The organism is Phenylobacterium sp., assembly GCF_004799515.1.
In the GTDB taxonomy this organism is placed as follows: Bacteria; Pseudomonadota; Alphaproteobacteria; order Caulobacterales; family Caulobacteraceae; genus Phenylobacterium.
Window position 1 is genome coordinate 1 of the sequence record NZ_SSMX01000031.1, and the last position, 55,976, is coordinate 55,976.

Annotated in this window: 52 protein-coding genes and 2 tRNA genes (1 of these 54 running past the window's edge); 28 read left to right on the plus strand and 26 right to left on the minus strand. The window is 69.9% G+C overall.

The features are described 5' to 3' along the window. Window positions 1–98: 98 nt before the first annotated feature. Entirely contained in the window at window positions 99–1,733 is a 1,635-nt protein-coding gene (locus E8A49_RS14595) for an AMP-binding protein (protein ID WP_293382650.1), read from the minus strand. 67 nt (window positions 1,734–1,800) lie between these two features. Continuing rightward, window positions 1,801–2,262, minus strand: coding sequence for an Lrp/AsnC family transcriptional regulator (locus E8A49_RS14600; RefSeq protein ID WP_293382653.1), 462 nt, complete (start codon window positions 2,260–2,262; stop codon window positions 1,801–1,803). A 309-nt stretch (window positions 2,263–2,571) separates the two neighbouring features. Here E8A49_RS14600 and E8A49_RS14605 point away from each other — a divergent pair, with 309 nt between their 5' ends. Continuing rightward, window positions 2,572–2,832, plus strand: coding sequence for an SWIB/MDM2 domain-containing protein (locus tag E8A49_RS14605; protein ID WP_293382656.1), 261 nt, complete (start codon window positions 2,572–2,574; stop codon window positions 2,830–2,832). 192 nt (window positions 2,833–3,024) lie between these two features. Beyond that, the gene (locus tag E8A49_RS14610; RefSeq protein ID WP_293382659.1) at window positions 3,025–4,338 is read left to right on the plus strand and encodes a hypothetical protein; all 1,314 of its coding nucleotides are present in this window, start codon (window positions 3,025–3,027) and stop codon (window positions 4,336–4,338) included. A gap of 4 nt (window positions 4,339–4,342) precedes the next feature. Here E8A49_RS14610 and E8A49_RS14615 read toward each other — a convergent pair whose 3' ends face one another. From E8A49_RS14615 to E8A49_RS14635, 5 genes are all read right to left on the minus strand, one after another. Continuing rightward, on the minus strand, window positions 4,343–6,469 hold the full coding sequence (locus E8A49_RS14615; protein ID WP_293382662.1) for a DUF6351 family protein: 2,127 nt from the start codon (window positions 6,467–6,469) through the stop codon (window positions 4,343–4,345). Between the two features lie 90 nt (window positions 6,470–6,559). Then, a complete protein-coding gene (locus E8A49_RS14620; protein WP_293382666.1) occupies window positions 6,560–7,321 on the minus strand; it encodes an alpha/beta hydrolase in 762 nt (253 codons plus the stop codon). Between the two features lie 76 nt (window positions 7,322–7,397). After that, entirely contained in the window at window positions 7,398–7,925 is a 528-nt protein-coding gene (locus E8A49_RS14625) for a DUF3455 domain-containing protein (protein ID WP_293382669.1), read from the minus strand. Window positions 7,926–7,970: 45 nt separating this feature from the next. Then, window positions 7,971–8,747: an enoyl-CoA hydratase/isomerase family protein gene (locus E8A49_RS14630; RefSeq protein WP_293382672.1), complete on the minus strand. Its 777-nt coding sequence runs from the start codon at window positions 8,745–8,747 to the stop codon at window positions 7,971–7,973. Further along, entirely contained in the window at window positions 8,744–9,910 is a 1,167-nt protein-coding gene (locus tag E8A49_RS14635; protein ID WP_293382675.1) for an acyl-CoA dehydrogenase family protein, read from the minus strand. The genes E8A49_RS14630 and E8A49_RS14635 overlap by 4 nt, the downstream gene beginning before the upstream one ends. Window positions 9,911–10,120: 210 nt before the next feature. On the opposite strand from E8A49_RS14635, the gene E8A49_RS14640 reads away from it, so the two are divergent. After that, entirely contained in the window at window positions 10,121–11,548 is a 1,428-nt protein-coding gene (locus E8A49_RS14640; protein ID WP_293382678.1) for an APC family permease, read from the plus strand. 95 nt (window positions 11,549–11,643) lie between these two features. Here the strand turns inward: E8A49_RS14640 and E8A49_RS14645 are convergent. Further along, window positions 11,644–11,719: transfer RNA gene (locus tag E8A49_RS14645), tRNA-Lys, on the minus strand. Window positions 11,720–11,841: 122 nt separating this feature from the next. Between E8A49_RS14645 and E8A49_RS14650 the strand changes: the two genes are divergently transcribed. Both E8A49_RS14650 and E8A49_RS14655 read left to right on the plus strand, forming a co-directional pair. Further along, entirely contained in the window at window positions 11,842–12,144 is a 303-nt protein-coding gene (locus E8A49_RS14650) for an Hpt domain-containing protein (protein WP_293382681.1), read from the plus strand. A gap of 30 nt (window positions 12,145–12,174) precedes the next feature. Beyond that, window positions 12,175–14,394, plus strand: a complete 2,220-nt coding sequence (locus tag E8A49_RS14655) for a glycosyltransferase (RefSeq protein WP_293382684.1) — start codon at window positions 12,175–12,177, stop codon at window positions 14,392–14,394. Between the two features lie 4 nt (window positions 14,395–14,398). Here the strand turns inward: E8A49_RS14655 and E8A49_RS14660 are convergent, their stop codons facing one another. Both E8A49_RS14660 and gcvA read right to left on the minus strand, forming a co-directional pair. After that, window positions 14,399–14,725: a chorismate mutase gene (locus E8A49_RS14660; RefSeq protein WP_293382687.1), complete on the minus strand. Its 327-nt coding sequence runs from the start codon at window positions 14,723–14,725 to the stop codon at window positions 14,399–14,401. A 34-nt stretch (window positions 14,726–14,759) separates the two neighbouring features. Next, window positions 14,760–15,716, minus strand: coding sequence for a transcriptional regulator GcvA (gene gcvA, locus E8A49_RS14665; protein WP_293382690.1), 957 nt, complete (start codon window positions 15,714–15,716; stop codon window positions 14,760–14,762). 173 nt (window positions 15,717–15,889) lie between these two features. On the opposite strand from gcvA, the gene cobA reads away from it, so the two are divergent. Genes cobA through E8A49_RS14695 form a run of 6 tightly spaced genes read left to right on the plus strand, consistent with a single transcriptional unit; the run spans window position 15,890 to window position 20,863 of the window. After that, the gene (gene cobA, locus E8A49_RS14670) at window positions 15,890–16,765 is read left to right on the plus strand and encodes a uroporphyrinogen-III C-methyltransferase (protein WP_293382693.1); all 876 of its coding nucleotides are present in this window, start codon (window positions 15,890–15,892) and stop codon (window positions 16,763–16,765) included. Beyond that, window positions 16,762–17,121, plus strand: a complete 360-nt coding sequence (locus E8A49_RS14675) for a DUF2849 domain-containing protein (RefSeq protein WP_293382696.1) — start codon at window positions 16,762–16,764, stop codon at window positions 17,119–17,121. Before cobA ends, E8A49_RS14675 begins: the two co-directional genes overlap by 4 nt. Before the next feature lie 6 nt (window positions 17,122–17,127). Continuing rightward, complete coding sequence (locus tag E8A49_RS14680) at window positions 17,128–18,783, plus strand: nitrite/sulfite reductase (RefSeq protein WP_293382699.1); 1,656 nt, start codon at window positions 17,128–17,130, stop codon at window positions 18,781–18,783. After that, complete coding sequence (locus tag E8A49_RS14685) at window positions 18,767–19,267, plus strand: DUF934 domain-containing protein (RefSeq protein WP_293382702.1); 501 nt, start codon at window positions 18,767–18,769, stop codon at window positions 19,265–19,267. The genes E8A49_RS14680 and E8A49_RS14685 overlap by 17 nt, the downstream gene beginning before the upstream one ends. 1 nt (window position 19,268) lies before the next feature. Next, window positions 19,269–20,009: a phosphoadenylyl-sulfate reductase gene (locus E8A49_RS14690; protein ID WP_293382705.1), complete on the plus strand. Its 741-nt coding sequence runs from the start codon at window positions 19,269–19,271 to the stop codon at window positions 20,007–20,009. Between the two features lie 29 nt (window positions 20,010–20,038). Further along, entirely contained in the window at window positions 20,039–20,863 is an 825-nt protein-coding gene (locus tag E8A49_RS14695) for a ferredoxin--NADP reductase (protein WP_293382707.1), read from the plus strand. 4 nt (window positions 20,864–20,867) lie between these two features. Here the strand turns inward: E8A49_RS14695 and E8A49_RS14700 are convergent, their stop codons facing one another. The 4 genes from E8A49_RS14700 to E8A49_RS14715 all read right to left on the minus strand — a co-directional run bounded on the left by E8A49_RS14700 (window position 20,868) and on the right by E8A49_RS14715 (window position 24,353). After that, the gene (locus E8A49_RS14700) at window positions 20,868–21,440 is read right to left on the minus strand and encodes a hypothetical protein (protein ID WP_293382710.1); all 573 of its coding nucleotides are present in this window, start codon (window positions 21,438–21,440) and stop codon (window positions 20,868–20,870) included. 34 nt (window positions 21,441–21,474) lie between these two features. Beyond that, on the minus strand, window positions 21,475–23,289 hold the full coding sequence (locus tag E8A49_RS14705; RefSeq protein WP_293382713.1) for a DUF885 family protein: 1,815 nt from the start codon (window positions 23,287–23,289) through the stop codon (window positions 21,475–21,477). A 33-nt stretch (window positions 23,290–23,322) separates the two neighbouring features. After that, a complete protein-coding gene (locus E8A49_RS14710) occupies window positions 23,323–23,874 on the minus strand; it encodes an AAA family ATPase (protein ID WP_293382716.1) in 552 nt (183 codons plus the stop codon). A gap of 95 nt (window positions 23,875–23,969) precedes the next feature. Beyond that, window positions 23,970–24,353, minus strand: coding sequence for a 3D domain-containing protein (locus E8A49_RS14715; protein ID WP_293382719.1), 384 nt, complete (start codon window positions 24,351–24,353; stop codon window positions 23,970–23,972). A gap of 287 nt (window positions 24,354–24,640) precedes the next feature. Between E8A49_RS14715 and E8A49_RS14720 the strand changes: the two genes are divergently transcribed. The 6 genes from E8A49_RS14720 to E8A49_RS14745 are packed head-to-tail and all read left to right on the plus strand — an operon-like array spanning window position 24,641 to window position 29,140. Continuing rightward, the gene (locus E8A49_RS14720; protein WP_293382722.1) at window positions 24,641–25,228 is read left to right on the plus strand and encodes a glutathione S-transferase family protein; all 588 of its coding nucleotides are present in this window, start codon (window positions 24,641–24,643) and stop codon (window positions 25,226–25,228) included. A 49-nt stretch (window positions 25,229–25,277) separates the two neighbouring features. Then, window positions 25,278–26,291 (plus strand): S1/P1 Nuclease, encoded by a 1,014-nt coding sequence (locus E8A49_RS14725; RefSeq protein WP_293382725.1) that lies wholly within the window; start codon window positions 25,278–25,280, stop codon window positions 26,289–26,291. Then, a complete protein-coding gene (locus tag E8A49_RS14730; protein ID WP_293382728.1) occupies window positions 26,291–26,764 on the plus strand; it encodes an NUDIX domain-containing protein in 474 nt (157 codons plus the stop codon). Before E8A49_RS14725 ends, E8A49_RS14730 begins: the two co-directional genes overlap by 1 nt. Window positions 26,765–26,799: 35 nt before the next feature. After that, window positions 26,800–27,699 carry a bifunctional methylenetetrahydrofolate dehydrogenase/methenyltetrahydrofolate cyclohydrolase FolD gene (gene folD / locus E8A49_RS14735; protein WP_293382733.1) on the plus strand — a complete coding sequence of 300 codons (900 nt, stop codon included), beginning with the start codon at window positions 26,800–26,802 and terminating at the stop codon, window positions 27,697–27,699. Window positions 27,700–27,747: 48 nt separating this feature from the next. Beyond that, window positions 27,748–28,089 (plus strand): hypothetical protein, encoded by a 342-nt coding sequence (locus E8A49_RS14740; protein WP_293382736.1) that lies wholly within the window; start codon window positions 27,748–27,750, stop codon window positions 28,087–28,089. 1 nt (window position 28,090) lies between these two features. Next, entirely contained in the window at window positions 28,091–29,140 is a 1,050-nt protein-coding gene (locus E8A49_RS14745) for a permease (protein ID WP_293382739.1), read from the plus strand. Here E8A49_RS14745 and E8A49_RS14750 read toward each other — a convergent pair. The 4 genes from E8A49_RS14750 to E8A49_RS14765 are packed head-to-tail and all read right to left on the minus strand — an operon-like array spanning window position 29,137 to window position 32,667. Continuing rightward, entirely contained in the window at window positions 29,137–29,745 is a 609-nt protein-coding gene (locus tag E8A49_RS14750; RefSeq protein ID WP_293382742.1) for an ABC-type transport auxiliary lipoprotein family protein, read from the minus strand. The two genes, E8A49_RS14745 and E8A49_RS14750, sit on opposite strands and share 4 nt — an antisense overlap. Continuing rightward, on the minus strand, window positions 29,742–30,704 hold the full coding sequence (locus E8A49_RS14755) for an MlaD family protein (protein WP_293382745.1): 963 nt from the start codon (window positions 30,702–30,704) through the stop codon (window positions 29,742–29,744). Before E8A49_RS14755 ends, E8A49_RS14750 begins: the two co-directional genes overlap by 4 nt. After that, window positions 30,704–31,543, minus strand: a complete 840-nt coding sequence (locus tag E8A49_RS14760) for an ABC transporter ATP-binding protein (RefSeq protein WP_293382748.1) — start codon at window positions 31,541–31,543, stop codon at window positions 30,704–30,706. Before E8A49_RS14760 ends, E8A49_RS14755 begins: the two co-directional genes overlap by 1 nt. After that, complete coding sequence (locus tag E8A49_RS14765) at window positions 31,540–32,667, minus strand: ABC transporter permease (protein ID WP_293382751.1); 1,128 nt, start codon at window positions 32,665–32,667, stop codon at window positions 31,540–31,542. Before E8A49_RS14765 ends, E8A49_RS14760 begins: the two co-directional genes overlap by 4 nt. A gap of 264 nt (window positions 32,668–32,931) precedes the next feature. Here E8A49_RS14765 and E8A49_RS14770 point away from each other — a divergent pair, with 264 nt between their 5' ends. The 3 genes from E8A49_RS14770 (at window position 32,932) to E8A49_RS14780 (ending at window position 36,251) form a co-directional block, all read left to right on the plus strand. Beyond that, entirely contained in the window at window positions 32,932–33,243 is a 312-nt protein-coding gene (locus tag E8A49_RS14770) for a hypothetical protein (protein WP_293382754.1), read from the plus strand. A gap of 74 nt (window positions 33,244–33,317) precedes the next feature. Beyond that, window positions 33,318–33,974, plus strand: coding sequence for a DsbA family protein (locus tag E8A49_RS14775; protein WP_293382757.1), 657 nt, complete (start codon window positions 33,318–33,320; stop codon window positions 33,972–33,974). A gap of 75 nt (window positions 33,975–34,049) precedes the next feature. Then, the gene (locus E8A49_RS14780; RefSeq protein WP_293382760.1) at window positions 34,050–36,251 is read left to right on the plus strand and encodes a PQQ-dependent dehydrogenase, methanol/ethanol family; all 2,202 of its coding nucleotides are present in this window, start codon (window positions 34,050–34,052) and stop codon (window positions 36,249–36,251) included. A gap of 19 nt (window positions 36,252–36,270) precedes the next feature. Here E8A49_RS14780 and zwf read toward each other — a convergent pair whose 3' ends face one another. From zwf to tkt, 4 genes are read right to left on the minus strand one after another with little or no spacing between them, the layout of a single operon-like run. Then, complete coding sequence (zwf, locus tag E8A49_RS14785; RefSeq protein ID WP_293382763.1) at window positions 36,271–37,803, minus strand: glucose-6-phosphate dehydrogenase; 1,533 nt, start codon at window positions 37,801–37,803, stop codon at window positions 36,271–36,273. A gap of 5 nt (window positions 37,804–37,808) precedes the next feature. Continuing rightward, window positions 37,809–38,792, minus strand: a complete 984-nt coding sequence (gene gnd / locus E8A49_RS14790) for a phosphogluconate dehydrogenase (NAD(+)-dependent, decarboxylating) (protein ID WP_293382766.1) — start codon at window positions 38,790–38,792, stop codon at window positions 37,809–37,811. Window positions 38,793–38,823: 31 nt separating this feature from the next. Then, window positions 38,824–39,984: a transaldolase gene (tal, locus tag E8A49_RS14795; protein WP_293382769.1), complete on the minus strand. Its 1,161-nt coding sequence runs from the start codon at window positions 39,982–39,984 to the stop codon at window positions 38,824–38,826. A gap of 13 nt (window positions 39,985–39,997) precedes the next feature. Beyond that, window positions 39,998–42,070: a transketolase gene (tkt, locus tag E8A49_RS14800; protein ID WP_293382772.1), complete on the minus strand. Its 2,073-nt coding sequence runs from the start codon at window positions 42,068–42,070 to the stop codon at window positions 39,998–40,000. Between the two features lie 315 nt (window positions 42,071–42,385). On the opposite strand from tkt, the gene E8A49_RS14805 reads away from it, so the two are divergent. Then, window positions 42,386–42,460, plus strand: a tRNA-Val gene (locus tag E8A49_RS14805). Between the two features lie 8 nt (window positions 42,461–42,468). Here the strand turns inward: E8A49_RS14805 and E8A49_RS14810 are convergent. Beyond that, the gene (locus tag E8A49_RS14810) at window positions 42,469–43,197 is read right to left on the minus strand and encodes an HAD hydrolase-like protein (protein WP_293382774.1); all 729 of its coding nucleotides are present in this window, start codon (window positions 43,195–43,197) and stop codon (window positions 42,469–42,471) included. Further along, window positions 43,187–45,469 carry a transferrin receptor-like dimerization domain-containing protein gene (locus tag E8A49_RS14815; protein WP_293382777.1) on the minus strand — a complete coding sequence of 761 codons (2,283 nt, stop codon included), beginning with the start codon at window positions 45,467–45,469 and terminating at the stop codon, window positions 43,187–43,189. The genes E8A49_RS14810 and E8A49_RS14815 overlap by 11 nt, the downstream gene beginning before the upstream one ends. Window positions 45,470–45,580: 111 nt before the next feature. Here E8A49_RS14815 and glmU point away from each other — a divergent pair, with 111 nt between their 5' ends. The 6 genes from glmU to E8A49_RS14845 all read left to right on the plus strand — a co-directional run bounded on the left by glmU (window position 45,581) and on the right by E8A49_RS14845 (window position 52,245). Beyond that, complete coding sequence (glmU, locus tag E8A49_RS14820; RefSeq protein ID WP_293382780.1) at window positions 45,581–46,942, plus strand: bifunctional UDP-N-acetylglucosamine diphosphorylase/glucosamine-1-phosphate N-acetyltransferase GlmU; 1,362 nt, start codon at window positions 45,581–45,583, stop codon at window positions 46,940–46,942. Then, a complete protein-coding gene (gene rpiA / locus E8A49_RS14825) occupies window positions 46,939–47,628 on the plus strand; it encodes a ribose-5-phosphate isomerase RpiA (RefSeq protein ID WP_293382783.1) in 690 nt (229 codons plus the stop codon). Before glmU ends, rpiA begins: the two co-directional genes overlap by 4 nt. 28 nt (window positions 47,629–47,656) lie before the next feature. After that, window positions 47,657–49,036, plus strand: a complete 1,380-nt coding sequence (gor, locus tag E8A49_RS14830; protein WP_293382786.1) for a glutathione-disulfide reductase — start codon at window positions 47,657–47,659, stop codon at window positions 49,034–49,036. Then, entirely contained in the window at window positions 49,033–50,232 is a 1,200-nt protein-coding gene (locus E8A49_RS14835; RefSeq protein ID WP_293382789.1) for an O-antigen ligase family protein, read from the plus strand. Before gor ends, E8A49_RS14835 begins: the two co-directional genes overlap by 4 nt. A gap of 99 nt (window positions 50,233–50,331) precedes the next feature. After that, window positions 50,332–51,717 carry a class II 3-deoxy-7-phosphoheptulonate synthase gene (locus E8A49_RS14840; RefSeq protein WP_293382792.1) on the plus strand — a complete coding sequence of 462 codons (1,386 nt, stop codon included), beginning with the start codon at window positions 50,332–50,334 and terminating at the stop codon, window positions 51,715–51,717. A gap of 96 nt (window positions 51,718–51,813) precedes the next feature. Next, entirely contained in the window at window positions 51,814–52,245 is a 432-nt protein-coding gene (locus E8A49_RS14845; RefSeq protein WP_293382795.1) for a hypothetical protein, read from the plus strand. On the opposite strand, the gene E8A49_RS14850 is transcribed toward E8A49_RS14845, so the two are convergent. Together E8A49_RS14850 and E8A49_RS14855 are read right to left on the minus strand one after the other, a co-directional pair. Next, a complete protein-coding gene (locus E8A49_RS14850) occupies window positions 52,232–52,804 on the minus strand; it encodes a PEPxxWA-CTERM sorting domain-containing protein (protein WP_293382798.1) in 573 nt (190 codons plus the stop codon). The genes E8A49_RS14845 and E8A49_RS14850 overlap by 14 nt on opposite strands. A gap of 276 nt (window positions 52,805–53,080) precedes the next feature. Then, on the minus strand, window positions 53,081–54,028 hold the full coding sequence (locus tag E8A49_RS14855) for an AraC family transcriptional regulator (protein WP_293382801.1): 948 nt from the start codon (window positions 54,026–54,028) through the stop codon (window positions 53,081–53,083). Between the two features lie 279 nt (window positions 54,029–54,307). On the opposite strand from E8A49_RS14855, the gene E8A49_RS14860 reads away from it, so the two are divergent. Further along, window positions 54,308–55,976, plus strand: the 5' portion of a protein-coding gene (locus E8A49_RS14860; RefSeq protein WP_293382804.1) for an ATP-binding protein. 77 nt of this gene lie beyond the right edge of the window; 1,669 of the gene's 1,746 nt are visible here — the first part of the coding sequence; the start codon lies at window positions 54,308–54,310; the stop codon falls past the right edge of the window.

Here is a 55,976-nt window from a genome sequence, read left to right on the forward strand (position 1 = left end):
ATGGACGTTCATCCGGGGTCTCCCGGTTAGAGGTTGGAGCTTCGCAACCCCACTCTCTCAACCCGATCCCGGGTGAACAACCTTCGTAGCTTCGACACCTAGGCCGGCGTGGCCAGGGCGGCCACCGCGCGCTCCTTGATCGCCTTGTAGTCAACCTTGCCGTTGGGCGCGCGGCCGATGCTCTCCACCAGCACTAGGTCCCGCGGCGCCTTGTAGCCGGCCAGCGTCAGCCGCACGTGTTCGGACAGCTCCGACAGCGACGGCGCCGCCTCGCCGTCGGTCTCCACCACCGCGCAGATCCGTTCGCCGAAGCGCGGGTCGGGCAGGCCCACCACCACCGCGTCGCGCACCTGGGCGTGGGTCTTCAGCGCCTCCTCCACCTCTTCCGGGAAGACCTTCTCGCCGCCGGTGTTGATGCAGACCGAGCCGCGGCCCAGGAGCTTCAGCGTGCCGTCGCCGTTCACCTCGGCCCAATCGCCCGGGACGCTCCAGCGGACGCCTTCCAGGGTCTTGAAGGTCTTAGCGGTCTTCTCGGGGTCCTTGTAGTAGCCCTGGGGCAGGAAGCCGGTGACGGCCACGAGGCCGCGCTCACCGGAGCCGGGCTCGACGCGACGGCCATCCTCGGTGAACACCGAACAGTTCGGGCCGATGATGAAGGCCGCAGTCTGCGCCTCGGCGCCCGGCGCGGAGGCCGAAACGCCCAGGCCCACCGCCTCCGACGAGCCGAAGCTGTCGAAGATCATGGCGTTCTTGGCATGGCTCAGGAGCCCGCGCTTGTTCTCCTGGCTCCACATGGAGCCCGACGAACTCATAGACCGCACCGTCGAGAGGTCCCAACGGCCGGGATTGGCCTCCAGCGCCTCCAGCATGGGCGTGGAGAAGGCCAAGCCCACCAGCACCACGGCGCTGGCCCCGATCCGGTCGACCTCGTCCCACAGCTCCATGGCGTTGAACTTGCGCGAGGGTAGGTAGGCCGCTGTGCCGCCGGCGTTGAAGGCGATCAGGTTGGAGAACTGGCCGGTGCCATGCATCAGCGGGCAGGCGATCAGCGAGATCGGCCGGATGTGGTCCGGCGTCTGCAGGCGCGCGACCAGCCCCTCGACCGATTCGGCCGGCGGGATGCCGAGCAGGGCGTTGCCGCCCGCGCCGATGACGTTGAACAGGTCGTCCTGGGCCCACATCACGCCCTTGGGCATGCCGGTGGTGCCGCCGGTGTAGAGCAACAGCAGGTCCTCGCCCGCACGGCCCCAGGGCGCCTTCACGGGCCGCTCTGCCGGGGCGGCGGCCACCACGGCGTCGTAGTCCGTCGCCCAGTCGGGGACCGGATGGCCGGGCTCGGCCACCGCCACCCAGGCCTTCACGCCGGGCAGGCGGCGGCGGATCCGCTCCAGGGTCTCGGCGAAGCTGGCGTGGAACACCACGGCCTGGGCGTCGGCGTTGTCGAAAAGGTAGAACAGCTCCTCCGGCCCATAGCGGTAATTGGTGTTCACCGGCGCGAAGCCGCCCTTGAAGGCGGCGAAATAGCTTTCGATGTACTCCGGCCCGTTGAACAGGAAGGCCGCGACCTTGCCCTGGCGTTCCAGGCCTCGGTCCAGGAAGTATGCGGCCAGCGCGTCCGCCCGGGCGTCGAACTCGCTCCAGGTGATCACCCGATCGCCCTGGATGAAGGCCGGATGGTCCGGCTGGGCGGCGGCGATCGCCTCCCATACGTCCGCGAAGGTCCAGGACACCACGATCAACCTCCCAACGACTTGTTTGTTGAGCCAAGTTGGCGTCCGCAGCCCTGGGGAAGTCAACGTCTCAGATGGGGAGCGCGGTGGTGAACTTGATCTGCTCCATGGCGAAGGAGGAGGAGACGTCCTGCAGGGGCGCGGCCGCGATCAGGCGCTTGTAGAAGCTGTCGTAAGCGGCGATGTCCTTGACCACCACTTTCAGCAGGTAGTCGGTCTCGCCGCTCATCCGGTAGAACTCCACCACCTCCGGCAGTCCGCCCGCGCCCTTGGCGAAGGCGTCCAGCCACTCCTCGTCGTGGCGGCTGGTGCGGATCGAGACGAAGACCACCAGGCCGAGATCGAGCTGTTCGCGGTCCAGGATCGCCACGCGACGCTCGATCACGCCGGCCTCGGTCAGCCGCTTCACCCGCTTCCAGCACGGCGTCTGCGACAATCCGGCCCGTTCGGCCAATTCGGCGATGGCCAGGGTGGCGTCGGCCTGCAGCTCGCGCAGGATGCGACGGTCGATGGCGTCGAGAACAATCTGCATGCGGATGACCTCCAGCCGAGAATTTCATTCTACCGGCTTTAGGCGGTTGACGCCAGATCGTGCTATGCCCCCTAAGGGCTAGCCAGTTATGCAGATTTGCGTCGCCGCGTGGCCTTTAAGGCGACCGGGGTCACTGCAACGTCACCGAACAGCGTTTAAATCGCCATTTTACACGCCACAGGCGAACCCCCTGCGTTTCTCTAGGTGACGCGGGATGCATTGCGCACCTAGGATGCCGGCAAGCGACTCAGTTCACGCACATTCCACGTGTGGCCGCAGACGCCTGATATCTAGCTGGGGGAGCCCACAATGGCCGATACCAAGAAGACCAACGCCCTGCAGAAGCCTCTGACGCCGTCGCCGGAACTGGCCGCTGTCGTCGGGCCGGGACAGCTGTCCCGCGGGGAAGTGGTTTCCAAGATCTGGGAATACATCAAGAAGAACAACCTGCAGGACCCCAAGAACAAGCGCGACATCCTGGCCGACGCCAAGCTGAAGCCCGTGTTCGGCGGTAAGGACAAGGTCAGCATGTTCGAGATGAACAAGCACCTGGCCGGCCACCTGAAGTAGGATCTCGGCCTCCGGCGGCGGTTCTCCGCCTGCCCGGACGACCGAAGCCCAAGACCTCGCCGGGCCGACGCCGGGCGGGGTCTTTTGCGTTCTGGGCGACAGCCTTCGCGGGTGTTTTTCCCGGCTTGTGCGTCATCGCTTAACCGTGGCCTGCGATCCTCGGCCCCGCTGAGTAGCGGCGAGGAGTGAAGCGTGCCCGAGAGCGCCGAGGCGGTTGCTCTTCCTAAGGAAGCGGCTGGCGCGCGCCCCGCGTCCCAGGGCGCGCAACTGGGCGCGCTCGCCAAGGCGCAGCTTGCCGGCGCCCTGCGCCTGGTGTCCGCCGAGGCCCTGCCGGACGTCGAGCGCTACTGCGATCCGGTCCTGGTCGCGGCGGGCAAGGTCAGCCTCTTTTCCCTGGAAGCGCTGCAGAAGGCGTTCGGCGGGCGCTGGGCGGCGCGCCGCGAAGAGGTCTTCGCCTTCGCCGACGCCCTCCTGACCCGCAGCGTGGGGGACCGCGGCGCCTTCCGCCGGGTCTCCGACAGCGATTACTTCGTGGTGCATTCGACACTTGGTGAGCTGACCGGGCAGGCGGCGTCGCTCCGCTATCTGCGCGAGATCCTGATCCATTTCCTGGGCAAGGCCGACAAGGCCGTGCAGAGCGTCCTGAAGGTGACCCGGTTCCGCAAGGGGCGGCTGGAGACCGAGCCGGTCGACGCCCGGCGCGTCGAGGCCCTGGCCGCCGACCTCGGACCCCACGCCGAAACCGATGGGCCTGACTGGCTGGCCGCCTTCCAGGAGACGAGCGACATCACCACCCGCCTGGTGGACCGCTCGTCGCCCTTCGTCGCCTCCGACGGGCGGACCCTGCGGATCACCGCGACGCTGGAGCCGGTCTACGAACTCAAGAACTTCACCCGCATCGGCTTTCGGATGATCCGCCGGATCATCGTCGTCGATACGGGCGAGGAGCTGTCGGCCAAGCAGATCGCGGCGCTCTCCACCGGCGACCTGTTGCGCGCGGACATGGCCACCATCACCCGTGGCATCGCCCGGCTGAAGGCCGAGGACGCCGATGAGGAACAGCTCAGCCTGATCGTACCGGTCTCGTTCTCCAGCCTGGCCAGCCCGCGCGGCCGCGCCGAGCTTGTGGCCCCGGTGCGCGAGGCCGCCGCCCTGGTGCGGCTGGGCGTGATCTGCGAGGTCCACGATATCGAGGGCGTGCCGCAAAGCGCCCTGCAGGCGGTCAACGCGCTCATCCGGCCGCTCTCGCTCCTGGTGGTCGGGCGGCTGACCCAGCCTACCGCGGCGGCCTTCGCCAAGCTGGGCGGCGCCGGCTTCCAGGCGATCGCCTTCGAATGCCCGCACGGCGCGGTGAGCGACGCGGAGTTCCTGGGCTGGGCCCAGGCCGCCGTCACCGCCGCGCGCCGGGCGGCGAAGTCGGTGCTGGTCTACCGGGCCGGCACCATGAAGCGGGCTGGCGCCCTGGTCTCGCTGGGCGCAACCCACATGAGCCTGGACGCCGGCTGACGGATCAGTAGCGCTGGTAGGTTCCCTTCAGCGGGACCTGGCCGATCCCCGGCTTGGAGAAGTCGCAGACGCCGTCCGGGAACACCGCCTTCAGCCGCGTCCATTGCGCCGGGGTGAACCTGACCTTGTAGTCGGCGGTCTTAGGCGCCTTCAGCTGGCACTTCAGCACATCGTTGGCGATCGGCGCGCCGGCCACGATCCTCGGCTCGGAGTGGTTGGGATAGGTCTTGTTGTAGCCGCTGGGTGCGTCCCAGGTGGCTTTCTCCACGTGCTTCATGCCCTGGAGGTCGAACCAGGCGTCCGCCGCCGCGGCGGGCTTGTGCCGGACCACCTTGGCGTGGGTCAGCGGCGCGGGGTCGGCCGCCAGCGCGTCGAGCCAGGCCGTCATGGCGTCCAGCGCCTGGGTCGCCATGATCTCGCGGCCCTTGGCCACCGCCGGGTCGTTGCGCGGGCCGCCCAGCTCGCCGCCCGGGCCCACCCAGAAGACCTCGTTGGCGCCGTCGCCCTGGGCCTTCACCACGCGGGCGCGGATGGACATGTCCCGCTCGCGGCTGTGGATATCGCCCAAGGGGTCGTTGTAGGTGCGGTAGTGGATCATCGGCACGGTCGCCAGGCCCCCGCCGCCGCCCATCAGCAGGCCCGAGGCGTAGGCCGCCTTCAGCGCGATCGGGTCGCCGTGGCTGCGGGCGTCGCCCATCTTGCCGTCCTTGTCGTAGCCGCCGATCTTCTCGTTGAGGTCCAGGAACTCATCGACCGTCAGCTTGCCGTCGTTCAGGCCTTTGAGGCCGTACTGCAGGCCGACGTTGTCCTCGGTGGTGCGCGCATAGCCGGTCCTGGGATCGCGGCCGTACTGGTTCACCCGCCAGTCGGCGAGGGCGCAACGCGCGCCCTTGGGGTTGCTCACCGGGTCCCAGACCAGGCTCTGGTCCTTCAGGTCGCAGCCGGCCTTGAAGCCGGACATGGCCACCGGCACGAAGGACCGCTCCCAGGCCCCGCAGGTGCCCGGGGTGAAGCCCTCCACGGCGGTCTTCTTCTCTTGGCTCCAGCCCTTGCCGGCGTCCGACTTCCAGAACCGCTGCAGCACGCCGCAGTCCGACGTGTGCAGGGTCGAATCCGGGAAGGAGAGCGACGGCTGCAGCCCATCCAGCAGGCCGGGATAGATCTGGGTGATCACCAGCTGCTGGATCGCCCCGCCGGAGCCGCCGTTGCCGACGGTCCACTTCGGGACCCCGTGGTCTTTGATGAAGCGCTCCTTCAGCATCATCAGGGTCTCGCCCTGCAGCACCCCGTTGCCGTGCAGGTTGTTGACCAGCTCGGTGTCCACCGCGTGGGCGAAGCCGCGCGACAGGTAGAGGTCGGCCAGCGCGCTTTCGGCGGTGTTGGAGCCCTGGTTGTACTTCGCCCCCGCGCCGCCGCCGAAGCTCACCGCCAGGCGGTGGTTCCAACCCTTCGGGTCAGCCAGCATGGCGATGCGGTAGATGCTGCGGTTGACCGTGCCCGACTCCACCCGCACCACATAAGGGACGGTCGCGCCGTCAGTGGTCGTCGCGGTGACGAGGTCGCCGGGGCGGTCGGCGGGGTTGGCCAGCGGTTTGAACTTGCCGTCGGTCGACTTGTAGAACCAGTCGGTGCGCGGCGCGGCTGAGCAGTCGGCGTCCAGCGGCTTGCCCAGCCCAGACTCCTCGGTGCGGCACTCATAGGGGCTGATGTGCGGCCCCGACAGGATCGGGCCGGTGACCGGATAGTCGGTCAACGTCAGGCTGGCCTTGGCCGCTCCGGCGCTGGCCGAAAGCGTGTTCTTGCCCACCGTGAGGCCCTTCACCAGGCCGCGCAGGCTGTGGGTGGCCGGGTCGAGCCGCAGGTCGCCGGAGACGTCCTTGCCGTTCAGGCTCAGCGTCACGCCCTTGGCCGCGCCGCGCACCTCCACCAGGGCGTCGCCGCCGCTGACCATGTCCGGCCGCGAGGACAGGGTGCGCAGCGAAAGCCCAGCCGCCGGCTTGGCCGCGGCGGCCGGAGCCGGCTTGCCGCCCGTCGCCTCGGCCGGCGTTGGAGCGGCCCGGGCCGCGCCGCTCAGGCTCAGCGCCGCCAGCCAACCGATCGCCGCCAGCCGCGGCGCAACGGATTTCCCCATGACCATCCTCCCAACCCTTTTCGCGAGCTTGGCGGCTTGCCGGCGCCGAGGCAATCGCCCAGCGCATTGGACGTGGCGGTCAGGGACGGGTCAGGACGCACAGTATTGGACCACGCCGTGCAGGGCGGCGTGCAGCACCTGCCTCAGCTTCACCTCGCCTCCCGGCGTCGTGCAGTAGCTGTGCCCTGAGCCGGGCGGGCCTTCGATCAGGGTCACCCACGGATTGGCCGCCAGCGCCGCGCGGTCTTCCGGGGTGATGAAGGACGGCCAGGTCGCGGCTTCGCGCTCGGGCTGCATGGGCTCAGCGCCGACGATGACGTCGGTCGGGACCGCGATGGCGCCCAGCAGATGGCGGTAGTCGCGGTTCTCCAGCCGGTCCTGCGCGATGCCGAACATATCCCAGAAGAACCGCGCCATGGCGGCGTTGTCGGGGTTGAGGGCCATGCGTTCGCGGGAATTGGCGATGAACGGCCAGAGGCCCTCGGTCTCGAAAAATGGCTCGACGGCCACGCGGCGGCGGATGTTGGGCAGGTCGAGGCCCAGGGTGAGCAGGTTGCCGGTGGAAACGCCCAGGGCAACGATCGGCTGGGTGGGCAGCAACAGCGCCACCGCGCGCTGCAACGCCTCGGTGGCTTCGGCCAGGGTCGGATTAGCCCAGGGCGTCGCGGCCATCCCCGGCATGTTGGCGACCAGGACATTGGCCCCGGCGAAGGTCGAGACCAGGTCATGCAGGTAGGTCGCCGTCGGAAACGCCCCGCAGACCGCCAGGAGCGAGGGCCGCACTCGGTCAGTGTGCAGGCGCCCGACGAAGCTGAGCCCCCCAGTCTGGTTCTCGATCAGCAGGAAATTCATGCAAGCCGTCTAGGGGCGGGCCGGCTGAAGGGCAAGCCAGGCCCCGCGGCCCGGGCGACGGCGACGTCGTGAGGCCTCAGCGGAGGAAAACATAGTCGGCGGAGTAGGGCTCTGCACGCAGTTCGCCGGCCGCGGCGCACGCGCCCTTCAGGCCGCCGCCATGAGTGTTCAGGCGTAAGACCAGGGTCACCGCCGTCAGGACCCCTGAACCTCGGTGTTCCGAGACAGCCAGTTTCAGCAGCGGGATGTCGTTGGCGCCGACGCCTGGCGCGCTCGCCAGCATCTGGCCCTTCACGGCGCCGCCGCCGTCGATTTCCCACGTCGGGCCGGCGTAGTGGCGGCCCACCGTCTTGCCGTCGTCGCCGATCAGAGCGGCGATGGGTTCGCGGAAGGTCCACATGGGACGCCCGCTCCCGTCGGCCTGGCATTGATAGAGTTGGGCGCCTTCAGCGTGGACCGCCAACACCGTCTCCCGGCCCGCGACGCCGAAGGCCCGCGGCGCCGCGGCTGAAGGCGCCGCGCCCAGCGCGGGTGAGCTCAGCATGGAGCCCAGCCACAGAGAGCTGAGCGCCAGAGTGCGAAGGGTCTCAGGGGCGGGAATCACGGTCTCTCTCCAGCGGCTCGGATCGTTCCGCACCTTCGTTCAGCTTCAGCGGCCTTCGAAGTTCCCCACCCGCCGTTCGGCCACGGCGCGGACGCCTTCCTTGTAGTCCTCGGTGTCGCGCAGCCAGCCCTGTTCGGCGGCCTCGACGTCGGTCTGGGCGCGCACGGCCGCCGCGAGATCCCCACGCAAGGTCTTCCGCGTGGCGACGATGGCCAGGGGGGCGTTCTCGGCGATCTCCTGGGCCAGGCGCAGGGCCGCGCCGCGCAGGTCCTCCAGCGGGACGACCTCGTCCACCAGGCCCCAGGGCAGGCCGTCCTCGGCCTTCACCCGGCGGCCGGTCAGGAACATCAGCTGCGCCTTCGTTGGGCCGATCAGGTGCGGCAGGGTGTGGGTCAGGCCGAAGCCTGGATGGAAGCCCAGCTTCACGAAGTTGGCGGCGAAGCGCGCGTCGGGCGAGGCGATGCGGAAGTCGGCCATCACCGCCAGGCCGAGGCCCGCGCCCACCGCCGCGCCCTGGATGGCGGCCACGATGGGTTTCTTGGCCGAGAACAGCCGCACCGCCTGGTCGTAGAGCGGGTTGACCGCGCCCAGGCCGCCCGCGCTCTCGCTGCGCACCAGGTCGGCGCCGGCGCAGAAGTTCTTGCCCTCCGCCTGCAGCACCGAGCAGCGCAGGGCCATCTCCGCGTCGATGGCGTCGAAGGCGTCGGCCAGGTCGCGCATGAACTCCACGCTGACGTGGTTGTTCGGCGGCCGGTCCAGCGTGACGATCGCCACGTGCCCGTCGACCTGGACCTTCACATGTTCCCCGAAAGCGCCGTTCATCGTCTCGTCCCCAAGAGGTTCCTGGCCACCACCCACTTATGGATTTCCGTGGGGCCGTCATAGATGCGCATGGTGCGGAGCTTGGCCTGCATCAGCGCCAGCGGCAGCTCCTTGGTCATGCCCATGGCGCCGAAGGCCTGCATGGCGCGGTCCACGGTCTCATAGGCCATCTCGGTGGCGTACCACTTGATCATGGAGATCTCATTCCGCACATCGCGGCCCTGGTCGAGCTTCCAGGCGCAGTCGTAGGCCATCAGCCGGGTGGCGTGGATCTTGGTCGCCGCCTCCGCCACCCAGAACTGCACCGCCTGGCGCTCGGAGAGCGGCAGGCCGAAGGTCTTCCGCTGCGGGGCGTACTCGATGACCATGTCCAGCGCCCGCTGGGCCATGCCCACCGACCAGGCCGCCATCTGGATGCGCCGCGTGCCGAGCCGGGTCTGCATGGGCGCGAAGCCCTGGCCCTCGGTCCCAAGCAGCTTCCAGCCCTCGACCCGGCAATCCTCCAGCGCGATCTCGTAGGTGTAGGCGCCGCCGATCATCGGGATGCGCCGCAGGACGTTGAAGCCGGGCGTGCCCTTGTCCACCAGGAAGGCGGAGATGCCGCCGCGGGCGCGCTTCTCCTGGTCGGTGACCGCCATCAGGATGGTGAAGTCGGCGTCCGCCGCCCGCGAAATCCAGATTTTCCGGCCGTTGATCACCCAGTCGTCGCCGTCCCTCACGGCCCGGGTGGTCATACCGGCGGGATCGGAGCCCGCGCCTGGCTCTGAGATGCCGATGGCCGAGATCGTCTCGCCGGCGACATAGGGCGCCAGGTAGGCGGCGCGCTGCCGGTCATCGACGGTCTGCATCAGCATGCGCAGGTTCGGGCTGTCCGGCGGCAGGGTGTAGGGCGTCACGCAGCGGCCGATCTCCTCCTCGACGCCCACCATGGCGGTCATCGGCAGGTCCGAGCCGCCGACGTCGGCCGGGGCGTCCAGGCCGAACAGGCCGAGTTCGTGGGCGACCTTGTCCAGCCGGGCGTGCTCGTCGGGACCGATGCCCAGGCCCTTGCCCTCGGCCTCGCGGGCCAGGACGCCGGCTTCCAGAGGCATCAGCTCGTCGCGGACGAAGTTGGCCACCAGGTCCTTGAGCATCCGGTGCTCTTCGGCGAGTTCGAAATCCATGGGTCCTCTCGTCCGTCTCTCGTGCTTCAGGCCAGCTGGCGTCGGTCGGGACGCTAAACGCAGCCTTCCATGGCGTCGACGTCCGCCAACACCTTGTCCGTAAGCGGCCTGCCGACCTTCGGCGACCGTTTTCCTTCGGCGTGGGCCACTCCAAGCGGGAAAGCTTGGCCGCTCGACGGCGCCGAGAGGGTCGCTTAAACCTCGGCGACCGTGAGCCAGCCCGCTTCCGCCCACCCGACCGACAAGGCGCAGGTTCGCCGGCTGGTCCGCGGCATGGGAGTTATGGGCGTCCTCTTCCTGACGCTGTCGGCGGAGACGCCGGCGTCCTCGGTCTTCGTAATCCTACCGGGCGTCATCCAGGCGGCGGGATCGGGAGCCTTGATCTCGATGACGGCGGCTGGGCTGGTCGCGCTCTGCATGGCGCTCACCTACGCCGAGCTGGGCTCCAGCTTTCCCTCCGCGGGCGGCGAGTACGCCATCGTCGGCAGCGTCCTGGGCCCCGCGGCGGGATTCTCCGTCCTGGGCGTGAACCTCTTCAACCTGCTGTTGTCCTGCGCGGCGCTGTCGCTCGGCGTCGCGGACTATCTGGCGCCCATCCTGCCGGGCCTGTCGCCCGTCGCGACGGCGCTCGCCGCCTTGGCGGTCGCCACCGGCCTTGGGGTGCTCAACATCCGGGCGAGCGCCGCGGCGACGGGCGCCTTTCTCCTCGTGGAGCTGGCGGCGTTGGTGGCGGTCACGGTGCTGGGGCTCTCGCACCCGGCGCGTCCGATACAGGCGCTGTTCGCACATCCGGTGGCGCTCGCGCCGGGCCCGGCGCTCTCGGCCGTAGGCCTGGGCGGCCTGGCGACGGGCGTCGTCGTGGGCCTCTTCGCCTACGACGGCTACGGGAACGCGGTCTATCTGTCCGAGGAGGTGCGCGACGTGCGCCGCCGCCTGGTGCAGGCGGTCTTGTGGGCTCTGGCGGTCACCACCGTCGCCGAGATGGCGGCCCTGGCGGCCGTGCTGATGGGCGCGCCCGACCTGACGGCGCTGCTGCGGGCGGGCGACGACATGATCTCGGATTTCACGCGCCGGGCCGGCGGCGCGGTCCTGGGGCGGACGATCGGCGCCGGGGTGGCGCTCGCAATCTTCAACGCCGTGATCGCGCTCGTGCTCATGACCGGGCGGCAGGTCTACGCCACGGCGCGGGACGGCGTCTGGCCGGGCCCGCTGGGCCGGCTGCTGACCGAGGTGCATCCGCGGTTTGGGTCGCCGTGGGGCGGGACGTTGCTGGCCGGGACCCTGTCGGCGGGGCTGTGCCTGCTGCCGATGAAGCTGCTGCTGATGCTCTCGGGATCGGGGGTGACGCTGATCTACATTTCCCTGTCGCTGGCGTGCCTGCTTCGCGGCCGCGGCCGCGCCGCGTCGCCGGGGTGGCGTCTGCCCCTGTGGCCCGGCCCGCCGCTCCTGGCGCTGACGCTGTTGCTGTTGGTCGCCGCGGCGAGCCTGAAGGACGGCTGGGTGAGCTTCGCCGTCAGCCTGGCCTGCGCCGCCGCCGCGGCCCTATATTACGCCCTGGTTCTCAAGCGCCGGAGCGAATGGCGACTGAGCGGTCCTTCCGTCTCCGACGAGGCGGATCAGGCAGGGCAACGACCCTAGCGGAAGTCCACGAGACAACGACCCAGCCCTAACCGGCGGAACTTCCGCGCCGATTTATGGAGTGGGAATCCGCGCCGTGTTAGTGGCGGAAAGAATGGTGGGTGCAGTAGGATTCGAACCTACGACCCGCTGATTAAGAGTCAGCTGCTCTACCAACTGAGCTATGCACCCGCCGTCGCTCCGGACCGCTTTAGGGCCCGGCGGCGAGGGCGCGGAAAATACGCGAAATCGCGGCCTTGGCAAGGCGCGTACGGCAAGGGGGTTTCGTGTCGTCTCAAGAGCCTGTCGGCGCAGTGGATTTTGGCTACCTGGAGGACTTCGCGGCCGGCGATCGGCGCGTGGTCGGCGAGGTGCTGGCGCTGTTCCTGGAGCAGGCCGGGGCCTGGAGCGCATCGCTGGACCCCGCCGCGCCCGGCTGGCGCGACCTGATCCACACCATGAAGGGCGCGTCGCGTGGCGTGGGCGCCTTCAGGCTCGGCGACGCCTGCGCTTCGGCCGAGACCGAAGGCCCGTCGGCGACCCCCGCCGTGCGCGCCGCCCTGGAGGCCGCCGCGGGCGAGATTTCGGCCTATCTCGCCCGGGGCCAATCGGCCTAGGAACGCGCGTCACCTGAGGATCGGCGGTTCGTGGCGCTCAAGGATTTCACGCAGAGGCAGGTGACGACGCGGCTGGGGTCCGTGGGCCTTTTGGTGGGGCCGCAGACGCCCGCCGCCCGCCGCCCGCTGCTGTTGGCGATCCCGGGCATCCTGGCGCCGGTTGACCCGATCGCCGGCCACGGCGTCGCCCTGGGGATGCTGGCCGAGGCTTGCATCCTGCAACTGCCGGTCAGCCGCGCCAACGCGGTCGCGTCCTGCGCATTGGCCGACCTCTCGGCCATGGTGGGCGAGATCCTCGAGACCGAGTTCGCCGCGCGCCAGGTGGTGCTGCTGGGCGTCTCCACGGGGGCGGTGATCGCGCTTGGCGTCCGGGCCCGCAACCTGGCGCGGGTGGTGGCCGTCGAGCCGCCGCTCGTGACCCGGACGCTCTGGCCGCTGACCCGGAGCCTGCCAGAGCATCTGCGCAGCCAGAACGATCCGGTGGCCAACGCCTTTGCGCTGGAAGCGTTGGGCCTTGGCCCGCAGGGCGCCTCGCCGCGCGACCACACGGGCCTGCTGCGGGACCTGAGTGTCCCGGTCGACGTGCTGCTGGGCTCCGAGCCGTTGATGCCGCCGCGAGAGCTCAAGCGGCTGCCGAGCCTTGTGGACGAGGCTGAGCGGCGCCGGCTGGCTGCCACGCCGGGCGTGCGGCTGCATGTGGCGCCCGACGCCGGGCACAACGTCCTGGCGCACGCGCCGCGCCTGGCCGCCGCCGTGCTGGGGGAGGCGTGCCGGCGGGCGGCGGCGATCCTGACGCCGGAGCGCCTGCGGCTGGACGAGCCGCTGCTGGAAGCCACCCCACTGACCGCCCAGCGCATCCTTTATCGCGGCGCGGACGGCGCGGCCTTCGCCGAGGCCTGCCGCCGCCGCAACCCCGCCTGCGAGGTGGAGATCGCCGGTGGCGCCGATGGCGCAACCAGCCGCACGGCGGATGTCGACGTGCTGGTCCTGGGCGAGACGCCGCCGCCGGAGGCGCTGGCCCAGCTCGCGCCGCGCCTGCGGCCGCAAGGAACCCTGGTTGTCCGCTGGACCGATCTGGAGACGACCCCGCAGGCGGCGCTGCCGCCCCTGGGCTTCGCCCTCCGCGAACCGGTGGATGAGGGCGGCACAGGCGTGTGGCGGACGCGGAAGCCGGCGGCCGGCGCAGCGCCGGCCCCGGCGCTGAAGGTCCGCACCGTCGCCTACGCCACGGTGATGATGGATATCCGCACCCGCCTGCCGACCCAGGCCCTGCAGACGGACCCGGAGCTGCGCGTCACCTACGAGCGGCCGCCGTTCACGTTTCCGCCGGGGCCGCGCGAGGCGCCCAAGATCCTGCTGCTGCAACGCCCCGCCGAACTGCGGCCGGAGGTCTGGCGCGACTTCATCGCCGAGATGATCCGCGACGGGTGGTTGGTGGTGATGGAGTTCGACGACGATCCCTTGCTGGTCGCCGAGGTGCAGGGCCGCCCGGTGGTGGAGGAAGAGGTCGCCCGCATGGGCTATGTCCACGCCATCCAGACCGCCAGCCCGCCGCTGCTCGACCTCTTCCGGCGCTACAATCCCGAGACGGTGCTGTTCCCCAACGCCGCCTTCGACCTGCCGCCGTTTCCGCAAGGCCCAAGGCCGCCCAAGGTCTTCTATGGCGCGGCGTTGCGCGGCGGCTATGCGGTGGCGGTGGCCCGCGCCCTGGCCCCGGCGGCAGAGGCCTGCCCGGACGTCGAGTTCGTGGTGATCGGCGACCGCGAGGTGTTCGACGCCCTGCCGGGGCCGCGCAAGCGCTACTACGACTACATGAGCTACGAGGCCTATCTGGAGCTGATGGCGGACTGCGCCGTCTCCCTCTCGCCCATTGAGGCCTTGCCTCGGCGGGAGGCCAAGAGCGACGCCAAGTTCATCGACGCCGCCCGCGCGGGCGTGCTGACGATCGCCTCGCCGACCATCTACGACCGGGTGATCCGCCATGGAGAGAACGGCTTGCTGGCCCGCGAGATCGAGGATTGGGCGCCCTTGCTCGTCCAGGCGCTCACAAACGCCGCCGGGCGCGAGCGGATGGCGCGGCAGGCCTGGGAAGAGGTGCGCGACGGGCGGATGTTCGCCCACCAGGCGCAGGCGCGGCGAGACTGGTACCGGGACCTCTGGCGGCGGCGCGAGGCGCTGAACGAGGCGCTGATGGCGCGGATGCCGGGCCTGCGCGAGCGGGTGGCGGCGTTGACGCCGGCAGGCCGCTGAGCTCTCAGGCCTCCTGGCGCCGGGTGTCCCAGACGCCGAACTCGTGGGCGATGCAGGCCTCGATCAGGGTGCGCCAGACCGGCTCGGCGATGGCCTCCGACAGCCCGGCCTCACGGGCGGCGGCCTTCACCTTGGCCACCACGTCCTCGATGCGGGCCGGGTCGCGCACGGCGGCGCGGTCGGCCTTGATGCGGGCGGCCGCGTCCATATAGCGCTGCCGCTCGGCCAGGATGCTCACCAGCAGGCGGTCCAGCGCGTCCACGCCGACGCGGACCTCGGCCATGGTCGCGCAGTCGGCGGGCGCGGGGCGTGGGTCGGTGGAGAAATCCATGCGAACTGACTCGTCTCTTCGGTCTTTGGGCGGTCTAGATACCCGCTCCATTGTCGATGGCCAGCAGGGCCTGCTCGTGGGCCAGCGCCTGGGCCTCGATCCAGCTGACGAAGGCCTTCACCTGCGGCAACCGGCCCTTGGCCTTGGGATGGACGAGGTAATAGGCGAAGTCCACGGCGGTGGCGATCTGGAGGGGCGCGACCAGGCGGCCGGCCTCCAGGTCGGCCTGGGCGAGCGTGCGCTTGGCCAGGGCCACCCCGCGCCCGTTCACCGCCGCCTCGATGACCAGGCTCGACTGGTTGAAGCGCGGGCCGCGCATGCCGTCGATGGTCTTCAGCCCCCGCGCGGCCAGCCACATGGACCAGTCCGGGCAGCTGTCGTCGAGATCGGGCGAGCCGTCATGCAGCAGGACGTGGTCGGCGAGGTCCGCCGGCGTGGCGATCGGGTGGGCGGCCAGGTGGTCCGGGCTGGCCACCGGGATCACCGTCTCGGAGAACAGCCGTGAGACCTCCAGGCCCGGATAGCGCCCGGCGCCGTAGCGGATCGCCACGTCCACCTCGCCGGCCTGCAGGTCGACCAGTTCGATGGCCGCCGAGAGCCAGACATCCACCTGCGGATGGGCCTGCTCGAAGGCGCCCAGCCTGGGCACCAGCCACTTGGCGGCGAAGGAGGGTGGGGCGGTCAGCGTCAGGCGCCGACCGTCCACGGCGGCAGTGAGCAGGGAAGCGGCCTCCGCCAGCCGGTCGAAGGCCTCGCGCAGAGCGGGCAGGGCGGTCTGGGCGGCGTCGGTGAGCAGAAGCCCCTTGGGCGTGCGCTTGAAGAGCGCCGCGCCGACATAGTCCTCGAGGTTCTGGATCTGCTGGCTGACGGCCCCCGGCGTCACCGACAGCTCGTCGGCGGCGCGGCTGAAGTTCAGATGGCGGGCGGCGGCCTCGAACGCGCGCAGGGCGTTCAAGGGCGGCAGGCGCCTGCGTTCCACGGGTCGTTCCATAGAAATCCTGACAACCCCGGCAGAAGTCCTTGGCTTGCGACTTGGGCGCTCCGCACCCTAATTGCAACCGTCCGCCGGTGTATCGGCCCTTTCATCGGTGGGATATCGGCGGGACGGACTTCGGTCCGTCCCGTTCCGCTTTGCAGATTCGAGCTTATTAGAGAACCTAATCCATGGCGCAACGGCAACCTGGGCGGCGGGGCGGTGGCCTGGTGCTGCTGGGCGGCGGCGGACGCCGGGAAACCGGCCCGGTGTGGCTGGTGGGCGCCGGCCCTGGCGACCCCGAGCTCCTGACCCTCAAGGCCCTGAAAGTCCTGCAGAAAGCCGACGTCGTCGTGCACGATGGCCTGGTCTCCGACGAGATCCTCGACCTCGCGCCCGAGACAGCCCGGCGCATCTCGGTCGCCAAGCGGAAGTCGCGGCACTCCTATAGCCAGGATGAGATCAACCGCATGCTGGTGGCCTTCGCCCGCGACGGCCTGACGGTCGTGCGGCTGAAGGGCGGCGACCCCTTCATCTTCGGCCGCGGGGGCGAGGAGCTGGAAGCCTGCCGCGCCGCCGGGGTCGAGTGCCAGATTATCCCCGGCGTCACCGCGGCGCTCGCGGCCAGCGCCAGCGCCGGCGCCCCGCTGACGCACCGCGGCGCGGCCCAGGCGGTGACCTTCGTCACCGGCCACGCGGCCAGCGGGAACGAACCCGACCTTGACTGGGAAAGCCTGGCGCGGCCTAACCAGACGGTGGTGATCTACATGGGCCTGTCGCAGGCCGCTCCGATCGCCGCACGCCTGCTGGCCGCCGGCCGCGCCGCCGCGACGCCCGCCCTGATCGTCGAGAACGCCAGCCGCGCCGACGAGCGGCGACTGCCCGCCACGCTCGCCGGCCTGGCCGAAACCGCCGCGGGCCTCAGCGGCCCTGCCTTGCTGATCGTGGGTGAGGCGATGGCGCTGGCCCTCCCGAATGTCCCGGCGGAAGCCGGGACCCAAGCTGCGCCTGGTTCATCGTCAGAATGGATCCCGGCTTTCGCCGGGACGCTCGGAGGTTTCAAGTGAAGGCGCTGACCGCCAACCGCCTGATCGACGGCGAGGTCGTGTTCTGGCGCCAGGGCCAGTGGGTCGACCAGTTCGCTGAGGCCGAGCTGTTCGCCGACGACGATCCGGCCGGCGAGGGCGCCGAGGGCCGGGCCAAGAGCCAGCCCACGGTGGTGGTCGAGCCCTACCTGATCGACCTGACCCAGTCCGAAGGCCTGTGGGCGCCGGTCAGCTACCGCGAACGCATCCGCGCGCTCGGCCCCACCAACCTGAACCACGGCAAGCAGGCGGAGGGCGGCGCGTCGGTCGAGGCCCTGCGCAACGCCCACGGCGCGGCCCGCTCCACCGGCCGCGTCGACCTGATCAAGCGAAAGTAGGCTCGCATGTACCGCTACGACCAGATCGACAAGGACATGCTGGCCGACCGCTCGGAGGAGTTCCGCGGCCAGGTGGCGCGCCGTCTGGCGGGCGAGCTGTCCGAAGACCAGTTCAAGCCGCTGCGGCTGCGCAACGGCCTCTACCTGCAGCTCCATGCCTACATGCTGCGCGTAGCGGTCCCCTACGGCTCGCTGAACCCGGACCAGCTGCGCAAGCTGGCCTGGATCGGCCGCACCTACGACAAGGGCTACGGCCACTTCACCACCCGGACCAACCTGCAGTTCCACTGGATCAAGCTGGCCGATGCGCCGGACATCCTGGATGCGCTGGCCAGCGTCGACATGCACGCCATCCAGACCAGCGGCAACTGCATCCGCAACGTCACGTCAGACCCCTACGCCGGGGCGACCTCGGAAGAGATCGACGACCCGCGTGTCTGGGCCGAGGCGATCCGCCAGTGGTCGACGGTGCATCCGGAATTCAACTGGCTGCCGCGCAAGTTCAAGATCGCCGTCACCGCCTCGGCCAAGGATCGCACGGCCGCCAAGACCCACGACATCGGCCTCAACCTGAAGCGCGCCCGCGACGGCGTGCTGGGTTTCGAGGTGATGGTGGGCGGCGGCCTGGGGCGCCTGCCGCACATCGCGCCGACCATCCGGCCGTTCCTGCCGGCAACGCGGCTGTTCTCCTATCTGGAGGCGATCCTGCGGGTCTACAATCGCCACGGCCGGCGCGACAACATCCACAAGGCGCGCATCAAGATCCTGGTGGCCGCCCTCGGCGCCGAGGAATTCGCCCGCCAGGTCGAGGCCGAGTGGGAGAAGGTCAGCGTCTCCGCCGATCTGCCCGACACCGAGCTCGCCCGCATCCGGGGCGCCTTCGCACCGAAGAGCTTCGAGACCCTGCCGGCGGTATCGGAGGCCTTCGAGGCCGCCAAGCTGAAGACCCCCGCCTTCGCCCGCTTCGCCCGCAATAACCTGAAGCCGCACAAGGCGCCCGGCTACGCCATCGTCGAGATCGCGCTGAAGGGCATCGGCGACACCCCCGGCGACTGCACCGCCGAGCAGATGGAGGTGGTGGCCGACCTCGCCGAGCGCTTCGGCCAGGACGACATCCGGGTGACCCACGAGCAGAACCTGGTCCTGCCGCACGTAAGGCTGGACGACGCGCCGGCGGTCTGGACGGCGCTGGCCGCCGCGGGCCTGGCGACGCCCAACATGAACCTGGTCAGCGACATCATCGCCTGCCCGGGGCTGGACTACTGCGCGCTGGCCAACGCCCGCTCGATCTCGGTGGCCCAGAACATCGCCAGGACCTTCGCCGACCCCGAGCGGGCCGAGCTGGTGGGTGAGCTGAAGATCAAGATCAGCGGCTGCATCAACGCCTGTGGCCATCACCACGTGGGCCACATCGGCATCCTGGGGGTCGATAAGAAGGGCGAGGAATTCTACCAGCTCACCCTCGGCGGCTCGGCGGCGGAGGACGCCGGCGTCGGCCAGGCCCTGGGCCCGGCGCTGCCCTACGACAGGGTGGCCGAGGCGGTGGACACCCTGGTGGACGTCTACCTGCGCGAACGCCAGGGCGCCGAGCGCTTCCTCGACACCGTCCGCCGCACCGGCGTCGCGCCCTTCAAGGAGGCCGTTTATGCCGACGTTCATTAGGCTGCAGGACGGCGCCTTTTCGCTCGCCGAGGACCCGTTCACCGCGGTCGCCGACGACCAGCAGATCCCGCCTGGCGACGTGATCGTCTCGCTGGCCCGCTTCCAGACCGAGGGCGGCGGCCTGCTCAGTGAAGGCCGCCAGGTGGGCGTGCGGGTGGAGAGCCACGAGGCGGTCGAGGCGCTCGCCTACGACCTGCCGGAGATCGCGGTGGTGGCGCTCCACTTCCCGAAGTTCGGCGACGGGCGCGCCTATTCCTCGGCGCGGCTGCTGCGCGAGCGGTTCCAGTTCAAGGGCGAGGTGCGCGCCGTGGGCGACGTGCTTCGCGAACAGGCGGGCAATATGGCCCGCTGCGGTTTTGACGCCTTCGAGCCGGCGGACGGCTCGACCGTGGAGGTGTGGGAAAGGGCCGTCTCGCGCTTCCGTCATGTGTACCAGCGCGCGAGTGACGGCCGACCTCCGGCCTTCGAGGCGCGGGGAGGGTAAATTGGCCTACGACGCTTCGGAACGCTGGCTGACGCTGGCGGCGCGGCTGGACGCGGAGCTGCGGCACGCCCATCCGCGCACGGTGCTGGAGGAGGCGGCCGCCACCTTCGGCGACAGGCTGGCCCTGGTCTCGTCCTTCGGGGCGGAATCGGCGGTGCTGCTGCACCTGGTCTCCAAGGTGAAGCCGGACATGCCCGTGCTGTTCCTCGACACCGGCATGCTGTTCGCCCAGACCCTGGACTATCGCCGACAGCTCACCCAACGGTTCGGCCTCACTGACGTGCGCGACCTGCGCCCCGCCTACAACGACCTGGCGGTCGCCGACCCGCACGCCAAGCTCTGGCAGAGCGACACCGACGCCTGCTGCGAGATCCGCAAGGTGATCCCGCTGGACAAGGCGCTCGCGGGCTTCGACGCCTGGATCACCGGGCGCAAGCGCTTCCATGGCGGCGCGCGCCTGTCGCTGCCGGTGGTGGAGGAGGCCGACCATCAGGTGAAGTTCAATCCCCTGGCCAACTGGACCAAGGCTGACCTCGACGCCTACGTCGCCGAATACGACCTGCCGGCCCATCCGCTGGTGGCCCAAGGCTTCCCCTCAATCGGCTGCTGGCCCTGCACCCATCCGGTGGAGGACGGCGAAGACGTCCGCGCCGGCCGCTGGGCCGGTCTGGACAAAACCGAGTGCGGTATCCATGTCGCACGCGCCCCCGGCGCGATCACCAATGTCGGCGGCGATATTTGACGCGGCCTTGAGAGACGCTAGACACCGCCATGAATGACGTTTCCCACGCTCCGGTCGCCGCGCCCGTGAAGGCCGGCGGCGCCTTCTTCGTCGAGACGGTGACCTGGGTCCAGCACTGGACCGAGAGCCTGTTCTCGTTCCGCACGACCCGCGACCCGGGCCTGCGCTTCGCCAGCGGCCAGTTCGTCATGGTGGGCCTGGTGAAGGAAGAGGACGGCAAGCCCCTCGTGCGCGCCTATTCCATCGCCTCGCCATCCTGGCACGAGGAGCTGGAATTCTATTCGATCAAGGTGGCCGACGGCCCGCTGACCTCGCGCCTGCAGAAAATCAGGGTGGGCGACGAGGTGCTGATCGGCCGCAAGCCCACCGGCACCCTGGTGCTGGACGGCCTGAAACCCGGCAAGCGGCTCTACATGCTGGGCACCGGCACGGGCCTTGCGCCCTGGCTGTCCCTGGTCCGCGACCCGGAGGTCTATGAGCGGTTCGACGAGGTGATCGTCACCCACACCGTGCGCGAGGTCGCCGACCTCAACTACCGCGAGCTCTTGTCCGGCGCCCTGGCCGAGGACGAGATTCTGGGCGAGCTGATCAGGCCAAAGCTGAAGTACTATCCGACGGTGACCCGCGAGCCGTTCCAGACTGAAGGCCGCATCACCGACCTGATCGCCTCGGGCCAGATGTTCCGCGACCTCGGAACACCGCCTTTCGATCCGGCGGTTGACCGGGTGATGCTATGCGGCGGTCCGTCGGTCCTGGCCGACCTGAAGCAGCAGCTGCTGGACCTCGGCTACGAGGAAGGCTCCATCGCCGCGCCCGGCGACTTCGTCCTCGAACGCGCCTTCGTCGAGACCTGAGAGCCTAGGCGGGGCGCGGGGTGAGATTACGCGTCAGGTCGACGTCCGGGGCCTCGAAGGTCTGTCCGGCGAGCTTTTCGAACTGGACGATGAGCGGCGGCAGCTCCGCGTACAGCTCCAGGGCGAAATTGAAGGACCCCTCGCGTTCCGCCATCGCGGCTTCTACGGCGTGCGGGCTCGCCTTGATCGCGTCCTGAGCTTCCTGCACCGCTTCCAGCGTCAGGCTCATCTGGACCAGCAGGATATGGGTCTTGGCCCGCAGCTGCGGGTCGCGGATCGCGAATAGGGTCTCGCGGTTGCGCTCATAGATCTGGGTTTCGCGCACCGCCGCCTTGATGACGCGCATGGTGATGGGGCCGTAGGGATCGCCGCGGCCGCGGCTCTCGTCGGCCAGGCGGATGGTCAGCCGCAGGCCGGTCAGGATCTCGCCGAACAGGAGGGCCGCGCTCTGCTCGCGCTCCTTGCGGTTCAGCCGGTTCTCAATCTGGCCGCCCAGCAGGCCGCCCATGGTCGCCAGCACCGCGCCGACAGCGACGCCGAAGAGGGGCCCCGCGTCCGCCATGTCCACGTGCAGCATGGGCCCTCCCCAACAGTCCCCAGCCGCGCCAGCCTCAGGCGCTCTTGCGTCCCGCGATCCAGGCGTCGCCGACCTGGTCGAGGATGTCCAGCGGCACGCGCCCGCAGGACAGAACCGTATCGTGGAAGTCCTTGATCGCGAACTTCGCCCCCAGCGCCGCCTTGGCCCGCGTGCGCAGGTTCACAATGGTGGTGTGGCCAAGCTTGTAGGAGCAGGCTTGGCCCGGCGTGGCGCAATAGCGCTCCACCTCGCGGGCGGCGAAGCCCGGCGCCTCGCCCTCGTTCTCCACGAAGCGGGCGATGGCCTGCTCGCGGCTCCAGCGCATGTGGTGGATGCCGGTGTCGACCACGCAACGGTTGGCGCGGAACAGCTGGAACTTCAGGTAGCCGATGCGGCCCAGGGGATCGTCGTCATACATCCCGATCTCATCGGCGAGCTGCTCGGCGTAGAGCGCCCAGCCCTCGCCGTAACCGGAGAAGCCGGTGTTCTTGCGGATCAGCGGAAGGTCCTTGTTGGAGAGCGCCAGCCCGCCCTCCAGCTGGTGGCCCGGCAGGCCCTCGTGGAAGATGGTGGTCGACAGGCAGAACTTCGGCCACTCGGCGCTGTCGTGCAGGTTGAAGTAGACGATGCCGGGCCGCGAGCCGTCGATGGCCGGCCCCTGGCTGAAGGCTGAGGCCGCGCCGGCTTCGGTTTGCGGCGGCACGCGGCGCACCTCGAACTTGTAGGGCGGCACGCGGCTGAAGACGGTCGGCAGGCGCGGGCGGATCTCGTCCAGCCGGCGGTTGCAGTAGGCGATGGCGTCGGCCTTGCCCGCGTCGGTGTTGGGGAAGATCTGCTTGGGATCGGCGTAGAGGTGCTTGATGCGGTCGGCCAGCGACCCCTGGGTCAGGCCCTGGGCCTTCAGCAGGCCGTCGATGCGGGCGGAAATCTCCTTGCCCTGTTCCAGGCCGATCTTGTGCACCTCGTCCGGCGACAGCTTGGTGGTCGTCGTCGAGTGAAGCGCCGCCTCGTAGAAGGCCGGGCCCTCCTTGAAGCGCCAGACGCCGGCATCGTGGACCGCGCCGGCCCGCAGCGCCTTGGTCGCCGCTAGCTGGCGCTCCAGGGCCGGCAGCACCTTCTCTGAGTAGATTTTCGCCGCGTCCTTGCCGTAGCGGTCGCCCAGGCCCTTTTCGGCGGCGCGCCGCGCGATCGAGGTGACCACCAGGGCCCTGTCGACGGGTTCGACCGTCTTGGTCATCTGGTCGAGGGTGAGGTCGAGGATGAAGTCCGGCGGGACGATGCCCAGGCCCACGTCGTGATGCAGCCGCTCGGTGTCGGCGTTCACCTGGTCGCCGAAGGCCGAGAGGCGGGCGAGGTAGGCGTCGGCGTCCTCGGCGGTGGCGATGGTGTGCTTGGTGTCCAGGAAGTCCGGCGTCGACTGGTAGGCGCCGGTCAGCTGGCTCAGCACATAGGCCGACGGGCTGAAGGCCGAGCCGCCGAAGTCGAAGCTCTGGGTCCGCGCCGTCGACTGGCGCGTGTAGACGATGACGTCGTAGTTCAGCCGGTCGGCGCCGCTCAGCGTGTTGCGGTCGATGGCCTGCAGGCGGCGGAGTTGGTCGGCGTTCAGCGCCTTGGCCTTGGCCCGCCCGGCGCTGGAGCCGTCGTCCAGCCGCGACTTCAGGTCGGCATGCGGGCCCTTGTCGAGGCCGAGCTGGGTGGCGCTCTCGGGCCGAAGCTGCAGGCCCTCCTGGAAGAAGGCGTCGAACAGGGCGGCCAGCTGTGGATTGCCCGCCGCCAAGGCGCGCGGCGCGAGGCCGGCCACGGCGACCGCGGCGCCGGAGGACAGCAAAAGGTCGCGGCGGTTCAGCATCTCGGTCCCCCTGACGTATCGGAAGGCGCGACCCTAGGTCGGACTCACGCTCGCCCGCAAGGCGAGCTCCAGCACAAAGGCGGCGCGCGCCTCCACCGTGGCCCTGGGAACGATGACCGGCCGGTAGCTGAAGCGGTCGAGCCCGGCGAGGATGCGGCCGAACGTGGCCTCGGCCTCGGCCCAGTCCTGCCGCCGTTCGGCGTCCGTCCGGTAGATCTCCCGCCAGGGTGGGAAGACGAAGACCCGCGGGTTGTACCGGCGCGCCCGAGCGGCGGCGATGAGCGCAGGCGGCGCGTCCCACCGCGGATCGAAGCCGTCGAGGATGCCGCGGTCGAAGAAGACGCGGCCGGCCTCATGGCTCAGGGCGTCGAACTTGCGGAGATCGCGCCGGACGCACAGCTCGCAGTACGCCGCGTGGTCGTCCCAGGGCGTGGCGCGGCCGCCGCCGGCGACCTGTTCGGCGATGACGGCGCGGTGGGTCTCCTCCACCACGTGTTCGCCGCGGCCCTCGAGATGGCGGATGAGCGCGGTCTTGCCGACGCCGGGACCGCCCGTGAAGACAAAGAAATTCAGCTTTTCGATCAAGATGTTCTCCAGACATGCTGAGGCGGCCGGCGGCGCTGGCGTTCTAGCTGTCCGGGGAGATTTGGCAGGCGGCGGAAGCGCCTGGCCCAGGCCGACTAGCCTGGAGGGCAGCCTTCGAAGTCGCCGACCTTGACGGCGGTCAGGCTCGCGAGGTTCACGCCCTTGATGGCGCCCATCGAGCCGGCGTTGGCGCCGGTGTAGAGGTCGATGCGCTTGCCCTTGATCGCGCTGCCGGCGTCCGAGGCGTACCAGTAGCCGTCGTGCGTCGAGCCGTCGGGCATCTTCAAGCCGACAGTTTCCTTGATGAACAGGACGCTGTGGCGCGGGATCAGGTTCTTGTCGACGGCCACGGTGCGCATGGCGACCACCTTGCAGCCCAGCGCGTCCAGGGCGCCCACGCCCTTGACGCCGGCGTGGTAGAGCGTCGCCTTCAGGTTCCAGCCGGGGCCGGAGGGCAGGGCGCCGGTGACCACCGACATGATGATGTCGCCCACAGGGTCGGCGGACGCAGCTTGCGCCCCGTTTGCGGCGAGAAGGGCGGGAAGAAGTGCCAGAGCGGCGAGGCGGCGTCGCAAGACGGCGTCCTCCTTCGTCGTTGAACTGGTGCGGTGGGGACCCTAGCCGGACTCCGACAGCCCAGGCAACCCCGCATGGGCTGCGGCCGATCGACCTTTCAGTATATCTAACAGACTCCAGTCGATGAGTTCGGTTGCTTTCACAGGCAGATCGGTCATCTATCCGCACCGCGCCGGAGGGGAAGAATTTCATGAAAATCTATGGGGATTCCATCTCCGGCAATTGCCTGAAGGTGAAGTGGGTCGCCGATTCCCTGGGCCTTCCCTACAACTGGATCGAGACCAGCGTGCTGACCGCGGAGACTCGCACGGCGCAATTCCTGGCGATGAACCCCGCAGGCCAGGTCCCGCTGGTCGTCCTGGGCGATGGCCGACCCTTGGCCCAGTCCAACGCCATCATCCTGCATCTGGCGGAGGGCTCGGGCCTGATCCCGGCCGACGCCTATGACCGCGCCAAGATGCTCGAATGGATGTTCTGGGAGCAATACAGTCACGAGCCCTACGTCGCCGTGGCCCGTTTTCAAGTCCGCTACCTGGGCAAGCCCGCCGATGAGCTGGAGGCGCGGATTGTCGAGCGCGGCCGCGCGGCCTTGCAGCGGCTGGAGGACGCCCTGGTGGCCTCGGCCTTCCTGGTCGGCGGGGCCCTCAGCCTGGCTGATGTCGCGCTGGTCGTCTACACCCGCGTGGCGCCCGAGGGCGGTTTCGACCTGACGGACTATCCGCGCGTGCGGGCCTGGATTGTCCGCGTGGAGCAGGCGCTGGACATCACCGGGCGCTGAGGCGCCGGAGGCGCTTGCCTTCCGCGGCGGGAGCCGACAAATCGGGGGCATGAAACGCCTAGCGCCTCTCGCCCTCGCCGCCGCCCTCGCCACGGCGCTGACGCCCAGCTCGGTGTTCGCCTGGGGCGCCACCGGCCACCGGATCATCGGCGAGGCGGCCATGCGCAGCCTGCCCGCGGACGCGCCGGCCTTCCTGCGCACCCCGCAGGCGGCGCTGGACGTGGGTGAGTTCAGCCGCGAGCCGGACCGGGCCAAGGGCGCCGGGAGAACCTTCGACGCGGACCTCGACCCCGGCCACTTCCTCGACCTCAACGACGACGGGACCGTGCTGGGCGGCCCGGCGCTGGCGGCCTTGCCGCCCACGCGCGTGGAGTTCGAGACCGCGCTTCGGGCGGTCAACCAGAACAGCTGGAAGTCGGGCTACCTGCCGTATTCGATCCTCGAGAACTACCAGCGGCTGGCCAAGGACCTGGCCTACTGGCGCGTGCTCACCGCCGCCGAGGCCAATCCCGCCTGGAGCGCGCACAAGGCCTTCTTCAGCAACGACCGCCGCCGGCGCGAGGCGCAGGTGCTGCAGGACATCGGCGAGCTGTCGCACTTCGTGGGTGACGGCAGCCAGCCGCTGCACGTCACCGTCCACTTCAACGGCTGGGGCGATTTCCCGAACCCGAACGGCTACACCAACGCCAAGATCCACGGCCCCTTCGAGAGCGACCTTGTGCAGGCCAACGTCACCGAAGCCGGGGTCATGGCCAAGATGCTGGCCCCCAAGGACTGCCACTGCGCCGTCCAGCAGCGGGTGTTGGACTACCTGTCCTCCACCGGCCGCCTCGTGGTCCCGCTCTACGAGCTGGAGAAGGCCGGCGGCCTCGCGCCCGGCGATCCGCGCGGTCCCGCCTTCGCCACCCAGCAGATCGCGGTCGGCGCTTCGGAGCTGCGCGACCTGATCGTCGAAGCCTGGAAGGCCAGCGCGGGCGAGACGGTGGGCTACAAGCCGATCGCCGTGGCCGACGTCCTGGCCGGCAAGGTCGACCCCTACCAGAGCCTCTACGGCATCGACTGATGCCAAGTCCTGCAAACATCGTCCCGCAGTTCGGACAGCCGGCGCCGGGCCGGACCTATCCCGACCGGCCGGCGGCCTTCGCGGTCGTCGAGCACGAAGGCAAGATCGCCGTGGCGCGGGTCACCTTCGAGGCGGGCGGCGGCCGCCTCGACCTGCCGGGCGGCGGTCTCGATCCCGGCGAGACGGCGGCTCAGGCGGCGATCCGCGAATGCGGCGAGGAGGTGGGCCTGCGAATCGCCGTCGAGGCCGAGGTCGTCCGCGCCGATCACTATTTCACCAATGAGGACGACAGCCGGGTCAACACCCGCGGCGTCTTCTTCGCCGCCCGCGTGGTCGAAGCGGCGCCCGAGCTGAAGATCGAGGACGACCACGCCCTGGAATGGATGGCGCCGCAGGAGGCGCTGCTGGCGCTCGACCGCGAATCCCACGCCTGGGCCGTGGCGGCGTGGTTGCGTTTGCGCGGGAAGGCCTGAACCGCTAGTCGGGGCCGCAAGTCCAGGAGGCGCGTTTGCCCGAGTCCACCGCCCAGCTGATCGACGGCAAGGTCTACGCCGAACGCCTGCGCGCCAGCGTCGCCGGGCAGGTGGCCGCGCTGAAGGCGTCGAACGGGCTGCAGCCGGGCCTGGCGGTTGTGCTGGTGGGCGACGACGCGGCCAGCCAGATCTATGTCCGCTCCAAGGGCGAGCAGTCGCTGGCGGCGGGGATGCACTCGGTCACCCACCGGCTGCCGGGCGACACCACCCAGGCCGAGCTGGAACGGCTGGTGGGCGAATTGAACGTCGACCCGTTGATCCACGGCGTCCTGGTGCAGCTGCCGCTGCCCAAGCCCCTGGACGAAAAGCGGGTCCTGGCGCTCCTGAACCCCGACAAGGACGTCGACGGCCTGACCGTGGCCAACGCCGGGCGCCTGGCCAGCGGCCTGTCGGCGCTGGTGCCCTGCACGCCGATGGGCTGCATGATCCTGCTGCGCGAGACGGTGGGCGACCTCGCGGGCAAGCGCGCCGTGGTGGTGGGCCGCTCGGTGCTGGTGGGCCGGCCGATCGCCCAGCTCCTGCTGCAGGCCGACTGCACGGTGACCATCGCCCACTCGCGCACCCGAGACCTGCCGGCGGTCTGCCGCGAGGCCGACATCCTGGTGGCCGCGGTCGGCCGCCCGCGGATGATCGGCGCCGACTGGATCAAGCCGGGCGCGGCGGTGATCGACGTCGGCATCAACCGCGTGCCCTTCGACGATCCGGTCAAGGCCGCCGAGGGCCGCACCAAGGTGGTGGGCGACGTAGACTTCAAGGCCGCGAGCCAGGTCGCCGGCTGGATCACGCCGGTGCCCGGCGGCGTCGGCCTGATGACCGTCGCCGTCCTGCTGCAGAACACCGTCGCGGCCGCCAAGCTGCAGGCGGGGATCGCCTAGCCACGCTTGAGGTTCCAGTCCGTCCCGGCATGGGCTAGGGCTTTGCGCATGACCCTTCGCATTCCTCTCGCCGTGGCCGTGGCCGCGTTCTGCCTGGGCGCCGTCGGCCCCGTGTTCGCCCAGGCGCCGGAAGACGCCCTGCCGGCGGGGCCCGGCAAGGACGTGGTGGTGCGCATCTGCACCTCTTGCCACGACGCCAGCGAGTTCTCGGCCGCGCGCCACACGCCCGAGGAGTGGGACGAGGTGATCACCAAGATGCAGGGCGCCGGCGCGGACATGACCGCCGAAGAGCAGGCAGCTATCTCCGCCTACCTGGCCAAGAACCTGCCGAAAGCTGCGCCGCCCGCGTCTCCCGCGCCCGCCGACCCGAAGGCGCCCTCGGCGCGCTAGGATGTCGGAAGCCCGAAGCCTCAACCCGGCGCCGCGCTGGATCCTGTTCGCCGCGATCGCGGTGGCGGGGCTGCTCTATGTGAAATGGCTGCCCTACTGGGACAAGGCCTTCGTGGCGGCGTCCAGCCACTCGATCGGCCAGTCGATCCTGATGGGCAAGGCGGCGCACGCGCCGGCGCCTTCGTGGGATGCGGCGCTCGCCTACGCGCTCGCCTACGGCAAGGCGATCTGGAAGGCGATGGTGCTGGGCCTGCTGCTGGGCTCCGGCGCCCAGGCCCTGCTGCCCGCCGACTGGATCGCCCGGCTGATGGGCCGGACCCGGTTCGGCAGCGCGGTGGCCGGCGGTTTGCTCGCCCTGCCGGGGATGATGTGCACCTGCTGCGCGGCGCCCGTGGTCGTGGGCCTGCGCCGGCAGCAGGCTTCGGCCGGCGGCGCCATCGCCTTTTGGCTCGGCAATTCGGTGCTGAATCCGGCGACCCTGGTCTTCATGGGCTTTGTCCTGGGCTGGCGCTGGGCGGCGCTGCGGCTCGTGCTGGGCGTGCCGATGGTGTTCGGCCTGGGCTACCTGGCCAACCGGTTGACCACGGCGCGCGAGGCCGCCCAGGCCGAGGCGGCCGTCGTCGAGCTGGCCGCCGCGCCGCAGGACGCACCCTTCCGCCGCTGGCTCCTGATCCTCGGCCGCATGACCCTGCGGTTGGTTCCCGAATACATCGTCCTGGTGCTGCTGCTGGGCGCCGGGCGCGCCTGGCTGTTCCCGGCGCTCGGGCCCGAGATCGGCAACCACATCCAGTGGATCGCGGCCTTCGCCGTGGCTGGGGCCTTGTTCGTGATCCCCACCGCCGGCGAGGTGCCGATCATCCAGGCCATGCTGGCGTTGGGCGTCGGCGCGGGTCCGGCCGGCGCACTCTTGATGACCCTGCCGCCCATCAGCCTGCCGTCGATGGCGATGCTGTCCCGCGCCTTCCCGCCGCGCATCCTGGCGGCGGTGGCGGGCGCGGTGGTGCTGTTCGGCCTGACGGGCGGCGCGCTCGCCGTGGCGCTCAGGTTCTAGGTCGCCGTCGCCTCGGTCCAGGCGACCATCTTGCCGATCGCCTCGGCGCTGGCCTTGTCGAAGGCGGTGACGATGGCGCCGACGCGGTTTTCGGAGGCGGGCACGCGGGCCTCGAAGTCCTGTTCGCCGACGCTGGACTGGTCGGACTTGGTCAGCGCGGCGTGCAGGTGCACCACCACGGTGGGCGGGGCGTCGGAGCCGGAGTCGTAGCGCGCTTCGAAACTGCGCACATCCAGGCGCAGGGCGTAGGCGAAGCGGCCCTGCTGGCCCCGCGCGATCAGGCGGATGGGGCTGGCGTCGAAGGCGTTGGCGACCGCCTCGTTGAACAAGGTGTCGGCCGGCGCGACCCAGCGGCTCTGGGCGATATAGGCGGCCCGCCCGCCGGTCATGGTCAGGATGCGGTCGTCGGAGGCCTCTTCCTGGAACTGGCCGTTGGTGCGGAAGACCGCCACCGCCCCGGGCCGGGCCGGCGCGGCATTGGCCGCCGGCGGCGGGCCGAAGCGGTAGAGCTGAGCGGGCTTCGACTTGGGCAGGAGCGAGATGCAGCCGCTCAGGGCCAAGGCGCAGGCCGCGAGCGCGGCCAGGCTGAGGGCGCGACGGATCATGGCTTCACCTTCACTTCTTCCGCCGGCGGCTTGCCGAGCGCGCCCGTCGGGCTCTTCTGGATCTCGTTGACCAACCGCTCCAGCGACTCCGCCGCGCGCTGCAGCTCGACCACCGCGGCGGTGATCTGCGGCAGGCCGTTGTTGGCGAAGTCGGAGGTCGGGCCTTGCAGCTTATCGACCATGGTCCGCAGGGAGGCGGCAGTCGCCTTGGCCTCCTCGGCGGCGTCGGCGATGTTCTTGATCCCGCGCTTGCCGTCGCCGTTCACCAGCTCCTGGGTCGACTGCAGGATCTGGTCGGCGTGCTGGGTGGCGGTGTCCAGGTCCTGGATCAGCTTCTGGGCGTCGGCGATGATCTCCTTGCGCTCACGCACCTCGGCGGTGACCGCCTGGGCGTCGGAGAGCGTCGCCGAGAAGCTCTTGATGTTCTGGTCGGACAACACGCGGTTGACCCGGTCCAGCGCCTCGATGGTTCGGGTCAGCACCGTGCCGCCGCCCTCCAGCAGGTCGGAAAGCGCGCTGCGCTGGCTCTTCAGGATCGGGATGCAGGGGCTTAGGCCCGTGGTCTCGCACTTCTGCTTCTCGACCACTTTCAAGAGCGGCTTGGACGGCGTGCCGGCGGTGATCTGGATGTAGTTCACCCCGGTGATGCCCTGCGGCTCCAGGGTGGCGTAGCTGTCGATGCGGATCGGCACGTCGGAGGTGACCCGGGCGCGGGCGATCACCCGGCTGGGGTTGGTGCGGTCGAGCGCGATCTTGGTGACATCGCCCACCTTGATGCCATTGAAATGCACCTCGCCGCCCTGGCTGAGGCCCCGCACCGGGCCGTCGAAGACGACGTCGTAGAGGTCGTACTCCTGGCTGAACGACAGGCGCGCCAGCCAGACGACAAAGATCACCAGCCCCACGAAGAGGATCAGTGAGGAAAGGCCGACGAGGGCGTAGTTGGCGTTCTTTTCCATCAGGCTTCCGTCTTCACCTTAGCCGCGGCGCGGCCGCGGGGTCCCAGGAAATACCGTTGGATCCAGGGATGTTTGTTGTGCTCGAGCTCGCGCACCGGGGCGGTGGCGACCACCTTCTTGTCGGCGATCACCGCGACGCGGTCCGTGATCTCGTAGAGCGTGTCGAGGTCGTGGGTGATCATGAACACCGTAAGGTCCAGGCTGTCGGAAAGGTCCTTGATCAGCTCGTCGAAGGCCGCGGCGCTGATCGGGTCGAGGCCGGCGGTGGGCTCGTCGAGGAACAGGAGCTCGGGATCGAGGGCGAGGGCGCGGGCCAGGCCGGCGCGCTTGCGCATGCCGCCCGACAGCTCCGCGGGCTTCAGGTCGCCGGAATTGGCCGGCAGGCCCACGAGCGCGATCTTCAGGTCGGCGAGGTCGTAGATCTCGCGCCTGGCCATATCCGTGTGCTCGAACATCGGTGCGCCGACATTCTCGCGGACCGTCAGGTTGGAGAAGAGGGCGCCTTGCTGGAACAGCACGCCCCAGCGCCGCTCGATGGCGCTCCAGCGCCGGCGCGAGGCGCGCTCGATGTCCTGGCCGAACACCCTGACGGTGCCGGCCTGCGGGGTGCGCAGGCCGATGATGGTATTCAGAAGCACCGACTTGCCGGCGCCGGAGCCGCCCACCACGCCCAGCACCTCGCCGCGCTCGGCGGTGATGTCGAGCCCGTCGTGGACCACATTGTCGCCGAAGGCCGAGACCAGGCCGCGCACCTCCACCGCCGGGCCCTCGGTGTCGAGCAGCTCGTCGTCGGTGAGGTCGTCCTCGTCGACTTCCGGGGGCGGCGCGGGGTCGGTCATACGTTCAGCTTCATGAACAAGAGCGCGAAGGCCGCGTCGATCATGATGATGGCGAAGATGGCGTGCACCACCGCCGCCGTCACCCGCCGGCCCAGGCTCTCCACGTCGCCGCCGACCTCCAGGCCCTGGCGGCAGCCGATGCCGGCGATCACCGCGGCCATCACCGGCGCCTTGGACATGCCGACCCAGAAGTGCGCCACGCCCACGTCGTCGACGATCCGCTGCAGGAAGAAGGCTGGGCCCAGGTCGAGCGCGGCCCACACCACCACCAGCCCGCCCACCAGGCCCGCGAGGGTGGCCACGAAGGTGAGCAGCGGGATGATCGCCAGGAGGGCCACGAACCGGGGCAGCACCAGGGCCTCGAACGGGTCGACGCCCATCACCTGCATGGCGTCGATCTCCTGGTTCATCTTCATCGAGCCGATCTCGGCTGCGAAGGCCGACGCCGAGCGGCCGGCCAGGAGGACGGCGGTGATGATGATGTTGAACTCGCGCAGCACCGCGACGCCGATCAGCTCCACGGCGAACACCTGCGCCCCGAACTGGCTCAGCATATTGGCGCCCAGGAGCCCCACCACCGCGCCGATGAAGAAGGAGGTCACCGCTACGATCGGGATAGCGTCGAGGCCGGCGCGTTCGGCGAGCGAGAAGATCGCCGCCCAGCGGATGCGCTTGGGATTGGTCACCAGGTAGCCCAGGGCCCGGGCGATGGCCACCAGCAGGTGGCCGAGGAAGGCCAGGGTGTCGATCCACTCGTAGGCGGTGTTCACCACCCCCTTGCCGATCCGCACGGTCATTTCGTGGAAGCCGCGGGGCGTGCGGACCGGCGGGGCTTCGACGCGCACCGCCGCAGCCACCAGTTCCAGCAGCCGCCCGCTCTCCGGGCGGGCCTTGACGGTCTTGACGTCGAAATCCGCGCCGCCGGCCCGGATCAGGGCATAGGCGCCGGCGGTGTCCAGGCGGCGGACCTTGCGGATATCGACGCCTATGGGGCCGCGGCCCTTGAGCGCCTGGGCCAGCCGGGCCGGGGCGTCGCCCAGATTGTTGGCCGTCCAGTCGCCGGTGAGCGCGACCGTGGGCTTTTCGCCCGCGCTCCTGACGCTGAATTGGGCCTCAGTATCCACCTTGTCGCGGACTCCGGTTTGGGGCGACCGATGTTCGAGTCGCGCTCCCGTCAGGAGAATAGGACCCTAGCAGAGGCGGCGCACGGCCCGAACGTCTTATGGCGGAGGTTGTTCCGAAGATAACCGTGTAAAGAGAAGCTGCGGCGCGCGTATGGTCAAGCTCAGCCCACTTTTGGCCAAGCCCATGTTCCAGCCTCGCAACACACCCGCCGGTTGGTCGCCGCAGGGTGTATGGGTCACGTTCCTTCGGGGTGGAGAGTAGAGTTGAACCGCCAGTTTGAGATCGTCGGCAAGTCCGGCGCCCGTTATCGCTACACCGCTCTGGAGGAGGATCGCTTCCTGCCGCCAGCGGGGGCGAACTTCGTCATCGCCCGGCTGACCAAGGAAGGTCCCACGGTGGTCTACGCCGGCGAGACCGACAATCTGGCCAACCAGACCTGGCGCAAGACGCTGGAAAAGGCTCGCGAGACCTATCGCGACGCCGCCGTGCTGACCCGCCTCAACGTCACCCGCGCGGTGCGCGAGGCCGAGCGCGTCGACCTGGTCGCCCAGCACCAGCCGCCGCTGAACGGCTAGGGGATTTCCCTTGCCCTGGGCCGATCTTGTGGCACAGCTTGTGCCACAAGATCGGCGCTCGGGGATCGGCGGACATGACGCTCGGCTACGACCTCTATTGGTCCTTCCGCTCGCCCTATTCCTACATGGTGGCGCCGCGCCTGCTGGCCTTGGAGCAGGACTACGACGTCGCCTGCAATGTGCGGCCGGTCTATCCGCTGGCGGTGCGCACGCCGGAATTCTTCGAGCAGCAAGATCCGCTGTGGGTCCGCTACTTCATGACCGACGTCTTCCGCGAGGCGGCCTTCCTCGGCTTGCCCTTCCGCTGGCCGCGGCCCGATCCCGTTCAGCGGTCGCCGGATGAGGGCTATCGGACGCCGCAGCCCCACATCCACCGCCTGACCCATCTGGGCGTGGCGGCGGCGGAGCGCGGGCGCGGCCTGCCGTTCCTGCGCGAGGTGAGCCAGACCATCTGGAGCGGCGAGACCGACGACTGGCACGAGGGCGACCACCTGGCCCGCGCCGCCGAGCGCGCCGGCCTGGACTTCGCCGAGCTGGCCCACGCCGTCGACGCCGACCCGGCCCGCTTCGCCGCCATTGTGGAGGAAAACCAGGTCGCCCAGCGCGCCGCCGGCCATTGGGGCGTGCCGATGATGGTGTTCGGCGACGAGGCCTTCTTCGGCCAGGACCGCTTCGACCAGCTCAAGTGGCGGATGGAAGGCCGGGGCCTGACGCGCCGCGAGGAGGACTGACGCAGCGGAACGCTTCGCCACGCTCTTGTCTGTCCCGGCGACGGGTGGGACAACGGCGCTAAGGGGAGCGAAACAATGAAGAATCGAGAATCGACGTTCCAAGCTGACGCCGTGCGCGCCATCGCCCGCCGGCTGGTCACGGCCGGCGCGGTCCTGTCCCTGGCCATCGGCCCGGCCTTCGCGCAGAGCCCGGCGGCCAGGCCGGCGCCCGCCAAGCCCGTCGCGGCCCATCCCATGGGCGGGGCGGCGGTGGACGATGCGCGGCTTCTGGCCGCCGACGGTGAGCCGGGGACCTGGATGGCTACGGGCCGCACCTATTCGGAACAGCACTTCAGCCCGCTCACCAAGATCGACAAGGCCAATGTCGGCCAGCTCGGCCTGGCCTGGTACGGCGACATCGACACCGAGCGCGGCCAGGAATCCACGCCGGTCGTGGTGGACGGCGCCCTCTACATCACCACGGCCTGGAGCAAGGTGAAGGCCTATGACGCCAAGACCGGCCGTAAGCTTTGGGACTACGACCCCAAGGTCGATCCAGCCAACGGCGCGGTGGCCTGCTGCGACGTGGTCAACCGCGGCGTCGCGGCCTGGAAGGGCCGGCTCTACCTGGGCGCTCTCGACGGCCGCCTGATCGCGCTGGACGCCAAGACCGGCAAGGTCGCCTGGTCGGTGCAGACCACCGATCCCGCGCAGCCCTACACCATCACCCAGACACCCCGGATTGTGAAAGGCCTGGTGATCATCGGCAACGGCGGCGCCGAATACACCTGCCGCGGCTATGTCTCGGCCTATGACGCGGCCACGGGCAAGCTGAAGTGGCGCTTCTACACCGTGCCCGCCCAGCCGGGCGACCCGACCAACACCCCGCAGCTGAAGACGGCCCTGAAGACCTGGGACGGCGACTTCTGGAAGTACGGCGGCGGCGGCACGGCCTGGGACACCATCCTCTACGATCCCAAGACCGACCTGATCTACTTCGGCACCGGCAACGGCTTGAGCTGGAGCCAGGAGGTCCGCAGCCCGAAGGGCGGCGACAACCTCTTCGTCTCCTCGATCATCGCGGTGAAGCCGCAGACCGGCAAATATGTCTGGCACTTCCAGGAGGTGCCCGGCGACGAGTGGGACTACGACGTCACCAATCCGCTGATGACCGCCGACCTGAAGATCAAGGGCGTCATGCGCCACGTGCTGATGCAGGCGCCCAAGACCGGCTTCTTCTACGTCTGGGACGCCAAGACCGGGAAGCTGATCTCCGCTGAGAAGTACGCCCCGGCCAACTGGGCCTCGAAGATCGACCTGAAGACCGGCCGGCCGGTGGAGAACCCCGACGTCCGCTACACCGACGAGAAGGCCGCCATCGTCCAGCCCGCGCCGCTGGGCGCCCACAACTGGCACCCGATGGCCTACAGCCCGAAGACCGGTTGGGTCTACATCCCGGTCACCGAGAGCACGACCGGCTTCCAGAGCGCCAAGCCGGCCGACTTCAAGGTCAAGGAGCGGGTCTACAACACCGCCACCGTCGCCACCTCCGACAAGATCACCGAGCTCTACGGCAAGCCCGGCGCGCCCCAGCGGGGCAATATCCGCAGCTACCTGGAGGCCTACGACCCGGTGACCCAGAAGGCGGTTTGGAAGGCGCCCGACAAGGACTATGGGCCGCACGGCGTGCTCGCCACCGCCGGCAACCTGGTCTTCTCCGGCGACTGGAGCGGCCGGTTCAACGCCTTCGACGCCAAGACCGGCGAAAAGCTGTGGTCGGCGCCCACCCAGGCCGATGTGGTCGCCGCCCCCTCGACCTATGTGATCGACGGCGAGCAGTACGTGGCCCTGCTGGTCGGGGCGCGCGGCCTGCCGCCCGGCCAGGCGCGCACCAGCGCCTCAAGCGCCAACAACTCGCGCCTGCTGGTCTACAAGCTGAACGCCAGCCTGACCCTGCCGTCGACGCCGATCGCGGGCTCGGTGGCCGGCAAGGTGCTGGATCCGCCGCTGCTCACCGGCACCAACGAGCAGGTAATCGACGGCGAGGGCGCCTATGGCCGGTTCTGTGCGGGCTGCCACGGAGCGGCCGGCGTGGCCGACAAGTCGATCCCTGACCTGCGCTACTCGCCGGTGCTGCGGAACCTGGCGACCTGGAACTCCATCGTCCTCGACGGCGCCCGGGCCGACAAGGGCATGGTCAGCTTCAAGAAGGTGCTCGCCGATGGCCAAGCCGAGGCGATCTACCACTACATCGTCAGCCAGGCGAACAAGGCCAAGGCTGAGCAGGCCAAGCGGTAAGGGCCGCTCGGCCGCCCGCTCATGGTCCGACCTCGTGCCATGAGCGGCCGTCGCGGGCCAGCAGGGCGTCGGCCTGAGGCGGCCCGTTGGCCCCGGCCGCATAGCTGTGCAGGACGCCGCCCTTCGACCAGGCGGTCATGAAGGGCTGCACGGCGCGCCAGCTCGCCTCGATCTCGTCGGCCTTCTTGAACAGGGTCTGGTCGCCGATCATCACGTCGTAGAGCAGGGGCTCGTAGCCGGTGGCCGACTCGACCGTGAAGTAGTCGGCGTAGCGGAAGTCCATCCGCACCGGCGCCAGGCTCATGTCCTCGCCGGGCTGCTTCACGTCGAAGGCCAGAGAAATTCCTTCCTGAGGCTGCAACTGCAGCACCAGTTCGTTGGCGGCGGGCGCTGGCGACCCGCCCTCGCGGAACAGCTTGCCGGGCGGCGCCTTGAAGCGGATCACGACCTCGGTGTCGCGCGCGGCCATGGCCTTGCCGGTCCGTAGGTAGAAGGGCACCCCGGCCCAGCGCCAGTTGTCGATGCTGAGCTTCAGCGCCACGAAGGTCTCGGTGTGGCTGGTCTTGGCGACGTTCTGGGCCGCCCGGTAGTCGCTCAGCGACTTTCCGCCGACCTGGCCCGCCCGGTACTGACCGCGCACGGAATTGGCCAGAGCCTGGGCGGGCGTCTGGATCTCGATGGCTTCGATAACCCGGGCCTTCTCCGCGCGGATGGCCTCGGCGCCCAGCGAGTTCGGCGGCTCCATGGCCACCATCCCCAGCAGTTGGAACAGGTGGTTGGGGACCATGTCGCGCAGGGCGCCGGCCTGGTCGTAGAAGCCGCCACGATCCTCGACCCCCACCGTCTCGGCGGCGGTGATCTGGACGTGATCGATGTTGTCGCGGTTCCAGATCGGCTCGAACACCGCATTGGCGAAGCGCAGCGCCATGATGTTGCGGACCGTCTCCTTCCCCATGAAGTGGTCGATCCGGTAGATTTGGCCCTCGTCCATGCGCTTCAGCAGGAGCGCGTTCAACGCCTTGGCCGAGCGCAGGTCCTGGCCGAAGGGCTTCTCGATCACCACCCGGCGGAAGCCGTCGGTCTCGTCGGTCAGGCCGGCCTTGGCGAGTTGCCTCACGATCTCGCCGAAGAAGCGCGGCGAGGTGGCGAGATAGAAGATGGCGCCCTGGCCCTTGCCGCCATCGCTGGCCAGCCGCGCGGCCAGGGCCCGGTAAGTCGCCGGATCCTCGAAGTCGCCGGTCAGATAGCCCAGGCGATGGCGCAGCCAGGCCCAGCGGCCGCGGTCGAGGCCGCCCTCGTCGGCTTCGCTGGCGGCGTTGCCCACCAGGGTGCGCAGGAAGCTCTCCACGTTCTGGCCAAAACTCGCGTCATCCTCGACGTTGTGGTCGACGCCCAGGACGCGGAAGCCGTCGGGCAGCAGCCTTTCATGCGTCAGGTTGTAGAGCGCCGGTGTCAGCAGGCGCTTGGTCAGATCGCCGCGCGCGCCGAACACGACGAGCGTGCAGGGCGGCGCGGGCGCGAGGCCCTGGGGTTTGGGCGCGGCGCGGGCCATGGGGGTCAGGACTTGGCCGGCGCTTCGACGTGGCCGCCGAAGCCGAACCGCATGGCCGAGAGCAGCTTGTCGCCGAACCCGTGCTCCTCGCGCGAGCGGAAGCGGGCGAAGAGGGCGGCGGCCAGGACGTTGGCCGGCACGGCCTCCTCGATGGCGGCCTCGATGGTCCAGCGGCCCTCGCCGCTATCGGCGACGGCGCCGGTGAACTTCTCCAGCTTGCCGTCGCCCGCCAGGGCGCTGGCGGTGAGGTCCAGGAGCCAGGAGGAGACCACGCTGCCGCGCCGCCAGACCTCGGCGATGTCCGCCAGGTTGAGGTCGTAGCGCTCGTCCTCCGGCAGGTCCTGCGAGTTCTTCCCGCGCAAGATGTCGAAGCCTTCGGCGTAGGCCTGCATCAGGCCGTACTCGATGCCATTGTGCACCATCTTGACGAAGTGGCCCGCGCCCACCGGACCGGCGTGGATGTAGCCCTCGACCGCCCGCGGGTCGGCGCCTTCCAGCCGCTTGGTCTTGGGGATGTCGCCGGCGCCGGGCGCCAGCGTCTTCAGGATCGGGTCCAGACGGTCGACCGCCTTCTCATCGCCGCCGACCATCATGCAGTAGCCGCGCGACAGGCCCCAGACGCCGCCGGAGGTGCCGACGTCGACGTAGGCGATCCCCTTGGGCTCCAGCGCCTTGGCGCGCCGGATGTCGTCTTTGTAGAAGCTGTTGCCGCCGTCGATGATGGTGTCGCCGGACGACAGGATGTCGCCCAGAGCCGTGACTGTCTCGTCGGTCGGCGCGCCGGCCGGCAGCATGACCCAGACGGTGCGCGGCGGCTTCAGCGCCTCGGCGAGGCCCTTCAGGTCCTTCGCCGACGTGGCGCCGGCCTTGACGCTGTCCTCGACCGCCTTGGGATCGCGGTCATAGACAACGCACTCGTGGCCGCCCGCCATCAGCCGCCGCGCGATGTTCCCACCCATGCGGCCGAGGCCCACGATGCAGATCTGCATGCCTGTCTCCTTGTCGCCGATCCGGGTCCGGTCAGGCGTGTGTCGTCTTGGGCGAGGTCTGGCCAGCCAGCTTGCCCCGCTTGTCCTCGACCGCCGCGAAGAGGTCGTCGAAGGCCTTGGCGAACAGCTTGACGCCATCTTCCACCAGGCCGGCGGTGACGCCATCCAGGTCGAGGCCGAGCGCCTTGGCTTCGCCCAGGATCATCTCCGCCCCGGCGACGTCCTCGGTCAGGGTTTGGGCGACCTTCCCGTGATCGCGGAAGGCGTCCAGCGTCTTGGGCGGCACGGTGTCGACAGTGTCCGGGCCGATCAGCGACTCCACATAGAGGACGTCGGAATAAGCCTTGTCCTTGGTTCCGGTGGAGGCCCAGAGCAGGCGCTGCGGCGCCGCGCCGGCCTCGGCCAGGGCTTTCCAGCGCGGCGTGGCGATCAGCTCGAGGTAACGCTGGTAGGCGATCTTGGCGTTGGCGATGGCCACCTTGCCGCGCAGGGCCTTCAGCCGCCCGGCGGTCGCGGCGTCGGCGCCGGCCGCCTTCTCGTCGATCGACTTGTCGATGGCGGTGTCGATGCGGCTGACGAAGAAGCTCGCCACTCCATGGCTTTTACCGACGTCGCCGCCGGCGGCCTTCAGCGCCTCCAGGCCCGCGATATGCGCCTCGGCCACGTCCAGGTAGGCCTGCAGGCCGAACAGCAGGGTGACATTGATGTTCAGGCCCTGGCCGATCAGCTGGCGGATCGCGGGCGCGCCGGCCTTGGCGCCCGGCACCTTGATCATCAGGTTCGGCCGGTCGACGGCCTTCCAGAGGCGCAGCGCCTCTTCCACCGTGCCTTGGGTGTCGTCCGCCAGCTTGGGCGAGACCTCCAGGCTGGCGTAGCCGTCGCGGCCGCCGAGGCGGTCGTAGGTCGCCCGGAACCGGTCGCAGGCGCCCTGGATGTCAGCGATGGCGATGCCCTCGTAGAGGTCGACCGTCTTGGTCTTGCCGGCCTTCAGCAGGTCGGCGATGCGAGCGTCATAGCTGTCGCCATCGCCGATCGCCTTCTCGAAGATCGAGGGGTTGGAGGTCAGGCCTGTGACGCCGTCCTCAGCGATCAGCCGCGCCAGCTCGCCGTTGTTCAAGATGTCCTGGTGCAGGTAGTCGAGCCAGATCGCCTGGCCGGCGGCGGTGAGGGCCTTCAGAGGGTTCGCGGTCACGATTGCGGCTCCTTCATGCGGGGCGGCCGAGCTGACGGCGCGCGGCGGCGCAGACCTTATCGACGGTGAATCCGAAGCGCTTCATCAGGTCGCCACCGGGCGCGGACGCGCCGAAGCTCCGCATCGCCAGCACCTCGCCCGTCAGCCCGACGTAGCGGTCCCACCCTAGCGGCGAAGCCGCCTCCACCGCCACCCGCGCGGCGATCTCCGGCGGCAGGACCTCGCGGCGGTAGGCCGGCGCCTGGGCTTCGAACAGGTCCCAGCTCGGCATGGAGACTAGGCGCACGCGCGCGCCCTCGGTTTCAAGGACCTCGGCGGCGGCGACGCAGAGCCCGACCTCGGCGCCGGTGCCCATCAGGATCACCTGCGGCGGCCCGCCGGGGCTGTCGGCCAGCACATAGGCGCCCTTGGCCACGCCTCTGGCCGAGGCGTAGCGCTTGCGGTCCAGGGTCGGCATGGCCTGGCGCGACAGGACGAGGCACGCGGGCTGGCCGGTCTGGCCCAGGATGACGCGCCAGGCCTCGGCGGTCTCGTTGGCGTCGCCCGGCCGAAGGGTGATGAGGTCCGGGATGGCGCGCAGGGCGGCGAGCTGTTCGATCGGCTGGTGGGTCGGGCCATCCTGGCCGACGCCGATGGAGTCATGGCTGAAGACGAAGACCGACGGCGCCTTCATCAGGGCCGCCAGCCGGGTCGGCGGACGCATGTAGTCGCTGAAGATCAGGAAGGTGCCGGTGTAGGGGCGCAGGCCCGACAGCGCCAGACCATTGGCGATGGCGGCCATGGCGTGCTCGCGGACCCCGAAGTGCAGATTGCGGCCGCCGTGATCGTCCTCACCGAACGTGCCGGCGCCGTCGAAATCGAGGTGGGTCTTGGTGGAGGGCGACAGGTCCGCCGATCCGCCGATCAGCCAGGGCAGGCGAGGGGCCAGCGCGTTGAGCGTCTTGCCGGAGGCCTCGCGGGTGGCGATGCCCTTGGGGTCGGCCGGGAATTCCGGCAGGTCCTGGTCCCAGCCGCTCGGCGCGTCGCCGGCCAGCAGGGCGTCGAGGTCGGCGGCGAGCTCGGGATGGGCCTTGCGGTAGCTGTCCCGCGCGGCGTCCCAGTCGGCGGCCTGCTTCGCGCCGCGGGCGCCCAGCGTCTCGTCGAACCGCCCGCGGACCCCGTCGGGCACCAGGAACTGGGCGTCTTCCGGCCAGCCGTAAGCGCGCTTGGCGGCCTTCACCTCGTCGGGGCCCAGCGGGTCGCTATGCGCCTTGGCGGTGCCCTGTTTATGGGGCGCGCCGAAGCCGATGACGCTGCGGACCAGGATCAGGGTCGGGCGGTCGTGGGTCGCCTGCGCCTGGGTGAGCGCGCGGCCCAGCGCCTCGGTGTCGTTGGCGTCGGGGACGCGGGCTGTGGCCCAACCATAGGCTTCGAAGCGCTTGGCCACGTCCTCGTTGAAGGCCAGCGAGGTGGCGCCCTCGATGCTCACGCTGTTGTCGTCGTAGAGCCAGCAGAGGTTGGAGAGCTTGAAGTGGCCGGCGAGCGAGGCCGCCTCGCCGGAGATGCCTTCCATCAGGTCGCCGTCGCTGCAGATCGCATAGACGCGGTGGCTGAACAGCTCGTGGCCGGGCTGGTTGAACTTCGCGGCCATCCATTGGGCGGCCATGGCCATGCCGACGCTGTTGGCGATGCCCTGGCCGAGGGGACCGGTGGTCGTCTCCACCCCGATGGTATGGCCGTGCTCCGGGTGGCCCGGGCAGACGCTGTCGAGTTCGCGGAACGCCTTGATGTCGTCCAGGGTGACGGCGGCATGCCCGTCCTTGGCGACGCCGGCCAGGTGCAGCAGGGCGTAGAGCAGCATCGAGGCGTGGCCGTTCGACAGCACGAAGCGGTCGCGGTCCGGCCAGTCGGGCCGCTTGGGATCGTAGCGCAGGAACCGCGTCCAGAGCGCATAGGCGACCGGCGCCAGCCCCATAGGCGCGCCGGCGTGGCCCGACTGCGCTTTCTCGACGGCGTCGATGGCGAGTGTTCGGATGGTGTCGATGGCCTGCCGGTCGATCTCCGCCATGGGCGGCGTCAGCGGACGGGTCGGGGTTTGGGCGTTCATGATCAGGTCGGGTCCGAGAGCCGCGCAGGCGCGGGGCTGCAGACTTAGCAGCGCCGCCTACCGGATGTCTCAGCAACGGACGCCCGCCGGGTCGGGTTCCTGCGCATGGCCGGTTGCGGACGGCCTAAACGCTGCAAGGTGATTTTCCGGGGAAGCGATGGTGGACGCGACAGGGATTGAACCTGTGACCCCCTCGGTGTGAACGAGCCCGCTGAGCTGGGGCCTGCACCGATCGAGGTGGACGAGAATGGTCTTGCGCTCGCCGCTTGCGGGGCGGGAAGGCCCACGGTATACGCCCACCTCCTCGCGAATAGCGGATGCGTAGCTCAGCGGGAGAGCACCTCGTTCACACCGAGGGGGTCACAGGTTCAATCCCTGTCGCATCCACCATCGCCCTTCTAGAAATCCAAGGCGCTCACGCTCAGCAGTCGCAGGCAGGCGTCTGGCAGCTGGTCGTAGCGGTCGATCAGGATATCGGCGCCGAGGTCGCCGACCGGCGTCTCGGTGTAGCCGAAGCTGACCAGGATCAACGGGACCTTGGCGGCGTGGGCCGCGCCTGCGTCGGTGGCCGCGTCGCCGACCAGGATGGCGCGGGCCGGGGCGCCGCCGGCCGCGGCGATGGCGGTCAGGAGGTGGCGCGGGTCGGGCTTGATGGCTGGGGCGCGGTCGGCGCCGATCACCGCCTCGAACAGCCGGGTCATGTCCAGCGCATCGAGCAGGGTGGTCGAGAGGCCCGTCAGCTTGTTGGTGCAGACCACCAGCCCGGCGCCGTCGCCCCTGAGCGCCTCCAGCGCCTCGACGCAACCGGGGAACGGACGGCTCTCATCGGCGATGTGCGCCTCATAGCGGGCCAGGAACCGCTCGAGCAAGGGCTGGACCTCGCCGGTCCCCAACGGGGCCTCCGCCGCCTGGAAGCCGCGCTCGATCAGCCAGCGCGCGCCACGCCCGATGAACGGCCGCGCCTCGTCCATTGGCAGGGGCGCCAAGCCCTCGCCCTCCAAGAGCCAGTTCAGCGTCCCCACCAGGTCGTGAGCGGTGTCGACCAGGGTGCCGTCCAGGTCGAAGGCGATGACGGCGCCGGCCAAGGACCCCTCGCGCGCCGCCATCGCCCGCGGCTCAAGCGCCATTCATGACCGCGGTCGCCTTGTCGAGTTCGGCGGCGTAGGCTTCCAGGGCCTGGCTGGTGAGGCCGATGTACTTCTGCGCGTCGTCGAAGCGCCGCTCCTCCAGGGCCTCGCGCACGCCCGGCAGGGTCTTGGCGCCATAGCCGGTGAAGCGGCCGGGGGCGTAGACCATGTTCATGTACCAGGGCCGTCCCGGCAAGCCTTCGGGGCGCAGCATGGTCTGGTCGAGGGGCCGAACCACCGCGTCCAGCTTCACCCGCTGGGCCTTGCTGAGGCTCTCGCCCTTGGCGGCCAGCGCGCCGTCGAAGGCCGCGGCGCTGGTCTTCAGCTTGGCGACCGCCGCCTCCAGCGCGGCGAAGTTCATCGCCGGAGACTGGGCGAACGACGCAGGATTGACGTGGGTCTCGGTGGGGTCGGCGGCGAGGGCGAAGGCGTTGCCGGCCAGCAGCTTCGCCTGGGTCCGGGCCTCGTCGCGCTTGGTGTCGGCGAGCTTCTTCACCTCGTCCAGATAGGTGGACACGGTGTCGGCGAAGTCGGCGTAGCGCTGCACCGGCAGGTCGGTGTCGGCCAGGCGCATCACCGCGCGGCCCACGGTCTTGGCCAGCAGGGCGTCGTAGACGAAGCCCGGGTCCACGAACTGGCTGTGGTGCTGATAGTCGTCGTAGAGCGAGTGGTAGACCCCGCCGCTCTCGCCCTCGCCGCCGTAGGCGAAGTCGATGGACGGCACGCCCAGGTGCTGCAGGAAGGACGAGTAATCGGAGCCGGAGCCAAGCGCGCCCAGCGGGATGTCCTTCGTGGGATCGTTGGCCGCCGCCTTCATCTGCGGCGACTGGCCTTCGCCGCGGCCCCCGCCGCCGCCCTCGGCCGTGGTCACCGCCAGCCGGGCGCGGGCGCGGTCGCGCACCGGAACGCCGGTCTCAGGATCCTTCACGTCGGCGCTGATTTCGTTGACGAAGTGCTGGAAGGCGTGACTGCCCTCGGCGCGGAAGAAGCCGCGGCCGTTGCCGTCTGAATTGATGTAGACGACGCCCTTGGCCTTCAGCTCGTCGCCATGCGTCTCGGCCCATTCCGTCGAGCCCAGCAGGCCCGGCTCCTCGCCGTCCCAGCTGGTGTAGACGATGGTCCGCTTGGGCTTCCAGCCGCCCTTCATCAGGACGCCGAAGGCCTTGGCCTCGGCCAGGAGGGCGATCTGGCCGCTGAGCGGGTCCGACGCGCCCATCACCCAGCCGTCGTGGTGGTTGCCGCGCACGATCCAGTCGTTGGGCGCTTCGCTCCCCTTCAGGGTGCCGACCACGTCATAGAGCGTCTTCAGCGACCAGTCGGACTTCACCGCCAGGTGGACCTTGGCCGCGTCGCCGCCGCCCACATGGTAGGTGATCGGCAGCGAGCCGCGGAAGCCGACCGGCGCCACCGGGCCGCCAAGCGCCGACAGCAGCACCTGGGCGTCGCCGTAGGAGATCGGCAGGCAGGGAATCTTCAGGATCACCTGGGCGTCCTTGCGGTCGAGCCGCTTGGCGTCCTTGGTCGCGCCGACCCCGGGCGTCAGCGGATCGCCCGGATAGATCGGCATGTCGGCCACCGAGCCGCGCTGGAAGCCGTGCGCCGGCCGCGCCGGGCCCTTGGGATAGACGTCGCCCGTGGCGTAGCCGTCGTCCTTTGGATCCGAATAGATCAGCGCGCCGGCCGCGCCATGCATCTGGGCCAACAGCGGCTTCAGGCCCCGCCAGCCGCCGCCGTAACGGGTGATGACGATCTTGCCCTTCACCGAAATGCCCATGCGCTCGAGCGCCAGGTAGTCCTCGGGCATGCCGTAGTTGGCGTAGACCAGGGGCGCGGTGACGTCGCCGTCGCCCTGGAAGGCGACATAGGCGGGCAGGGCGTCCTTGGTGAAGGTGGGCTCGTCGCCCGGAATCGGCGGCTCGGTCAGCGTCGCCTTGAACGGCGCGCCGGGACCGCCGACCAGCTCCAGCGCCTCACTGATCGGGGTCGGATAGAGGACGTCGAAGGTCTCGATCTTTGCATCCCAGCCCCAGGACTTCAGCTGGGCGGCGATCCATTCGGCGTTGATCTTGTCGTGCGCCGAGCCCACGTGGTTCGGCTCCGAGGCCAGCTGCTTCAACCAGCGGCCCATCTCGGCCGGGTCGATCTGGGCGTCGAACTTGGCCTCCAAGGCCTTGGAATCGACGGGCGTGGGCGGCGGTGCGGCCCAGGCCGAGGTCACTGCGCCAACCGCGCAGGCAGACAGAAGGGCGACGACACCGGTACGCGTTTTCATGGAAGACTCCCCGACAAGGCGCGCGGACGCTAGCCCCTTCTCGCCCCCGGCGACAAGGCTTGGTAAGGCTCGCACGCAATCGATGACTCGTCAGGCCGGAGGCCTTGCTCAATGACCGCGCGCGCCGCCGTGATCCTTGCCGCCGGCCAGGGCACACGGATGAAGTCCGCCACGCCCAAGGTGCTGCACAAGGTGGGCGGCCGGCCGATGCTCGACCGGATGATCGACACCGTCGAGGCGATCGGCTGCGAGAAGATCGTGGTGGTGGTCGGCGCGGCCAACGCCGAGGTGCGGGCCGCCGCCGAGGCGCGGCTGGGCGCGGGCGCCGTGGCCGTGCAGGACCCGCCGCTCGGCACTGCCCACGCCGTGCTGACCGCGCGCGAGGCCCTGGCCGGGTTCGAGGGCGACGTGGTCATCACCTACGCCGACGCGCCGCTCCTGGCGCCCGACGACCTGGAGCCTCTGTTCGAGCTGCGCGAGGCCGGCGCCGATATCGCCATGATGGCCTTCGAGCCCGCCGACGCCCTCCTGTACGGCCGGGTGCTGCAGGGGCCGGGCGGCGAGGTGCTGCGCATTGTCGAGGCCCGCGACGCCTCGGCCGCGGAGAAGGCGGTGAAGCTCTGCAACGCCGGTATGATGGTCTCGGACCGCGCCGCGCTGTTCGGCTGGCTGGTCCGGGTCGGCAACGCCAACGCCAAGCAGGAATACTACCTCACCGACGTGGTCGGCCTGGCGGTGGGCGACGGCAAGACCGTGCGCGCCCACAGCGCCCCGGAGGCCGCCGTCATGGGCTGCGACACGCCGCTGCAGCTTTCCCAGGCCGAGCGCATCTTCCAGGACCGACGCCGCGCCCACTTCCTGGCCGAGGGCGTCGCCCTGCTGGCGCCGGAGACCGTGCACTTCTCCTGGGACACCAAGGTCGCGCCCGGCGCCACGGTCGAGCAGTTCGTGGTCTTCGCGCCCGGGGTGACGGTCGAGACCGGCGCCTTGATCCGCGCGTTCAGCCACCTGGAGGGCGCGCATGTGCGGTCCGGCGCCCTGATCGGCCCCTACGCTCGCCTGCGCCCTGGCGCCGACATCGGCGAGGACGCCCACATCGGCAACTTCGTGGAGGTGAAGAAGGTCGCGGTCGGCAAGGGCGCCAAGGCCAACCACCTGACCTATCTGGGCGACGGCACCGTGGGCGCGGGCGCGAACATCGGGGCCGGCACGATCTTCTGCAATTACGACGGCTTCGACAAGTGGGAGACCCATGTGGGCGAGGGCGCCTTCATCGGCTCCAACACCGCCCTGGTGGCGCCGGTCCGCGTGGGCGCGGGCGGCTTCACCGGCTCCGGCTCGGTGATCACCAAGGACGTGCCCGCCGACGCGCTGGCTCTGGAGCGCGGGACCCAGGAAACCAAGGACGGCTGGGCCGCCCGCTTCCGCGAACGCAAACTGGCCGAACGCGCGGCGAAGAAGGGCAAGCCTTGAGCACAGCGGATGATCAGAAGAAGGCCGCGGGCGAAGCCGCCGCGGCGCTCGTCGAGGATGGCATGGTGGTGGGCCTGGGCACCGGTTCGACCGCCGTCTGGTTCGTGAAAGCCCTGGGCGCGCGCGGCCTGAAGCTCACCTGCGTCTCGACGTCGACGGTCACCGCCGACCTGGCGGCGAGCCTGGGGCTGAAGCTCGCCGAGCTGGGCGAGACCGGGACCATCGACCTCACCGTCGACGGCGCCGACGAGATCGGACCCGGCCTGTCGCTGATCAAGGGCGCCGGCGCGGCCTTGCTGCGCGAGAAACTGGTCTGGGAGGCGTCCAAGCGCTGTGTCGTCATCGCCGACGCCGCCAAGCAGGTGGAGACCCTCGGGGCTAAGTTTCCGCTGCCCATCGAGGTCGTGGCCTTCGGGCACAAGACCACGGCCAACCGCATCTGCGACGTGCTGGCCGAATTCGACATCGGCACGGCGCCGCGCCTGCGGATGAAGGACGGCGCGGCGGTGAAAACCGACAACGGCAACCTCATCTATGACGCGGCTTGCGGCCGCATCGAGGAGCCGGCGGCGCTGGCGGCGGCCCTGAAGAGCCTGACCGGCGTCGTCGAGCACGGCCTGTTCCTCGACCTGGCCGACCGGGCGCTGATCGGGACCGACGGCGGCGTCATCACTCTCGAGCCCTAGGCGGCGCGGGCGAAGGAAGGAGGCCCAGGTGGCCAAGTACGACTACGACCTCTTCGTGATCGGCGCGGGCTCCGGCGGCGTGCGGGCCGCCAGGCTGGCGGCGATGTCCGGCGCCAGGGTCGCCGTCGCCGAGGAGCACCGCGTCGGCGGCACCTGCGTGATACGCGGCTGCGTGCCCAAGAAGTTCATGGTCTACGCCTCGGAATTCGCTCACCATTTCAAGACGGCCAAGAGCTATGGCTGGACCGTCGAGGGCGCGAGGTTCGACTGGACGCACTTCCTTGAGGAGAAGGACAAGGAGATCGCCCGGCTCTCCGGCATCTACGTCCGCAACCTGCAGAACGCCGGCGCGGAGCTGGCTCACGGCAAGGCCCGCCTCACCGACGCCCACACCGTCGAGGTCGACAAGGTGGGGACCAAGACCGCCGACAAGATCCTGATCGCCACGGGCGGGCGGCCCTGGATGCCCAAGGGCCTGCCGGGCGGCGAGTTCGCCATCACCTCCAACGAGGCCTTCCACCTCACCGAGCTGCCCACGCGGATCGTCATCGCCGGGGGCGGCTACATCGCCGTGGAGTTCGCCGGCATCTTCAACGGCATGGGCGTCGACGTGACCCTGGTCCACCGCGGCCCCAACGTCCTGCGCGGCTTCGACGACGACGTGCGCAGCCACGTCACCGAGGAGATGGAGAAGCGCGGCATCCGGGTGATCCTGGGGACCCAGCACGCGCGGATCGAGAAGACCGAGACCGGCCTCGTCAGCCACTTCACCGACGGCCACCACTGCGAGAGCGACGTGGTGATGTTCTCCCTGGGCCGCGAGCCCTATGTGGAGGGCCTGGGCCTGGAGACCGCCGGCGTGACGCTCACCGACAAGGGCGCGGTCGCCGTCGACGCCTATTCGCGCACCAACGTTGAGAACATCTGGGCGGTGGGCGACGTCACCGACCGCATCAACCTGACGCCGGTGGCGATCCGCGAGGGCCAGGCCTTCGCCGAGACGGTGTTCTACGACCGGCCCACGAGCTTCGACCACGAGATGGTGGCCTCCGCGGTCTTCTCCCAGCCGCCCATCGGCTCGGTGGGCATGACCGAGGCCGACGCGCGCAAGCAGTACGGCAAGGTGGACATCTATCTGGCCCGGCTGAAGCCGATGAAATACGCCTTCGGCGGCGACGAGCGCTCGCTCTTGAAACTGGTGGTAGATGCGGCGACCGAGCGGGTGCTGGGCTGCCACGTGGTCGGCCCCGACGCGCCGGAGATGATCCAGATGGCCGCCATCGCCATCAAGATGGGCGTCACCAAGACCCAGTGGGATTCCACCTGCGCCGTCCACCCGACGCTCGCCGAGGAGCTGGTGACGATGCGCGAGAAATACACGCCGCTCGGCCTGGGGCAGGTGGCGTGAGCGCCAGCGTGGCCCTCGAACAGCCGCGCGACCGTCTGGCGACCTGGTGCGGCCGGGTGCTGATCGTGGCCGCCATGGCCGTGCCGGTTCTGGGTTGGCTCGCGCCCCTGGGCTTTGCGGTGATGATTGGGCTGGTGGGCCTCCTCTGCCTGCCGGCGGTGCGGATCAGCGATGAGGACCGCCCGGTGGCCTTGATCCTGGCCAGCGCCCTGGTCTGGGCCGCGGTCTCGACGCTCTGGAGCCCGTACCATCCCAGCAAGCCCGGCAATAACACCATCCTGAAGCTGGCCTTCGAGCTGCCGCTCTATTGGAGTGCGGTCTCCGCGACGCGGCGCGCCGACCCCGCCCTGCGCGCCCGCGCGCTCCGTATCCTGGCCTGGGGCTGCGCGGTCTTCGGCCTGGTGCTGGCGGCGGAGGCGGCGACGCACGGCGCGCTCTACAAGGCCCTGCACGTCTTCTACGAGCCGATCCGCGACGACATCGCCGAGGCCAACATCGGCCACTCCACCTTCGTCCTCGGCCTGATCTGGCCGCTGGCGGCGTTGGGCGCGCCTGCGCGCCTGCGGCCGTGGCTGGCGCTGGTGATGTTCGCGGGCGTCGCCTGGGCGGCGCTCACCTTCGGAGACGACGCCCCGATCCTCAGCCTGGTCCTGGCGCCGCTCACAGCCCTGGTCGTCTGGCGCTGGCCCACGACCGCGCCGAGGGTCCTGGCCGCCGCCGCGGTCCTGCTGTTCCTGGCCATGCCGGCCCTGATCTGGGCGATGCGCCACTTCTTCGACTACGCCGCCCTCCAGGCCGCCATGCCGGCCACTGACGCCAAGCGCATGGATTACTGGAGCCACGCGCTGGACTGGATCGCCCGCCAGCCCCTGCGCGGCTGGGGCCTCGACGCCAGCCGCATGTTCGGCCCCGGCATCATCTTGCATCCGCACAACGACCCCTTGCAGATATGGATGGAGCTGGGCGCGATCGGCGCTGTGGCCGCCGCCGCCTTCTGGGGCGTCACCCTGGCGCGGCTGTCGCGCCCCGCGCCCAGCCTGGTGGCCGCCGCCACCGCGGCCTGCGCCGCCGTTTATCTGCTGTTCGGGGTGAATTTCGGGGTCTGGCAGGAGTGGTGGCTGGCCCTGGGCGCGCTTATCGCCATGCTGTGCGTCTTGAACACGCCGTCGAGGCCGGCGGACAGCTCGGCCGTCTAAGCATCGACCTTGCGCCCGCTTTCGGAGTAGAACGCCCGGCTTCCCCTCCCAGCAGGCTTCCATGCCTGGACCACAGGCGGGGCCGCGGAGTTTGGAGCGATGAGCGAACAGTGGACGCCGGCGTCTTGGCGGTCGAAACCCGGCAAGCATATGCCGCAGGACTATCCGGACCTGGCCGCCCTGGCCAAGGCCGAGCAGACCCTGCGCGCCATGCCGCCGCTGGTTTTTGCAGGTGAGGCCCGCCGCCTGAAAGGCCTGCTGGCGGATGTGTCTGAAGGCCGCGCGTTCCTGCTGCAGGGCGGCGATTGCGCCGAAAGCTTCAAGGAATTCCACGCCGACAACATCCGCGACACCTTCCGCCTGATCCTGCAGATGGCGGTGGTGCTGACCTTCGCCGGCGGCAAGCCGGTGGTGAAGGTGGGCCGCATGGCCGGCCAGTTCGCCAAGCCGCGCTCGGCGCCGACCGAGACGCAAGGTGACGTGACCCTGCCGTCCTATCGCGGCGACATCATCAACGGCATGGAGTTCGAGGCCGCCGCCCGCACGCCGGACCCGCAGCGGCTGATCCAGGCCTACAGCCAGTCGGCGGCGACGCTGAACCTGCTGCGCGCCTTCGCCACCGGCGGCTACGCCGACCTGCACAACATCCACCGCTGGACCCTGGGCTTCGTGGCCGACAGCCCGCAGGGCGCCCGCTACCGCGAGGTCGCCGAGAAGATCAGCGAGACGCTGGCCTTCATGGAGGCCATCGGCGTCACCCCGGAGAGCCAGCCGGCCCTGCACCAGGTGGAGTTCTTCACCAGCCACGAGGCCCTGCTGCTCAACCTCGAGGAGGCTATGACCCGGGTCGATAGCACCTCGGGCCAGTGGTACGACACCTCCGCCCACCTGATCTGGATCGGCGAGCGCACCCGCGACCTGGACGGCGCCCACGTCGAGTTCTTCAAGGGCGTGAAGAACCCCGTCGGGGTGAAGTGCGGGCCGACAATGGAGCCGGATGAGCTCATGCGGCTGGCCGATGCACTCAGCCCGAAGAACGAGCTCGGCCGCCTGACGCTCTACGGCCGCTTCGGCTACGACAAGATCGAGAAGCGCCTGCCGGCCCTGCTGCGCGCCACCAAGGCGGCGGGCAAGTCGGTGGTCTGGGCCATCGACCCGATGCACGGCAACACCCTGACGGCGAACAACGGGTATAAGACCCGGCCCTTCGACCGCATCCTCTCCGAGGTCAAAAGCTTCGTGGAGATCTGCAAGGCCGAGGGCGTGCATCCTGGCGGCGTCCACCTGGAGATGACCGGCCAGAACGTCACCGAATGCACCGGCGGCGCGCGCCAGGTCAGCGAGGGCGATCTGGCCGACCGCTACCACACCCACTGCGACCCGCGCCTCAACGGCGAACAGGCCCTGGAACTCGCCTTCCTGGTGGCCGAGAAGCTGAAGGAAGAGCGGCTGGATGGTGTGAAGCGGGCTGTGGCCGGCGTCTGATCGGCCGCGCCGCGAACCGTGCCTTAAGCCTGGTCCGCTAAGTTCCGCTCGAAGTCGCGGTTTCCCGCGCCAGCAACCGAGCGGTATCGCGGCCCCATGTCGATCCCTGTCGTCCCCGTCGGCCACGAGCGCCGGCGGGCGAAACCTTCGCCTTGGAAGATCGGCCTGGCGGCGTTGGCCATCGCGGCCATCGTCTTCGTCACGCTTTGCCCCGCCGGGCTGCGCCCCCACTTCGCGCCGGCCAATCTGGAGCGCTTCGGCGCCTATTTCGTCATGGGCGCGCTCGTGGTCCTGGCGGCGGGCCGGCGCGTGCTGGCCGCCACCGCCCTGGTGGTGGCGCTGGCCGTCGTCCTGGAAGCGGCCCAGGCTCTTGCGCCCGGCCGCGACCCGGCCGCCGCCGACGCCATCGTCAAGGCCCTGGGCGGCGTTACGGGCGCGGCTCTGGTCGCGATCAGCTATCCCGTGAGGCGCTGGCTCGCCCGGTTGGTGGCCCCACGCCCGGTTGCGGCGGCGATCAAGCGCGGCTGAGGCCCGGAATCCCGCGGAGTCGGCGCACCGTGGCGCCCGCCATGCCGAAGCCCAGGATCATCAGGGCCCATGACGCGGGCTCCGGAACGGGGCCCCCGGCGTCCAGCGAGATCGTGAAACTCTCGCCCGCCGTGGGCGCGATACCTTCCATGTTCACGAAGACCGCATCCGGGGTGAAGGTGATGCGGCTCGCGTCCAGTCCGCTGAAATCGGTCGACAGTGTGTAGCCGCTCCACGGCCCCCCCGCCGACAGGCCACTGAATTCGTAACCGTTGAAACCCGCCGGATTCCACACGTCGTCACCGCCCGTGATCGTCAGGCTGAGGGTGTTGGCGCCGATGTCGACCACCGAGGAATCCTGGAATCCGCCGCAGAGGCCGCCCCCGACGGCGCCGCCGGGGCAGGTCAGCTCGGGACCTGGCCCGACCGTGAAGCTCTGCGTCTCGAAGGTCGTCGCCGTGTCCGGGTAGAGCCAGTTGACGGTGACCTCGGCGCCGGCGAGATCGGCGGCGTGCGCGGCGGATAGGGCGCCTAGCGCCACGGCGGCGGCGATCGCCATCGTCGGACATAGGCGGTGACCTGAGGGTGAAAGCTTAAGCCAGGAAAACATTGAGCTTCCTCTTCTCAAATGAAGTTTGCACAGAAAGGCCGCGTCGCCCGCCGCGGACAGGCGGCTAGCGTCCTATGGCGGCGACGCGCCGCCGCCGATCATCGCCGTCCCTTGAAAGCAACCCCGAGGTAGGGCGTGGCAGACCTAAGCATCCGGCGAGGCGATCGGTCTTGGTTCGGGACGCAGTGAATCGGGCCGCAGCCGCACAAGGCGGCGCTTTAGGCCCTAGAGACCGCGCCGCCGCGCGTCTCTTGGCGCCTCGCCGAACCGGCGGCGGAACTCCCGGTTGAAATGGGAGACGTCGCCAAGGCCCGCCAGGCCGGCGATCTCGACGATGCGCAGGTGGGCGTGGGTTGGGTCCCTCAACAGCTCGCGCGCCCGGTCCAGCCGCCGATGACGCACGAAGGTGGAGAACGAAACCCCCGCACCCTCCATCAACTGCTGCACATAGCGTTCGGACACCCCGAGCCGGCGCCCGACCGAGGCTGCAGAAAGCTCGGGATCGGCCAGCCCCGCGGCGATCTCCTGCACGATCGCCTGCAGGCGCGCGGCGCGGATCCCGCCGTAGGGCGCGGCCCGGGCGAGTTCGCCCCAGGGATTGAAGGCGTTGGCCAGCAGCTCCTGCAGGTGCCGGTCGGCCACCTGCGACAGGGCCGGGGTGAGCCCCTCGTCGATCGCCAGCATCGAGGAGAGGTAGCCGCGCAGCAGCCGCGACGCGACGGCGGCCACCGGCGCCGGCCGCCGCAGGTCGTGCTCCGCTGCGAAGACGCCATCGCGACCGCTCTCGCGGTCGAACCGCAGCGACACGCCGTGCACGCCTTCCCGGGCCACGAGGCTGTTCGGCTCGTCGAGCGGCAGCATCATGGCCTGGCCCGCTTCGAGCCGCCCCTGCTTATCGCCGACGCGGTACTCCAGCGTCCCGCGCCACGGCAGGACGACGACCAGCCCCTCATCTCCGTCGCGGACAAGGCGCCGGGTGCGCCGCAGGACGCTCGGCGTGCACCGGGATTCGATGACGGAGACCTTTGGCAACCGAAGCACGCGGAGCCAGCTGCGATAGCGAGCGGGATCCGGCGCCTCGACGTCCGCGCCCAACACCGGGCGCATCCATTCTTCGCGCCAATGCTCGAAATTCTCGCTGACGTCGTTGGACAGCGTGAAGGGAACGGTCAAGGCGGGGCTTTCGCTCACAACTCCGAAGACCCTTCCGCGCGCACTGGCGCCGCTCCGCGGGATCGCCTCAAGTATGCCGGACGACCACTCGCCGACCATCGTAAGCTCAAGTTCTTTATATCAATACTGCGCGACTTCAGCAACGAAGCCGCAATGGAGGCCGTCGTAGGGATGCTCGAAGCGACCGGCCTGCGGCGGAAGCCACTTCGCGCGGCAACCTGAAAGGGTCCTTCAACAATTTCCGGTAGTGTGGCCGACAGTAGAGCGGAGTCGGGCGTGATGCGGGCGATGGGAAGCGGCGAACGCCAGTCGGGTGGCGCCCCGAAATTCGGCGGCCTGACGGCTGTGGTCGGGCGCGGATCGGGCCTGCTCCTGCCGCTGCTGACCGCGCTCGCCGCCTTTCCCGTTTCTGGCTGGCGTCTCGCGGCAGGCTGGCTGCTGGCGATGGCCGCCGTGACGGCGGCTCAGCAGGCCGGGCGGCCCGACGGGCGCCCCGCGGCGGTTTTCGCGTGGATCCGCAACGCCGGCTACTCAGCCGCCGCCTTCTATCTCGTCGCCCTCCATACCGGCGCGGCCCAGACCTTCGGTGTGACGCTTATGGGCCTGGTGCTGTTCCAGATCCTGGCCCGCGACTACGACCGCCCGCGCCGGCTGGCGTTGAACCTCCTGCCGCCGGTCATCGCCACCGCCGTCGCCCAGGTGGGCGCGGGCTTCGGCCTCCTGGTCGGCCACCAGCCCTTGATGCTGATCACCCTCCTGGCGAGCCCGATGGCGGTCTTCGGCCTTTTGTGGACGGTCCGGACCGACCTGACGGACAAGCGGCGCAGGCTGGACGCGGCCGTCGCGCAGGCGCAGGCCGCGGCGGAGGCCAAGTCGGATTTCCTGGCCAATATGAGCCACGAGATCCGCACGCCCCTGACAGGCATCATCGGCTTCTCGGACCTCCTGAGCGCCATGCCGGACCTGCCGCCCAAGGGCGCGACCTATGTCGGCCGGATCGCCTCCAGCGGCCAGACCCTGTTGGCGGTGGTCAACGACATCCTGGACTTCTCCAAGCTGGAGACGGGCCATGTGGAGCTGGATCCCCAGCCCTTCGCCACGGCGGCCTTCTTCGAGGACACTCTGGCGACCGTGGCCGCCCAGGCCGCCGGCAAGGGCCTGGCGACGCGGCTTGAGATCGCGCCCGAGGTTCCGCCGGCGCTCCTCGCCGACAGCGGCCGGCTGCGCCAGGTCATGCTCAACCTCCTGGGCAATGCGATCAAGTTCACGGGCCAGGGCGCCGTGGCGGTCGCCGTCACCTACGACGGGGCGGTCGAGCGTCTCGCCGTGACCGTCTCCGACACCGGCTGCGGCGTGCCGCCGGACAAGCTGGGGCGTCTCTTCCAGCGCTTCTCCCAGGCCGACAATTCTGTGACCCGCACCCACGGCGGGACTGGACTGGGCCTCTCGATCTGCAAGGCCCTCGTCGAACTGATGGAGGGCGAGATCGGCGTCGCGTCCGAGGTCGGCGTGGGCTCTAGCTTCTCCCTCTCGGTGACCGCGCCGCCCTGCGAGCTGCGCGAGCCGGCCGCACCCGAAGCGATCCGCCTCCATCCGGCCGGGCGGCTGTCGCGGATCCTGGTGGTCGACGACCTCGACCTCAACCGCGAGCTCGTGCGCACCCTGCTGGAGGCGGCCGGCTATTCTGTGGAGGAGGCGGGCGGCGGCGCTGAGGCCGTCGCGGCGGCCCGCCACCGGCCCTTCGACCTGATCCTGATGGACCTGCAGATGCCGCAGATAGACGGCTTCACCGCCACCCGGGCGATCCGCGGCGCGGCCTCGCCCAACCGCGACACGCCGATCGTCGCGCTGAGCGCCAACGTCCTGCCGGAGCACGCCGCCGCCGGCGCCGAGGCCGGGATGAACGGCCACATCGGCAAGCCGATCAACGTCGCCGAGCTCCTGAGCG

Excerpts from the sequence above, each read along its gene's own strand:
- E8A49_RS14600 (WP_293382653.1), bottom strand. The coding sequence starts at position 2,262 with ATGCAGATTGTTCTCGACGCCATCGACCGTCGCATCCTGCGCGAGCTG.
- E8A49_RS14605 (WP_293382656.1), top strand. The coding sequence starts at position 2,572 with ATGGCCGATACCAAGAAGACCAACGCCCTGCAGAAGCCTCTGACGCCG.
- E8A49_RS14615 (WP_293382662.1), bottom strand. The coding sequence starts at position 6,469 with ATGGGGAAATCCGTTGCGCCGCGGCTGGCGGCGATCGGTTGGCTGGCG.
- E8A49_RS14620 (WP_293382666.1), bottom strand. The coding sequence starts at position 7,321 with ATGAATTTCCTGCTGATCGAGAACCAGACTGGGGGGCTCAGCTTCGTC.
- E8A49_RS14630 (WP_293382672.1), bottom strand. The coding sequence starts at position 8,747 with ATGAACGGCGCTTTCGGGGAACATGTGAAGGTCCAGGTCGACGGGCAC.
- E8A49_RS14635 (WP_293382675.1), bottom strand. The coding sequence starts at position 9,910 with ATGGATTTCGAACTCGCCGAAGAGCACCGGATGCTCAAGGACCTGGTG.
- E8A49_RS14660 (WP_293382687.1), bottom strand. The coding sequence starts at position 14,725 with ATGGATTTCTCCACCGACCCACGCCCCGCGCCCGCCGACTGCGCGACC.
- gcvA (WP_293382690.1), bottom strand. The coding sequence starts at position 15,716 with ATGGAACGACCCGTGGAACGCAGGCGCCTGCCGCCCTTGAACGCCCTG.
- cobA (WP_293382693.1), top strand. The coding sequence starts at position 15,890 with ATGGCGCAACGGCAACCTGGGCGGCGGGGCGGTGGCCTGGTGCTGCTG.
- E8A49_RS14680 (WP_293382699.1), top strand. The coding sequence starts at position 17,128 with ATGTACCGCTACGACCAGATCGACAAGGACATGCTGGCCGACCGCTCG.
- E8A49_RS14685 (WP_293382702.1), top strand. The coding sequence starts at position 18,767 with ATGCCGACGTTCATTAGGCTGCAGGACGGCGCCTTTTCGCTCGCCGAG.
- E8A49_RS14695 (WP_293382707.1), top strand. The coding sequence starts at position 20,039 with ATGAATGACGTTTCCCACGCTCCGGTCGCCGCGCCCGTGAAGGCCGGC.
- E8A49_RS14700 (WP_293382710.1), bottom strand. The coding sequence starts at position 21,440 with ATGCTGCACGTGGACATGGCGGACGCGGGGCCCCTCTTCGGCGTCGCT.
- E8A49_RS14705 (WP_293382713.1), bottom strand. The coding sequence starts at position 23,289 with ATGCTGAACCGCCGCGACCTTTTGCTGTCCTCCGGCGCCGCGGTCGCC.
- E8A49_RS14715 (WP_293382719.1), bottom strand. The coding sequence starts at position 24,353 with ATGTCGGTGGTCACCGGCGCCCTGCCCTCCGGCCCCGGCTGGAACCTG.
- E8A49_RS14720 (WP_293382722.1), top strand. The coding sequence starts at position 24,641 with ATGAAAATCTATGGGGATTCCATCTCCGGCAATTGCCTGAAGGTGAAG.
- E8A49_RS14725 (WP_293382725.1), top strand. The coding sequence starts at position 25,278 with ATGAAACGCCTAGCGCCTCTCGCCCTCGCCGCCGCCCTCGCCACGGCG.
- E8A49_RS14730 (WP_293382728.1), top strand. The coding sequence starts at position 26,291 with ATGCCAAGTCCTGCAAACATCGTCCCGCAGTTCGGACAGCCGGCGCCG.
- E8A49_RS14740 (WP_293382736.1), top strand. The coding sequence starts at position 27,748 with ATGACCCTTCGCATTCCTCTCGCCGTGGCCGTGGCCGCGTTCTGCCTG.
- E8A49_RS14745 (WP_293382739.1), top strand. The coding sequence starts at position 28,091 with ATGTCGGAAGCCCGAAGCCTCAACCCGGCGCCGCGCTGGATCCTGTTC.
- E8A49_RS14750 (WP_293382742.1), bottom strand. The coding sequence starts at position 29,745 with ATGATCCGTCGCGCCCTCAGCCTGGCCGCGCTCGCGGCCTGCGCCTTG.
- E8A49_RS14755 (WP_293382745.1), bottom strand. The coding sequence starts at position 30,704 with ATGGAAAAGAACGCCAACTACGCCCTCGTCGGCCTTTCCTCACTGATC.
- E8A49_RS14760 (WP_293382748.1), bottom strand. The coding sequence starts at position 31,543 with ATGACCGACCCCGCGCCGCCCCCGGAAGTCGACGAGGACGACCTCACC.
- E8A49_RS14775 (WP_293382757.1), top strand. The coding sequence starts at position 33,318 with ATGACGCTCGGCTACGACCTCTATTGGTCCTTCCGCTCGCCCTATTCC.
- E8A49_RS14780 (WP_293382760.1), top strand. The coding sequence starts at position 34,050 with ATGAAGAATCGAGAATCGACGTTCCAAGCTGACGCCGTGCGCGCCATC.
- zwf (WP_293382763.1), bottom strand. The coding sequence starts at position 37,803 with ATGGCCCGCGCCGCGCCCAAACCCCAGGGCCTCGCGCCCGCGCCGCCC.
- gnd (WP_293382766.1), bottom strand. The coding sequence starts at position 38,792 with ATGCAGATCTGCATCGTGGGCCTCGGCCGCATGGGTGGGAACATCGCG.
- tkt (WP_293382772.1), bottom strand. The coding sequence starts at position 42,070 with ATGAACGCCCAAACCCCGACCCGTCCGCTGACGCCGCCCATGGCGGAG.
- E8A49_RS14810 (WP_293382774.1), bottom strand. The coding sequence starts at position 43,197 with ATGGCGCTTGAGCCGCGGGCGATGGCGGCGCGCGAGGGGTCCTTGGCC.
- E8A49_RS14815 (WP_293382777.1), bottom strand. The coding sequence starts at position 45,469 with ATGAAAACGCGTACCGGTGTCGTCGCCCTTCTGTCTGCCTGCGCGGTT.
- glmU (WP_293382780.1), top strand. The coding sequence starts at position 45,581 with ATGACCGCGCGCGCCGCCGTGATCCTTGCCGCCGGCCAGGGCACACGG.
- E8A49_RS14840 (WP_293382792.1), top strand. The coding sequence starts at position 50,332 with ATGAGCGAACAGTGGACGCCGGCGTCTTGGCGGTCGAAACCCGGCAAG.
- E8A49_RS14845 (WP_293382795.1), top strand. The coding sequence starts at position 51,814 with ATGTCGATCCCTGTCGTCCCCGTCGGCCACGAGCGCCGGCGGGCGAAA.
- E8A49_RS14850 (WP_293382798.1), bottom strand. The coding sequence starts at position 52,804 with ATGGCGATCGCCGCCGCCGTGGCGCTAGGCGCCCTATCCGCCGCGCAC.